This window comes from Paraburkholderia unamae, assembly GCF_003268775.1.
GTDB lineage: Bacteria > Pseudomonadota > Gammaproteobacteria > Burkholderiales > Burkholderiaceae > Paraburkholderia > Paraburkholderia unamae.
In genome coordinates, this window is record NZ_QLSU01000010.1 from 1 (window position 1) to 56477 (window position 56477).

53 protein-coding genes and 2 pseudogenes are annotated in these 56477 nt (G+C 66.0%); 18 read left to right on the top strand and 37 right to left on the bottom strand.

Annotated features, from left to right (window positions below):
• The 4 genes from C7401_RS17545 to C7401_RS17560 all read left to right on the top strand — a co-directional run.
• Positions 1–684: electron transfer flavoprotein-ubiquinone oxidoreductase (locus C7401_RS17545; protein ID WP_181565600.1), on the top strand; the 684-nt coding region annotated here is incomplete at its 5' end.
• A gap of 130 nt (positions 685–814) precedes the next feature.
• A complete protein-coding gene (locus C7401_RS17550; protein WP_112172683.1) occupies positions 815–1969 on the top strand; it encodes a CaiB/BaiF CoA transferase family protein in 1155 nt (384 codons plus the stop codon).
• A gap of 63 nt (positions 1970–2032) precedes the next feature.
• On the top strand, positions 2033–2782 hold the full coding sequence (locus C7401_RS17555; RefSeq protein ID WP_112172921.1) for an electron transfer flavoprotein subunit beta/FixA family protein: 750 nt from the start codon (positions 2033–2035) through the stop codon (positions 2780–2782).
• Between the two features lie 10 nt (positions 2783–2792).
• The gene (locus C7401_RS17560) at positions 2793–3755 is read left to right on the top strand and encodes an electron transfer flavoprotein subunit alpha/FixB family protein (RefSeq protein WP_112172922.1); all 963 of its coding nucleotides are present in this window, start codon (positions 2793–2795) and stop codon (positions 3753–3755) included.
• A 103-nt stretch (positions 3756–3858) separates the two neighbouring features.
• Here the strand turns inward: C7401_RS17560 and C7401_RS17565 are convergent, their stop codons facing one another.
• Positions 3859–4938, bottom strand: a complete 1080-nt coding sequence (locus tag C7401_RS17565) for an MBL fold metallo-hydrolase (RefSeq protein WP_112172684.1) — start codon at positions 4936–4938, stop codon at positions 3859–3861.
• 216 nt (positions 4939–5154) lie between these two features.
• The gene (locus tag C7401_RS17570) at positions 5155–5691 is read right to left on the bottom strand and encodes a hypothetical protein (protein WP_112172923.1); all 537 of its coding nucleotides are present in this window, start codon (positions 5689–5691) and stop codon (positions 5155–5157) included.
• Between the two features lie 250 nt (positions 5692–5941).
• On the opposite strand from C7401_RS17570, the gene C7401_RS17575 reads away from it, so the two are divergent.
• A complete protein-coding gene (locus C7401_RS17575; protein WP_112172685.1) occupies positions 5942–6166 on the top strand; it encodes a hypothetical protein in 225 nt (74 codons plus the stop codon).
• A gap of 37 nt (positions 6167–6203) precedes the next feature.
• Here C7401_RS17575 and C7401_RS17580 read toward each other — a convergent pair whose 3' ends face one another.
• Positions 6204–6824, bottom strand: a complete 621-nt coding sequence (locus C7401_RS17580; RefSeq protein WP_112172686.1) for a class I SAM-dependent methyltransferase — start codon at positions 6822–6824, stop codon at positions 6204–6206.
• 822 nt (positions 6825–7646) lie between these two features.
• Between C7401_RS17580 and C7401_RS17590 the strand changes: the two genes are divergently transcribed.
• A complete protein-coding gene (locus tag C7401_RS17590) occupies positions 7647–8192 on the top strand; it encodes a hypothetical protein (RefSeq protein WP_112172687.1) in 546 nt (181 codons plus the stop codon).
• Between the two features lie 75 nt (positions 8193–8267).
• Positions 8268–9392: a porin gene (locus tag C7401_RS17595; RefSeq protein ID WP_112172688.1), complete on the top strand. Its 1125-nt coding sequence runs from the start codon at positions 8268–8270 to the stop codon at positions 9390–9392.
• 6 nt (positions 9393–9398) lie between these two features.
• On the opposite strand, the pseudogene C7401_RS17600 reads toward C7401_RS17595, so the two are convergent.
• Positions 9399–10098: pseudogene (locus C7401_RS17600) on the bottom strand (AraC family transcriptional regulator).
• Here C7401_RS17600 and C7401_RS46100 point away from each other — a divergent pair.
• Together C7401_RS46100 and C7401_RS17610 are read left to right on the top strand one after the other, a co-directional pair.
• Positions 10095–10296 (top strand): annotated as a pseudogene (locus C7401_RS46100) (SDR family oxidoreductase); the annotation flags it as partial. The pseudogenes C7401_RS17600 and C7401_RS46100 sit on opposite strands and share 4 nt — an antisense overlap.
• Positions 10297–10507: 211 nt before the next feature.
• A complete protein-coding gene (locus C7401_RS17610; RefSeq protein WP_112172689.1) occupies positions 10508–11545 on the top strand; it encodes a zinc-dependent alcohol dehydrogenase family protein in 1038 nt (345 codons plus the stop codon).
• A 156-nt stretch (positions 11546–11701) separates the two neighbouring features.
• On the opposite strand, the gene C7401_RS46105 is transcribed toward C7401_RS17610, so the two are convergent.
• On the bottom strand, positions 11702–12184 hold the full coding sequence (locus C7401_RS46105; RefSeq protein ID WP_373864444.1) for a DUF6515 family protein: 483 nt from the start codon (positions 12182–12184) through the stop codon (positions 11702–11704).
• Between C7401_RS46105 and C7401_RS45330 the strand changes: the two genes are divergently transcribed.
• On the top strand, positions 12113–12301 hold the full coding sequence (locus C7401_RS45330) for a hypothetical protein (RefSeq protein ID WP_146757941.1): 189 nt from the start codon (positions 12113–12115) through the stop codon (positions 12299–12301). The two genes, C7401_RS46105 and C7401_RS45330, sit on opposite strands and share 72 nt — an antisense overlap.
• Here C7401_RS45330 and C7401_RS17625 read toward each other — a convergent pair.
• Positions 12295–13170, bottom strand: coding sequence for a DUF2092 domain-containing protein (locus C7401_RS17625; RefSeq protein WP_181565601.1), 876 nt, complete (start codon positions 13168–13170; stop codon positions 12295–12297). The genes C7401_RS45330 and C7401_RS17625 overlap by 7 nt on opposite strands.
• 224 nt (positions 13171–13394) lie before the next feature.
• Between C7401_RS17625 and C7401_RS17630 the strand changes: the two genes are divergently transcribed.
• The 3 genes from C7401_RS17630 to C7401_RS17640 are packed head-to-tail and all read left to right on the top strand — an operon-like array spanning position 13395 to position 16914.
• Positions 13395–14834 (top strand): MFS transporter, encoded by a 1440-nt coding sequence (locus C7401_RS17630; RefSeq protein WP_112172692.1) that lies wholly within the window; start codon positions 13395–13397, stop codon positions 14832–14834.
• Positions 14835–14858: 24 nt separating this feature from the next.
• Positions 14859–16055, top strand: coding sequence for a CaiB/BaiF CoA transferase family protein (locus C7401_RS17635; protein ID WP_112172693.1), 1197 nt, complete (start codon positions 14859–14861; stop codon positions 16053–16055).
• Between the two features lies 1 nt (position 16056).
• A complete protein-coding gene (locus C7401_RS17640) occupies positions 16057–16914 on the top strand; it encodes a citryl-CoA lyase (RefSeq protein ID WP_112172694.1) in 858 nt (285 codons plus the stop codon).
• 62 nt (positions 16915–16976) lie between these two features.
• Here the strand turns inward: C7401_RS17640 and C7401_RS17645 are convergent, their stop codons facing one another.
• The 21 genes from C7401_RS17645 to C7401_RS17745 all read right to left on the bottom strand — a co-directional run bounded on the left by C7401_RS17645 (position 16977) and on the right by C7401_RS17745 (position 43692).
• Positions 16977–17747, bottom strand: coding sequence for an IclR family transcriptional regulator (locus C7401_RS17645; RefSeq protein WP_208948943.1), 771 nt, complete (start codon positions 17745–17747; stop codon positions 16977–16979).
• Between the two features lie 88 nt (positions 17748–17835).
• On the bottom strand, positions 17836–18843 hold the full coding sequence (locus tag C7401_RS17650; protein ID WP_181565602.1) for a substrate-binding domain-containing protein: 1008 nt from the start codon (positions 18841–18843) through the stop codon (positions 17836–17838).
• 32 nt (positions 18844–18875) lie between these two features.
• Entirely contained in the window at positions 18876–19973 is a 1098-nt protein-coding gene (locus C7401_RS17655; RefSeq protein WP_112172697.1) for an ABC transporter ATP-binding protein, read from the bottom strand.
• Between the two features lie 10 nt (positions 19974–19983).
• Positions 19984–20913, bottom strand: a complete 930-nt coding sequence (locus C7401_RS17660) for a carbohydrate ABC transporter permease (RefSeq protein ID WP_112172698.1) — start codon at positions 20911–20913, stop codon at positions 19984–19986.
• Positions 20910–21854 carry a carbohydrate ABC transporter permease gene (locus C7401_RS17665; RefSeq protein WP_112172699.1) on the bottom strand — a complete coding sequence of 315 codons (945 nt, stop codon included), beginning with the start codon at positions 21852–21854 and terminating at the stop codon, positions 20910–20912. Before C7401_RS17665 ends, C7401_RS17660 begins: the two co-directional genes overlap by 4 nt.
• An 8-nt stretch (positions 21855–21862) precedes the next feature.
• Positions 21863–23101 carry an ABC transporter substrate-binding protein gene (locus C7401_RS17670; protein ID WP_112172700.1) on the bottom strand — a complete coding sequence of 413 codons (1239 nt, stop codon included), beginning with the start codon at positions 23099–23101 and terminating at the stop codon, positions 21863–21865.
• A gap of 150 nt (positions 23102–23251) precedes the next feature.
• Positions 23252–24661 (bottom strand): GH1 family beta-glucosidase, encoded by a 1410-nt coding sequence (locus C7401_RS17675; protein WP_112172701.1) that lies wholly within the window; start codon positions 24659–24661, stop codon positions 23252–23254.
• Between the two features lie 227 nt (positions 24662–24888).
• Entirely contained in the window at positions 24889–26565 is a 1677-nt protein-coding gene (locus C7401_RS17680) for a SulP family inorganic anion transporter (protein ID WP_112172702.1), read from the bottom strand.
• Between the two features lie 194 nt (positions 26566–26759).
• Positions 26760–28484, bottom strand: coding sequence for a SpoVR family protein (locus C7401_RS17685; RefSeq protein WP_112172703.1), 1725 nt, complete (start codon positions 28482–28484; stop codon positions 26760–26762).
• A complete protein-coding gene (locus C7401_RS17690) occupies positions 28481–29749 on the bottom strand; it encodes a YeaH/YhbH family protein (RefSeq protein ID WP_112172704.1) in 1269 nt (422 codons plus the stop codon). Before C7401_RS17690 ends, C7401_RS17685 begins: the two co-directional genes overlap by 4 nt.
• A gap of 185 nt (positions 29750–29934) precedes the next feature.
• Positions 29935–31857 (bottom strand): PrkA family serine protein kinase, encoded by a 1923-nt coding sequence (locus tag C7401_RS17695; RefSeq protein WP_112172705.1) that lies wholly within the window; start codon positions 31855–31857, stop codon positions 29935–29937.
• 45 nt (positions 31858–31902) lie between these two features.
• The gene (locus tag C7401_RS44995) at positions 31903–32571 is read right to left on the bottom strand and encodes a hypothetical protein (RefSeq protein ID WP_165841900.1); all 669 of its coding nucleotides are present in this window, start codon (positions 32569–32571) and stop codon (positions 31903–31905) included.
• Positions 32572–32630: 59 nt separating this feature from the next.
• Positions 32631–33392 carry a 2-keto-4-pentenoate hydratase gene (locus tag C7401_RS17705; RefSeq protein WP_112172707.1) on the bottom strand — a complete coding sequence of 254 codons (762 nt, stop codon included), beginning with the start codon at positions 33390–33392 and terminating at the stop codon, positions 32631–32633.
• 379 nt (positions 33393–33771) lie between these two features.
• Positions 33772–35502 (bottom strand): methyl-accepting chemotaxis protein, encoded by a 1731-nt coding sequence (locus tag C7401_RS17710; RefSeq protein ID WP_112172708.1) that lies wholly within the window; start codon positions 35500–35502, stop codon positions 33772–33774.
• 204 nt (positions 35503–35706) lie between these two features.
• The gene (gene rbsK, locus C7401_RS17715) at positions 35707–36648 is read right to left on the bottom strand and encodes a ribokinase (RefSeq protein WP_258397130.1); all 942 of its coding nucleotides are present in this window, start codon (positions 36646–36648) and stop codon (positions 35707–35709) included.
• Between the two features lie 53 nt (positions 36649–36701).
• Positions 36702–37739: a LacI family DNA-binding transcriptional regulator gene (locus tag C7401_RS17720; RefSeq protein ID WP_112172710.1), complete on the bottom strand. Its 1038-nt coding sequence runs from the start codon at positions 37737–37739 to the stop codon at positions 36702–36704.
• Positions 37740–37878: 139 nt separating this feature from the next.
• Entirely contained in the window at positions 37879–38940 is a 1062-nt protein-coding gene (locus tag C7401_RS17725; RefSeq protein ID WP_112172711.1) for an ABC transporter permease, read from the bottom strand.
• On the bottom strand, positions 38937–40676 hold the full coding sequence (locus C7401_RS17730; protein WP_112172712.1) for a sugar ABC transporter ATP-binding protein: 1740 nt from the start codon (positions 40674–40676) through the stop codon (positions 38937–38939). The genes C7401_RS17725 and C7401_RS17730 overlap by 4 nt, the downstream gene beginning before the upstream one ends.
• A gap of 285 nt (positions 40677–40961) precedes the next feature.
• Positions 40962–41924: a sugar ABC transporter substrate-binding protein gene (locus tag C7401_RS17735; protein WP_112172713.1), complete on the bottom strand. Its 963-nt coding sequence runs from the start codon at positions 41922–41924 to the stop codon at positions 40962–40964.
• Positions 41925–42075: 151 nt separating this feature from the next.
• Complete coding sequence (gene corA, locus C7401_RS17740; RefSeq protein WP_112172714.1) at positions 42076–43053, bottom strand: magnesium/cobalt transporter CorA; 978 nt, start codon at positions 43051–43053, stop codon at positions 42076–42078.
• A gap of 192 nt (positions 43054–43245) precedes the next feature.
• Positions 43246–43692: a hypothetical protein gene (locus C7401_RS17745; protein WP_112172715.1), complete on the bottom strand. Its 447-nt coding sequence runs from the start codon at positions 43690–43692 to the stop codon at positions 43246–43248.
• Positions 43693–43878: 186 nt separating this feature from the next.
• Here C7401_RS17745 and cydX point away from each other — a divergent pair, with 186 nt between their 5' ends.
• Together cydX and C7401_RS17755 are read left to right on the top strand one after the other, a co-directional pair.
• Positions 43879–44034, top strand: a complete 156-nt coding sequence (cydX, locus tag C7401_RS45600) for a cytochrome bd-I oxidase subunit CydX (protein ID WP_224041966.1) — start codon at positions 43879–43881, stop codon at positions 44032–44034.
• Positions 44031–44633, top strand: a complete 603-nt coding sequence (locus C7401_RS17755; protein ID WP_112172716.1) for a P-loop nucleotide/nucleoside kinase family protein — start codon at positions 44031–44033, stop codon at positions 44631–44633. Before cydX ends, C7401_RS17755 begins: the two co-directional genes overlap by 4 nt.
• Positions 44634–44637: 4 nt before the next feature.
• Here C7401_RS17755 and C7401_RS17760 read toward each other — a convergent pair whose 3' ends face one another.
• Both C7401_RS17760 and C7401_RS17765 read right to left on the bottom strand, forming a co-directional pair.
• Positions 44638–45741, bottom strand: coding sequence for a saccharopine dehydrogenase family protein (locus C7401_RS17760; protein WP_112172717.1), 1104 nt, complete (start codon positions 45739–45741; stop codon positions 44638–44640).
• A 205-nt stretch (positions 45742–45946) separates the two neighbouring features.
• Positions 45947–46411, bottom strand: coding sequence for an Lrp/AsnC family transcriptional regulator (locus C7401_RS17765; RefSeq protein ID WP_112172718.1), 465 nt, complete (start codon positions 46409–46411; stop codon positions 45947–45949).
• A 251-nt stretch (positions 46412–46662) separates the two neighbouring features.
• Between C7401_RS17765 and C7401_RS17770 the strand changes: the two genes are divergently transcribed.
• The gene (locus C7401_RS17770) at positions 46663–47217 is read left to right on the top strand and encodes a Spy/CpxP family protein refolding chaperone (RefSeq protein ID WP_112172719.1); all 555 of its coding nucleotides are present in this window, start codon (positions 46663–46665) and stop codon (positions 47215–47217) included.
• Positions 47218–47385: 168 nt separating this feature from the next.
• Entirely contained in the window at positions 47386–47820 is a 435-nt protein-coding gene (locus tag C7401_RS17775) for a PGDYG domain-containing protein (RefSeq protein WP_112172720.1), read from the top strand.
• 59 nt (positions 47821–47879) lie between these two features.
• Here the strand turns inward: C7401_RS17775 and C7401_RS17780 are convergent, their stop codons facing one another.
• Positions 47880–48245 (bottom strand): DUF3022 domain-containing protein, encoded by a 366-nt coding sequence (locus C7401_RS17780; protein WP_112172721.1) that lies wholly within the window; start codon positions 48243–48245, stop codon positions 47880–47882.
• A gap of 39 nt (positions 48246–48284) precedes the next feature.
• The gene (locus C7401_RS17785) at positions 48285–49094 is read right to left on the bottom strand and encodes a YhfC family intramembrane metalloprotease (protein ID WP_112172722.1); all 810 of its coding nucleotides are present in this window, start codon (positions 49092–49094) and stop codon (positions 48285–48287) included.
• Between the two features lie 215 nt (positions 49095–49309).
• Between C7401_RS17785 and C7401_RS17790 the strand changes: the two genes are divergently transcribed.
• Positions 49310–50062 carry a Fic family protein gene (locus C7401_RS17790; protein WP_112172723.1) on the top strand — a complete coding sequence of 251 codons (753 nt, stop codon included), beginning with the start codon at positions 49310–49312 and terminating at the stop codon, positions 50060–50062.
• A 16-nt stretch (positions 50063–50078) separates the two neighbouring features.
• On the opposite strand, the gene C7401_RS17795 is transcribed toward C7401_RS17790, so the two are convergent.
• The 6 genes from C7401_RS17795 to C7401_RS17820 all read right to left on the bottom strand — a co-directional run bounded on the left by C7401_RS17795 (position 50079) and on the right by C7401_RS17820 (position 56459).
• Positions 50079–51155 (bottom strand): LacI family DNA-binding transcriptional regulator, encoded by a 1077-nt coding sequence (locus C7401_RS17795; protein WP_112172724.1) that lies wholly within the window; start codon positions 51153–51155, stop codon positions 50079–50081.
• Positions 51152–52117, bottom strand: coding sequence for a 2-hydroxyacid dehydrogenase (locus tag C7401_RS17800; RefSeq protein ID WP_112172725.1), 966 nt, complete (start codon positions 52115–52117; stop codon positions 51152–51154). Before C7401_RS17800 ends, C7401_RS17795 begins: the two co-directional genes overlap by 4 nt.
• 22 nt (positions 52118–52139) lie before the next feature.
• Positions 52140–53423 (bottom strand): MFS transporter, encoded by a 1284-nt coding sequence (locus tag C7401_RS17805; RefSeq protein WP_112172726.1) that lies wholly within the window; start codon positions 53421–53423, stop codon positions 52140–52142.
• A 127-nt stretch (positions 53424–53550) separates the two neighbouring features.
• Positions 53551–54519 carry a sugar kinase gene (locus C7401_RS17810; RefSeq protein WP_112172727.1) on the bottom strand — a complete coding sequence of 323 codons (969 nt, stop codon included), beginning with the start codon at positions 54517–54519 and terminating at the stop codon, positions 53551–53553.
• 53 nt (positions 54520–54572) lie between these two features.
• Positions 54573–55361: a TIM barrel protein gene (locus tag C7401_RS17815; protein ID WP_112172728.1), complete on the bottom strand. Its 789-nt coding sequence runs from the start codon at positions 55359–55361 to the stop codon at positions 54573–54575.
• Between the two features lie 174 nt (positions 55362–55535).
• Positions 55536–56459, bottom strand: a complete 924-nt coding sequence (locus C7401_RS17820; protein WP_112172729.1) for a LysR family transcriptional regulator — start codon at positions 56457–56459, stop codon at positions 55536–55538.
• Positions 56460–56477: the final 18 nt, after the last annotated feature.

The window sequence follows — 56477 nt, forward strand, 5'->3', positions numbered from 1 at the left end:
GCGCTCGTGGGCGACGATGCGGGCTTCCTGAACGCCTCGCGCATCAAGGGCAGCCACGCGGCGATCAAGACCGGCATGCTGGCCGCCGACGCCGCGTTCGAAGCCGTGCAGGCGGGCCGCCAGAGCGACGAACTCACGCAGTACCCCGAAGGTTTCAAGCAGTCGTGGCTCTACACGGAGCTGTACAAGGCGCGTAACTTCAAGCAGTGGATGAGCAAGGGCTTGTATCTCGGCACGTTCATGGTCGGCATCGAGCAGAAGCTGCTGGGCGGCACCGTGCCGTGGACGCTGCATCACCAGCATCGCGATCACGAGATGCTCAAGCCCGCTGCGCAGTGCAAGCCGATCGAGTATCCGAAACCTGACGGCAAGCTCACGTTCGACCGGCTTTCCTCCGTGTTCATCTCCAACACGAACCACGAGGAAAACCAGCCCGCGCACCTGACGCTCAAGGACATGACGGTGCCGGTCGGCATCAACCTCGCGACCTACGCGGGCCCCGAGGCGCGCTTCTGTCCTGCGGGCGTCTACGAGTTCGTGAAGGACGAACAGGACGATCACCGCCTCCAGATCAACGCGCAGAACTGCGTGCACTGCAAGACCTGCGACATCAAGGACCCGACGCAGAACATCGTGTGGGTCACGCCGGAGGGCGGCGGCGGCCCGAACTATCCGAACATGTAAGTCGCGCCCCCTCCGAACCGCCCACCCACCGCTTCCGGGTGGTTGCAGCCGGCTCGTTCTGCCTTAAGTTCGTGGTTATGGCCAGTGAACACAACGTCGGCTGGCAGGCACAACGAATCGGAGACAGGGCATGGGTGTATTGAGCGGTTTTCGCGTACTGGAGTTCGAGGCAATCGGCCCGGCTCCCTTTGGCACGATGCTGTTGGCGGACATGGGGGCGGACATTATCCGCATCAACCGGCCCGTCGCCCCCGAGGATCTCGGGCCAAAGCGCGAAGGCGCGCATGTGGACGTGACGGGGCGCGGCCGCCGCTCGATCACGCTCGACCTCAAGCGCCCCGAAGCGGCACAGGTCGCGCTCGACCTGATCGCCGAGGCCGACGTGCTGATCGAGGGCTTTCGTCCCGGCGCGATGGAGCGTCTTGGCCTCGGGCCCGAAGCGGCGCTCGCGCGTAATCCGAAGCTCGTCTACGGCCGCATGACGGGCTGGGGCCAATCCGGGCCGCTCGCGCAGCGCGCCGGGCACGATCTCAACTACATCGCGTTGTCGGGCGTGCTGTCCGGCATCGGCCGCGCGGGCGAGGCGCCGGTGCCGCCGCTGAACCTCGTAGGCGACTATGGCGGCGGCGGCATGCTGCTCGCGCTCGGTGTGGTGGCCGCGTTGTGCAACGTGCAGCGCGGCGGCGGCGGACAGGTGGTGGACGCGGCAATGGTCGAGGGCGCGGCCCAGCTCGGCTCGATCGTCTGGGGCTTGATTGCTTCGGGCAACTGGCGCGAAACGCGCGAAAGCAATCTGCTCGACGGCGGCACGCCCTGGTACGACAGCTATCTCACGAAAGACGGCCATTACATGGCGGTCGGTGCGGTGGAAGCGCGCTTCTACGCGCAGTTGCTCGACAAGCTCGGGCTCGCCAACGCCGACCTGCCGAAGCAGCACGACCGCAAGGGCTGGCCCGTGTTGCGACAGCATTTCGAGGTGGCGTTCCGCTCGCGTACGCGCGACGAATGGTGCGCCGCGTTCGAAGGCAGCGACGCGTGTGTCGCGCCGGTGCTGGGTTTTTCCGAAGCGCCCGCGCACCCGCACAACGTCGCGCGCGGCAGTTTCGTCGAGGCGCATGGCGTCGTGCAGCCGGCGCCCGCGCCCCGTTTTTCGGCCACGCCCTCGGCCATCGGCCACAAGGCGCCCGCGCGCGGCGAGCATGGCCTCGCCGCGTTGCTCGACTGGGGGTTCGACGAAGCCAGCGTCGCGCGCATGTGCGAGCGCGGGCTGGGTTACCAGGTGTAAATGCCGCCGCGCGTTGCGGGCGGCGGCAGCGAATGCAGCGAATGCAGCAATAGGGAGGAAGACATGAAGGTGTTGGTAGCAGTCAAGCGTGTGGTGGACGCCAACGTGAAAGTGCGCGTCAAGGCCGACGGCTCGGGCGTCGATCTCGCGAACGTCAAGATGAGCATCAATCCGTTCGACGAGATTGCCGTGGAAGAGGCCGTGCGCCTGAAAGAGCAGGGCGTGGCAAGCGAGGTGGTGGTGGTCTCGTGCGGCCCCGCGGCCTGCCAGGAGACGCTGCGCACGGCCATGGCGATCGGCGCGGATCGTGGCGTGCTGGTGGAGACCGACGCCGCGCTCGAGCCGCTCGCGGTGGCGAAGCTGCTCAAGGCGCTGATCGACAAGGAAGCGCCGCAGCTCGTCATTCTCGGCAAGCAGGCCATCGACGACGACTGCAACCAGACGGGCCAGATGCTGGCCGCGCTCGCCGCGCGTCCGCAGGCGACGTTCGCGAGCCAGGTGGAGATCGTTGACGGCAAGGCGCGCGTCACGCGCGAGATCGACGGCGGCCTCGAGACCGTGCAGCTCGCGCTGCCGGCCATCGTCACGACCGACCTGCGCCTGAACGAGCCGCGCTACGCCACGCTGCCCAACATCATGAAGGCGAAAAAGAAGCCGCTCGATACGACCACGCCCGCGCAACTGGGCGTCGACGTCACGCCGCGCCTCGCCACGTTGCGCACCGTGGAGCCCGCGGGTCGTGCCGCCGGCGTGAAGGTGCCCGACGTCGCCACGCTGGTCGCGAAGCTGAAGAACGAAGCGAAAGTTATCTGAGGGGATGCAAATGACTGCTGGTAATCCTGGCAATGCCGCTAAAGCGGTGCTGGTCGTGGCCGAGCACGATCATGTTTCGATCAAGTCGGCCACGCTCAACACCGTGACGGCCGCGCTCCAGTGCGGCGATCAGGTGCACGTGCTGGTGGCGGGCCACAACGCGGCGGGCGCGGCGCAGGCGGCGGCCCGCATCGCCGGCGTCGCGAAGGTGCTGCACGCCGACGGCCCGGCCCTGGCCGATGCGCTGGCCGAAAATCTCGCGGCCCAGGTGCTGACCGTTGCGTCGAGCTACGGACACATCCTCTTCGCGGCCACGAGCGTGGGCAAGAACGTCGCGCCTCGGGTGGCGGCGCTGCTCGACGTGGCGCAGATCTCGGAGATCACGCGCGTGGTGAGCGCCGACACGTTCGAGCGCCCGATCTACGCGGGCAACGCCATTCAAACCGTGCAGAGCGCCGAAGCGGTGAAGGTGCTCACGGTGCGCATGACCGGCTTCGACGCCGCTGCGGCGCAAGACGGCGCGGCGCAGGTGGAGAGCGTTGGCGCGGTGGCGGACAGCGGCCTGAGCGCGTTCGTCGAACGTGTCGTGACGAAGAACGAGCGGCCCGAGCTTGCGGACGCGCGCATCGTCGTGAGCGGCGGCCGTGCGCTCGGCAGCAGCGACAAGTTCAATGCCGTGCTCACGCCGCTCGCCGACAAGCTTGGCGCCGCGCTCGGCGCAAGCCGCGCGGCGGTGGATGCGGGCTTCGCGCCGAACGACTGGCAAGTGGGTCAAACGGGCAAGATCGTCGCGCCCCAGGTGTATTTCGCGTGCGGCATTTCGGGCGCGATCCAGCACCTCGCGGGCATGAAGGACTCGAAGGTCATCGTGGCCATCAATAAGGATGCCGAAGCGCCCATTTTCAGCGTGGCCGATTTCGGACTCGAAGCGGATCTGTTCGAAGCGGTGCCGGCGCTCGTCGCGGAGCTTTGAACGTTCGCGCCGCGCTGGCGTTGATTTCCGGTGCGTGCCGTCGATGCGGCTTGTGGCAGGGAAGGCGTATTTCGCCTTCCCTGTTTTTTTACCGCCGCGCGGGTCAAGCCAGCGAGTACCAGAACACGTCGTCCTCGCGCAGTTCACGTCGAACCTCGCCGCGATCGATGAGGTAATTCAGGCATGCCAGGCTCTCGCCGGTGGCGAGGCTCATCTGCCCGAGGTCGTCCTCGCCGATGCGCCGCGCGAACAGCGCGCCGAACACGTCCACGGCCCGGCGCGGTTGCGCAAGCGTCGCGCGCAGGCGATCGAAGCTCTTGTCCTGACCCCGGCGCAGCCGTTCGATGCGCGCGTGCAAACCGTAGAAGCAATCGTTGTGCGCGGGGAGCACGAGCACGTCGTCGGGCACTTCGTTTTGCAATTTATCGAGCGATGCGTACCACTGCGCCATCGGATTGGCGTCGGGTTCGATCGGATAGACCGAAACGTTCGACGAGATGCGGGGCAGCACCTGGTCGCCGGAAATGAATAGCTTCAGCGCCGGGCAGTAGAGGCAGGCATGCTCCGGCGAATGCCCCATGCCGACGATCACGCGCCAGTCATGCGCGCCGATGCGCACGACGTCGCCGTCCTGCATGCGCCGGAAGCTGTCGGGCAACGGGTGGATATGCTGACCGAAGCGGCCGAAGCGCGCGCGATACACATCGATGGCCGATTCGCTCCAGCCTGCGCGGCGATAGAAGTCGAGCGCGTCGGCGGGGGCTTCGCGCCCTGTGTCCGAAGCGGCCACGCGGCAGTTGAAGTACTCCGTGCGTGTCATCCAGAGGCGGCAGCCGAATGCGCGCGTGAGCCAACCGGCCATGCCCACGTGGTCCGGATGCATGTGCGTGACGAACACACGCGTCACGCGCGGCACCGCTCTGGCTTCGCCTGTTTGCGCGCACAGCGCGCGCCACACGGCCGTGGCCGCATCCGTGCGCGTACCCGTGTCGATGACGGCGCAACCATCGGCTTCGTCGATCAGCCACACGTTGATGTGATCGAGCTCATAGGGCAGCGGCATGCGCAGCCAGCGCACGCCCGGCGCGACTTCGAGAGTGGCGCCGGGGGCGGGCGGTTCGGCAAAGGGGTAGCGCAGCGCCACGCGCGCGCTGTTTTCGGTGTCGTCGGTGCGTTCGGTCATGCCTCGGGATCCGTCATGAAATCGTGGGCGCAGAGCGTCGCGCGTCCGATGCAGCATAGCGCGAATACAGGGTGCCCCGCGACGTTCGTTAGGAGGAGATCGGCGCGCGACGAGCCAAACAAAAAACCCCACGCTTGCGATCAAGCGTGGGGTTTCGCGTAGCCCCTTCTTGCAGCATGCCGGTGCGCACGCTATGGCACGGCATCTGGCAAGGGATTATTCGTCCTTGGCCGGGCGTCCCGTCTTGACGGTTTCGAGCGCCGCGATGGCCGCGACCAGACGCTTTTCCGACGAGGCTTCGAGCAATTGCAGACCCGCGCGCAAAAGCTCGCTCTTCTTCACCGAGACACCGGCTTCAAGGCACTTTTGCTTGAGGCTGGCGATACGGTCGTAGTCGGCCTTGGGCATTGTGAAGCTGTCGCGCACGACCTTGTCCTTCTTGGCGCGCTTGTCCTTGCCCTTCACAGCGGCTTCGCGCGCGGGCTTCTTTGCGGCTTCCTCAGCGGGCGCGGCGACGCTCGCTTTCGTGTCTGCCTTCGTATCTGCCTTTGCGTTTGTCTTCGCGTTCGTCTTTGCGCCGGTTTTCGATTTTGCGCGGCTCGATTTGCCGACGGTGGCAGCCTTGGCGGCCTTCACCGGCTTCTCCGATCCGGCCGACTTGGCCGGACGCTTGTTTGCGGGCTTCGCTTCATCAGGCGATGTCGGAAAGTAAAACGCTTTGCTGGTCGGCTTGCGCGCCGTGACTTCGCTCATGATCATCTCGTGAAATTAAAACGGTATAAATAGTATATACGGTTTATGTGAGGGCCCGGCTTCCATCCTGAATATGTTTGCTTACGTTTTTTGCCGCTTGTTGCGACCTGTTGCCCTTTGTTGCCGGATCGCGACGCCCAATGGCGTAGCATCGGCGCTCAATGTCGATATTTATTGCACCGCAACAAAATGATGCCTACACTGAAGAGGTCTGCCGGGTGCCTCGAAGCTTGGAAAAGGAGGGCGTGACATGACGAATCGATCTCCCGCACTGCAAGCAGTTCTGAAGCTACACGTCTTTGAACAGGAAGGGGGCTGGCACTGGGGCATCACGATCCCCAGGTCGGCCGGCAGTGGCTTCAAGGTCATCGCCTACAGCGAAACGACATTCGACGGCGAACACGCGGCGCGCAGCGACGGCAGCCGCGTGCTCGAAAGCCTGCCCGACGATGCGGCGCTCGCCTTCGCGCCCTGAAAATGACGGTGCGGCGTGCGTGCAACGCACGCGCCGCTCAGGAGGCCGTCTTGCGGCACATGCAATAGATGAACTTCTGCGTGGCGCCGGCCGGCGTGTGATGTTCTTCGCGTTCCTGTTTCAGCAGCGTAAATGGCGCGCCGAATTCGGCATGCAGCGCGTCGGCGTTGTAGCGCATCACGGGCAGCCCGCTGCAATGGTCGGGGCCGTCTTCGGCGAAGGTCGCCACGATCACGATGCCGCCGGGCTTGACCGCCCGCAGTACCGCTCTCACATACGCTTCGCGGTCTTCCTGGCTCGTCAGGAAGTGAAACACGGCGCGGTCGTGCCAGACATCGTAGGCGTGCACGGGTAGCTCGACTTGCGTGATGTCACCCGCGATCCACGAAACACGGCTTGCGCTTTCGCCCAGCCGGGCCTTCGCCGCCGCCAGTGCGGCATCCGAAAGATCCAGCACCGTGATGTCGCGGTAGCACTGCGCAACGAGATCGTCAACGAGCGTGGACGCGCCGCCGCCAACATCGATGATCCCCGCCTCCTTCGGCATGCCCGACTCCTGGATGAGCGCCACGGACTGCCGTGCGTGCTCCTGAAACCAGCTTACGCTGGCAGGCGTCTTCGTCGTGTAGACGCGATTCCAGTGATCGCGGGATTGCATAAGGCCTCCTGCCTCTGACTCGGTGACCGGCTCGCCCGCTCACTCGCAAAGCTCGATATCCGGCAGCGTCTGCGAACTCGTCTCCTTGATGAGCGAGAGGAATTCGACGACATAAGGAGCGGTGCTGCGCGCGGGCAACGTCGCAGAGGCCGGTGGGCGTAATCGGCCGGCCCGTCACGTATTGTCGCTGAAGATAGGTGTGAACGGCCCAGCGCGGCAGGACCGCAATCCCGCGGCACGGCGCGGCGGGCTGGCCGTGTCGCGAATGTTGCGGAAAAGCCGTACTCCTGAACCTTCGTCTCACGCGTTTTGCAGACCTCATGTTTCAATGTTAAATCACTATATTATGATAATAAGAGTTATCTAAACTATGTGATGGAAGGTCGCGTTTTCGCTGTCACTCGATCCCACGACAATCGAGAGCCACAAAGAAGCAAGAAGGGCGGCATACCCGTGCGGACCGAGAGAAAACCCTGGATTACACAAGGGCTGAAGGCCGCCCGAACCTACACGCATAGGCCCTTTCACCACGGCTGCGCGGGTCCAGGCGTTGCGAAGTCGTTTCCGCCGTATCGATTTCTCTTATCGGCGGCGAGCAGAGCAGTTGAGCGAGCGCGCCCTCGCCGTTGTCCGGTTGCGGGCCGCCGAGCCTTGCCCAGCATGATGCTGCGCTGCAAATTGCGGGCATTGCAGGCGGCTTGCGCGCGCTTTCTGCCGGACTGCTCGCCACCCGCCTGACGTTAACCCGATGTGGTTTTCGCATTCCCGCCTTTCTATCGTCACGACAATTCTGCTTGTGCAGCGATAACAGGGGAGGCGACTATGGACGGCAACGCAAGCGTACGCAACAGCGGGTACGGTCAAGATGCAGGCACGCAAGCCGGCGGTAAGCCAGGCTTGCACGCAATCCTGCGTGCCGGCATTGCGGGCGGACTAACGGGCGCGGTGATCATCTGGATCTACGAGGCGCTCATCTGGGTCGGCGCGCAGCACTTGATGCCGCTTGCGGGCATCCCGCGCAACGCGACCGGGCTCGTGTTCGGCAAGGCCGTGCAAGACGGGCTCGGCATCTGGGCGTACTTTCTCGGCACCGCCATCCATTTCGTGTTCGCCATCGCGTGGGGCGTGCTGTTCGCCGCGATCTGGCCGTATTTCCGCCGACGCGGTTACGAGGCCACGTTCATTGCGCTGTTCTACGCGATCCTCGCGTGGATCGTCATGCACGTGGCGATCATGATCGCCTCCACTAACCATCCGAACTACTACGACCCGGTCGTCATCATTGGCGGCTTCATGTCGCACTTCTGTTTCACCGTGCCGCTCGCGCTCGTCGTCAAGCGCCTGCTGGCGACCGACCGCGCACGCTGACACCAGGCCCGCGCCGATTTACCGGCAAACCAGGCAGTCAAGAAATCCAGAGATCAATACCAGGGGAACATCGCGATGGCAATAAATAAAGGATTCCTTAGATTATCGGCAATCTGCGCCGCCACGCTCGTCAGTGCGCCGGCCATGGCGCAGTCGTCGGTGACGCTCTACGGCGTGCTGGACGTGTTCGCCGGCTACCAGAACACGAAAATCGACGGCAAGACCACTTCACTCGCCGTGCTCGGCAACAACGGCGAAATGACGAGCCGCTGGGGCTTGCGCGGCACGGAAGATATTGGCGGCGGATACCGCGTGAACTTCGCGCTGGAGAACGGTTTCGACCCTGGCACGGGCAAGGTGCAGAACAGCTATCGCTTCTTCGACCGCCAGGCGTGGGTGGGCGTGAGCGGCGGGTTTGGCGAGGTGCGCTTCGGACGCCAGAACACACCGATGTTCGCCTGGAGCGGCAATATGGACGCGTTCAGCGCCGCAACCTACGCCTCGGGCTACAACAATTTCGCGAACTGGCTCGCGCGTGTCGATAACGACATTGCGTGGCTCTCGCCCAAGTTCTATGGAACGCAGGTCGAGTTGCATTACTCGGTGGGTGGGCAGCCCGGCACGCTCGCGGGCAATGCCGTCTATCAGGCAGGCGTGCAGACGACCCAGGGGCCGGTATATCTCGCATTCGCGTATCTGAACGCGGCGAACGCGACCGCTTCGAACCGCGTGCAGGAATTCATGGCGGGCGGCAATCTCGACTACGGCTGGGGCCGCATTTACATCGGCTATTTCCGCGCCAACGAGGTCATTTCAGCGTCGACGGGCAACGCGCTCAGCAACCCCGCGGGCAAATACGACCCGGCGGTGGGGCCGGTGGGCAATGTCGCGGGAGACTGGCATAGCACCTATTCGTTCTCGGCCGATTACCGCTTCACCCCGTTTTTCAGCGTGGGCGCCGGTGCCGCCTATATCAAGGACAGTTCGTCGCTCGGCAACGACGCCCTGCAATACGGGGCGATCGTGAACTACGACCTCTCGAAAGGCACACGCCTTTACGGCACGATTTCGGAGTTGAAGAACTATGGCACCGCGCAGTTCAAGATGGCGGGCGCGAGCATTACGACGGGTTCGTTCCTGACACCCGGACCCGGCCAAAGCCAGTTCGGCGTGCAGGTCGGCATCCGGCATCTGTTCTGATCGCGGCTACCCACGCGGCGCATCGAGCATCTGCCGGTGCGCCGACTCGCGGAATTCGCCCGGCGTGCAGCCCGTTTGCTTGCGGAAATAGCGGCTGAAACCCATCTGATGGGCGATCTGCTTCGCGCTGAGCGGCGAATAGACGAGGTCGCGCTGCGCCTCGCGAATTAGATGCTCGTTGACGACCGCCGTGGGCGAATAACCGAGCGCCTCGCGGCAGGTGCGCGCGAGTTGCGCCGATGTCACCCCCAGCCGTCCGGCATAGAATTCGACCGGCTGGCGCTCGCGATAGTGCGCCGCAACGCGTTCACGAAAGCGACTCAGCAGGGCGTCGCGACGGCTGCCGCTCGCGGACGCGGGCGCTGCCGCGAAATTCCTGTTCGAGCAACGCGAAGATCGGCATCAGCATGCTCACGCTCGCGATCAGGCCGCGCACGGGAATGACGGTGGCCCGCTGCACGACGGTAATCACGAGGGCGTCCGCATCCGATGTGAATTCGAACGCATGCACCGTTTGCGCCGGCAATAGTACGAGGCAGGGCGGGGCGAACGCGTGCGGCTCGCTCTCGATCACCACATGACCGCCGCCCCCTCGGATGTGCAAAATCTGCAATAGCGTGCCGTTCCGGTGTGCGGCGATGCGCCAGTCGTTCGGGCGGCTGCACTCGGGGATCCACTCGAAATTGAATGCGTCCAGCCCGGGCAGTCGCGCCGGGTTACGTGAACACCGAACTGGTCAAGCGGCTAGCCAGCAACGGGCAGATGAACCGCGCCGCTCGGCAGGTTCGCGGCCCCCGAAGAGATTGCGCAAGGCATCGCGTTTCTGGCCTCGGATGCGGCGAGCTACATCACGGGCACGGTGCTCGACGTCGATGGTGGATGGAGCGCGTACGGCAGCGTCTAGCCTTTGAAGGGGCACGCGACATAGGCGCGCAGCGCAGCGCGATCGACGGGGCATACGTACTACGATGATCAAGGCGAGGGCGATGACGTCACTCCGATCAAGGGGCGGAACGCGCGCAATCTCTCGCCGCCACACCCCTTATCCGCGCGCCGGATCATTTCCGGCCTTTTCGCATGATTTCCGCATCTTTCCGCTCAATGCTGGAGGGAACATGAAAGCACTGGTCTACAACGGTCCGGGCAAATTCGCGCTCGAAACACGGCCGATACCCGAACTGCAAGGTCCCGGCGACGCCATCGTCAAGATGACGAAGACGACGATCTGCGGAACCGATCTGCATATCCTCAAGGGCGACGTGCCGACCTGCGAGCCGGGCCGCATTCTCGGCCACGAAGGCGTGGGCGTCGTGCACGAAACCGGCACCGGCGTGACCGATCTGAAAGTGGGCGATCATGTGCTCGTGTCGTGCATTTCGAGCTGCGGACAATGCGAATATTGCCGCCGCGCCATGTACTCGCACTGCAAGACCGGCGGCTGGATTCTCGGCAACCGCATCGACGGCACCCAGGCCGAATATGTGCGCATTCCCCATGCGCAAACGAGCCTGTACCGCATTCCCGACGGCCTCGACGAAGCGGCGCTCGTGATGCTTTCGGACATTCTGCCCACGGGCTTCGAATGTGGCGTGCTCAACGGGAAAGTCGAGCCCGGCAGCACGGTGGCCATTGTGGGCTCGGGACCGATCGGGCTGGCCGCGCTGCTTACGGCGCAGTTTTATTCGCCCGCGCAGATCATCATGATCGACATGGATGCCAACCGCCTGGAATGCGCGAAGCGCTTCGGCGCCACGGCGTGCGTCGATCCGCGCGCGGGTGACGCCGTCGAGGCGGTCATGAAGCTCACGGACGGCGTGGGCGTGGATTGCGCCATGGAGGCCGTCGGCGTGCCGGCGACGTTCGAACTGTGCCAGCAGATCGTGGCACCGGGCGGCGTGATTGCAAACATCGGCGTGCATGGCGTGCCAGCGTCGATCTTTCTCGACAAGCTGTGGGACCGCAACGTGTCGATCACGACGCGGCTCGTCGATACGGTCAGCACGCCCATGTTGCTCAAAACGGTGCGCGCCGGACGCATCGATCCGAACCGGCTGATCACGCACCGGTTCGCATTCGATGAGATGGACAAGGCGTATGAGACGTTTTCGCACGCGGCCAGCACGCAGGCGCTCAAGGTCATTGTGGAGATGTGAGGCGGGGTTTGATCGATGTTTAAAAACGTCTCAAAAAAGTTCGCTAATTTGTCTTATGTTAAATACGAAAAATAGACATCGATAACCCGCCAAACCGGCCCGCGCCCCAACCAGCCGGCCTCGACCCGATTGTCGAGACCGGCTGTGCGCGCCACATTACCGCGGCGCCGTCACCACGACGTACTGAACCTCCGTGCCGACATACGTCGGCTGATACCACGTCGATCCACACTGCTCATACGCCACGCCGTCGATCACGACCGTCGCGCACGACGGCGGCAACGTCGCGACCATGGAACCGACCACGGCAGCCGTCACGCCCACGGTCACGGCGGCTGCCACCGGGTCGACATACCAACCTCCGCCCCAATAGCCTGGAGGCGGCGGAGGCGGCCCGGGTGGATGAGGACCGGGCGCGGGCGGCGGCCCTGGAGGCGGCCCGGGCGGATGCGGTCCAGGACCGGGGCCTGGCCCAGGTCCCGGCGGCGGCCCCGGTGGATGCGGTCCTGGCGCCGGCCCAGGGCCCGGCGGACGCGGACCGGGCGTCGGCCCCGGTGGCGGCCCGCCATGAAACTGCTCGCCGCCGCCGTTGAATCCGGGGCGTCCGTGAAACCCTCCGCCGCCAAAACCTCCCCCCATCGGATGAATGCTCGTGCGCGCCATGCCGCGAAACGCGAGCGCCTCGGGCGCTGCCGCGGCCAACGCCACGACGATGCCGGCCGCAATGACTTGCTGCGTGCGCTTGATCGTCATTGAGCCTCCTCGAACGAAGGCCGTGCGGCCGCCGGCTTGAGCTCGATCTGCTTCGCGCCGGCTTGCGGATGAAACACGAACGTCGACGCCACGAAGGCCGGAGCCAGATTCCAGTGGTAGGTCACCTCATGACGGGGCCGCGTAGGCTGGGTCGTATCGGTGATCACCATGTGGCACGGCAGCGGGCGCTTGCCCTGCTCGATCCACAGTTCCCAGTCGGCGCCCGGCTGCTGATACGCGTAATGCGTGCACCAGCGCGTATCGACCTTCTCCACGCCGAGCACCTGCGCCGAGGTAATCGCCGCGTTGTCGTCCTTGCCGTTGCCCCAATAGAACAGATCCGCGAGCGGTGCTTCGATGTGCCAGGTATTCGCGAGTTCGCGCACGAGGCCATCGAGCGTTGGCGGCGCGTCGTTGCGTGTGTAGTAGCCCTTCTTCTGGTTGAAGATCGTGAAATGACGCCCGTCGTAGACGAGGCCGCGCACATTGCCGTTGCCGGTCACCTCGGCGCGCATGCGGTCGGGCCGCTTGACCTTGAGCATCGTGTGGCGCAGCAGCGCGGCATTCTGGCCGTTGTCGAGCACGACGTCGGTCGAGGTGTCCGCGCTGACCTCGAATTGATGCAGCGTGCGCAGATAAGCACCCATGGCGTCGAGCGCGTCGGTGGCCTGTGCGTCGACGGCCGGTGGCGCACTCGCGGCCGCCGCCCCGCTCGCCCCACTGTCGAGATCGGCGAGCGGCGACGGGACGTTCGATTGCACGGGCGCATGCCCGGCATTTTGCGGATGCGCGCAGCCGGCGAGCACGGCAGCTGCGCAGAGCGACACGGCGAGCGTGGCGGGAATGACTCCAGGAAAGACTCTTTTCTTCACGGCGTCTCCTTGGCGAACACGGACGACTCGATCGAGCTTACCAGCGATGCGGCCCCGCATGCCGCGAACCCGCCCTTCCTCGCTGCGCGGGCTCAGTAAAAGCCCTGGTCGGTTCGCGCATCGCCACACAGTATCATCGAGCCATTATTTTAGAACGACGTTCTGTTAGATAGAACGTCGGAGAACAACAAATCTCAGCCAAACAGAGAGTCCAGGAGAGTCCGATGTCCAGCCTGCCAGTCGAAGCGACAAGCGAGTCGCTCCGGGGTTATGCCGCCGCCAACGCCAGCGCGGCTGAGATCAACGCGCGCATCGACCGCCTGCCGGCCACGCGCACCATCTGGACGCTCGTGCTCCTGCTCGCCATGGGCGGCTGGTTCGAGTTCTACGATCTGTTCTTCACGGCTTATGTGGGGCCGGGTCTCGTCAAAAGCGGTCTCTACTCGACCACCACGGCCTCGTTCTTCGGTTTTTCCGGGCTGGGCGCTTTCGTGGCGGCCTCGTTTGCGGGGCTTTTCATCGGCACGTTCTGCCTGACCGGACTTGCCGACCGCTACGGCCGACGCACGATGTTTACGGCCTCGCTGCTCTGGTATTCGGTCGCCACCTGCATCATGGCCTTGCAGACGAGCGCGCCCTCCATCAACCTGTGGCGGCTCATCGCGGGCATTGGCGTGGGGGTCGAACTCGTCACCATCGATACCTACGTGAGCGAGCTCGTGCCCAAGCACATGCGCGGGCGCGCATTCGCGTTCGTGCATCTCGTGCAATACACGGCCGTGCCCGCTGTCGCGCTGCTCGCCTGGTGGTTCGTGCCGCGCGCGCCGCTCGGCTTCGACGGCTGGCGCTGGGTCGTGATGTTCGGCGCGTTGGGCGCGCTCATCGCGTGGGCCATTCGCCGCCGCGTGCCCGAAAGCGCACGCTGGCTTGCCCAGCGCGGGCGTACCGAAGAAGCCGCGGGCGTGCTCGCGAAACTCGAAGCGAAGATCGAGGCGCAGTACGGCCGCCCTCTGCCCGCGCCCGCCGTGGAGCCCGCCGCGCCGCAAGCCACGACCAAGGCGCGTTTCGCCGAAATCTGGCAGCCGCCTTACCGCCGCCGCACGATCACGCTGCTCGTGTTCAACCTCTTTCAGGCCATCGGCTTCTATGGCTTCGCCTCGTGGGTGCCGACCCTGCTCGTTTCGAAGGGCGTCACGGTCACGCACAGCCTGCTCTACTCGTTCGTGATCGCCGCGTCCAATCCGTTCGGCCCGCTCCTCGGCATGGTCATTGCCGATCGCATCGAACGCAAGACGCTCGTCGTGCTCTCCGCGCTCGCCATCGCCGTGTGCGGCACGCTGTTCGCCATGCAGACCACGGCCGCCATGCTCATGTTCCTCGGCGTGCTCATCACGCTTGGCGGCACGCTGCTTTCGGTCGGCTATCACGCGTATCAGGTCGAGCTTTTCCCCACGCGCATGCGCGCCACGGCCGTGGGCTTCGTCTACTCGATGTCGCGCCTCTCCGCCATGTTCTCGGGCTTCATGATTGCGTTCGCCCTGCGTCACTTCGGTGTGCCAGGCGTCTTCGCACTCATCACCGGCGCAATGATCGTGGTGATGGCGGCCATCGGCATCTTCGGGCCGCGCACGAAAAATCGCGCGCTCGACGATATCTCCCGTTAATCCTTTATTTTCGAGGCTGCAAACATGCTCCCGTTAGCCGGCGTGCGCGTCCTGGATCTGTCGAATGTGCTCGCGGGTCCGTTCTGCGCCTATCAACTTGCGCTCTTCGGCGCCGAAGTCACCAAGGTCGAGCATCCTGAAGGCGGCGATCTCGCGCGGCGTCTCGGCGCAGACAAGGACGCCGCCGCGCGCAACATGGGCGCATCGTTCGTGGCCGTGAACGCGGGCAAGCGCTCGGTCACGCTGAACCTGAAAGAACCGCGCGGCAAAGCCATTCTGCTCGATCTCGTTCGCGACGCCGACGTACTCGTCGAGAACTTCCGGCCCGGCGTGATGGATCGCCTCGGCCTTGGCTACGATCAGCTATCCGAAGTGAATCCGGCGCTCGTCTACTGCGCGATTTCCGGCTTCGGCGACGAAGGCGAGCTTTCGAGCCGTCCCGCCTATGACCAGATCATCCAGGGCATGTCGGGCGTGATGAGCGTGACGGGCGACGCGCTGAGCGCGCCGCTGCGCGTGGGCTATCCCGTCTCCGATACAGTGGGCGGCCTCACCGCCGCGTTCGGCATTTGCGCGGCGCTCGTCGATGCGCGCACGAGCGGGCGCGGCCGGCGGCTCGACGTGTCGATGCTCGAAGCCACGCTCGCGACCATGGGCTGGGTCGTGTCGAATTACCTGAACGCGGGTGTCGAGCCCGCGCCGATGGGCAACGAAAACTTCACGGCCGCGCCCTCCGGCACCTTCCGCACCGGCTCGGGCCTGCTCAACATCGCCGCGAACGAAACGCGCCAGTTCGACAGTCTGTGCGACGTGATCGGCCGCCCCGACCTGCCCCGCGACGAACGCTTCGCCGCGCGCCATACGCGCAAGCAGTATCGCGCCGAACTCAAGGCCGAGATCGAGACCGCGCTCGCACAAGACAGCGCGGCGAACTGGGAAACGCGCCTGCTCGCGCGCGGCGTGCCCGTTGGCCGCGTGCTCTCGGTGCCGGAAATTCTCGCGCACCCGCATCTCGCCGAACGGCGTTTCGTGCGCGAGTTCGACGCCGCGCACGGCGAAGCGGCCCAGCGCGTGACACGCGCGGGACTGCGTCTGGCCGACGCCGACGCGGCCCCCGCCACGCCCGCGCCCACGCTCGGTGCCCACACGCGCGAAACGCTCGCCCAACTCGGCTTCGACGCCGCCCAAATCGACACGCTGCACCACGACGGAGTGATCTGACATGCCGACGACGAACCCCGCCACCGCCGCTCCCGCAACTCCCGATCTGGCCGCCCTGTGCGCGGACTACTGGAGCACCTCGATCATCGACATCCATCCGGGCTCCATCAAGGTGCGCGGCTATCCGATCCAGGAGCTGATCGGCAATGTGAGCTTCCCGCAGATGATCTGGCTGATGCTGCGCGGCGAGCTACCCGGCGACGACGAGGCCACGCTGCTCGAAGCGGCGCTCGTGGCCTCGGTGGACCACGGCCCGCACGCGCCTTCGATTGCGATTTCGCGCATGGCCACGAGTTGCGGACTGCCGATCAATGGCGCGATGGCCTCGGCGCTCAACGCGCTCGACGACGTGCACGGCGGCGCGGGCCAGCAGGCGGTCGAGCTTTACGCCGACATCGCGGCGCGCATCGTGGCGGGCAGCACGCTCGAGGCCGCCGTGGAAGCCGGCGTTGATGAGTTCATCGCCGTGCACGGCAAGTATCTGCCCGGCTTCGGTCATCGCTTTCATCCCGTCGATCCGCGCGCCGGGCGGCTGCTCGCGCTCGTCGACGCACGCGTGGCGTCCGGCACGATCAAGGGCCGCTACGCGGCGATCGCGCGCGGTATCGAAGCGCTGCTGAAAAAACGCAAAGACCGGCCTGTGCCGATGAACATCGACGGCGTGACGGCTGTTATTTACGCGGAACTGGGCTTCGCGCCGGAACTGGCGCGCGGCGTGTTCTGCCTCGCTCGCGCCGTGGGCATACTCGCGCATGCGTGGGAGCAGCGCGGGCGCGGCGAGCGCAACAAAGGGCCCATGCCGCGGCAGATTCCCTACGCCTATACCGGTGCGCCGGAGCGCCATCTCGACAAGTCTTGAGCGCCGCGCCGTGAAGGAGCCCGCGTGCAAGCGCCGCCCGGCCCTCCCCGCCGCGCGCGGCCTCAGGCGTCTTGCCGGGCGCGCGCAGCGTGGGCGCGTTGAGCGGCGCGCAATGCGCGCGAGTCGCCGCCGAGCGCGTCCGTAGCGCGCACCGCGCAGTCGAACAACGCGTCGAGGTGGCGCTCGACGAAGGCGCCGTCGATACGCGAACTCGGCCCCGCGAGCGTGAACACGCCGCGTAGCGTCTCGTGCACGCCGAACACGGGCATGGAAACGCCGGCGGTCTCGCGATCGCGCTCGCCGATGGAGATGCAGTAGAAGTCGCGCCGGATGCCCTCGAAGGGCTCGCCCGGCGCGCCGCCGAATGCCAGCAACGCGCGCCCGCCCGAGCCGCTTTCGAGCGGCAACACATCGCCTTCGCGCACGTGGTGGCGCACCACGTGCAGCGAATCGACGCGATGCAGGCATACTCGCACGGCGTTGTCGCGCACGTAGAACGACACGCTCTCCCCGCTCGTCGCGGCCAGTTCGCGCATGAGCGGCAACAGGATGTCGCCCAGATTCAGGCTGCGCTGATAGAGCGCGCCCAGCGCGAAGGTGGCGGGGCCGAGCTGATAGCGACCGTCGTCGAGGCGCAGCAGCAGGCGATGCTGGATCAACGCGCCGGCGAGGCGCAGCAAGGTGCTCTTGTAGAGCCCGGTGCGCGCCGCAAGCTCCGCGAGCGTGAGCGCGTTGTCGTCCGGGCGGAACGCAAACAGGATCGCACACGCACGGTCGATGACAGCGACGCCCTCTTCTTTCTTGACCGGAGTGAGCGGATCTTGCGCGGGCATGGGCATGAATGGCGGGGTTGGGAACGACTCAGATTTTACGCGATCTCGCCGGGCTGCCGCGCGCCGTTCGCAGCCCTCGCACGCCGCCTCACTTTGCCTGCACCACCGACGCGCGCATCGTCACGGTCACGGGAAAGCTGCGCTCGATCGGCCATTGCGTGCCATAGCATTGATTGGTCAGCCAGCGCACCGCATTGCGCGTGAGTTCCGCCGTGGGAATATGCACCGAGGTGAGCGCGGGGGCCATATAGGCGGCCGAATAGTCGTCGTCGTAGCCGATCACCGAAACGTCGTGCGGCACGCGCAAGCCCGCTTGCTGGAGTCGCGCGAGCGCGCTCATGGCCATCGTGTCGTTCGCGCAGAAGAGGCCAGTGAAACGTCGCCCTTGCTCGACGAGCGCGCCGGCCGCCGCATAGCCGCCTTCGGGCGAAAAGTCCGAGACGATATGCGGCACCGACTTGCGGTCGATGCCGTGGCGCCCCAGTTCCGCGAAGAAGCCGTGCAGACGCGCCGCATTGTCCGACGACGTGGACGGCCCGCCGATCACCGCAAGTTCGCGATGACCGTGCTCGATGAGCGTGCGCGCGGCGAGCTCGCCGCCGTGAAAGTGGTCGGCGCAGAACGATGCTTCGGGTAACTGATCGAATGCGCGGTTCAGGAACGCCATGCGCGGGTGCATGGCGTGCAGCATTTGCAGGTCGTCGTCGTAGAGATCGTGGCTGATGACCACCACGCCATCGCAATCGCGGCCGATCAGAAAGCGCACCGCCTCGATGGCCTGCTCGCGCGGCGAAGCCTCGCCGCAGCCGGTCGCCACCACCACATGACGGCGCACGGCGCGCAATTGCGTATCGGTTTCCTTGAGGATGGTGCCGTAGTACGAGCCGAAAAAAGTCGGCACGAAGATGCCGATGATGCCGAGCGACTTGGTGGCCATCGCGCGGCCGATCGACGAAGGCCGGAAGTTCAGTTGCTCGATGGCGGCCTGTACGCGCGCGGCCGCCTCCGCCGACACCGGTCCGTTGCCCGAGATCGCGCGCGAAGCCGTCGAGAGGCCCACGCCGGCCAGCGCCGCCACATCTTTCAGGGTCGCCACGATTCGTTCCTTGTTGTCGATGGGGGGTGTCATCAAAGTCTGTCGCCCGTCGCTTCGTCGAAGAGGGAAATATGCGCGCCGTCGATCGCGAACGGCACCGTCGCGTCCGTGGCGAGCGGCGTCTTGTCCTGATCGATCGAGGCGATCTGCACGCCCGCGTGATCGATCCACAGCACGCGGTGATTGCCCATGGGTTCCACGAGCGTCACGCGCCCCTGCCATACCGTTTCGTGCGTGCGCGCCGTGCCGCCCGCGTGCACGTCCTCCGGGCGCACGCCGAGCACGCAGGCGCGCGTCGGGTCGGGCGCGGCCTTGAACGGGTAGCCCGAGACATCGACGTCGAGACCCGGCCCGCGAAAGCGCAGGCGGCCTTCGTCGGCTTCGAGCCTGCCGTGCAGCAGGTTCATGGGCGGCGCGCCGAGGAAGGTCGCGACGAACAGGTTCTCGGGGCGTGCGTAGACTTCGGCGGGCGTGCCGAACTGCTGGATCGCCCCGCCCTTCATCACCGCCATGCGGGTAGCGAGCGTCATGGCTTCGACCTGATCGTGCGTCACGTAAATCATCGTCGCGCCCAGTTGCTGGTGCAACTGCTTGAGCTCGCGGCGCAGTTCCGTGCGCAGTTTGGCGTCGAGGTTCGAGAGCGGCTCGTCGAACAGGAACACGTCGGCCTCGCGCACGATCGCGCGCCCGATCGCCACGCGCTGGCGCTGGCCGCCCGAGAGCTGCGCGGGCTTTCGCGAGAGCAGCGGCCCGAGTTGCAGCATGTCGGCGGCGCGCTTCACGCGGCGCTCGATTTCCGGCTTCGGCGTGCCGTTGATGCGCAGTGCGAACGAAAGATTGCGCTCCACGTTCATGGTCGGATAGAGCGCATACGACTGGAACACGAGCGCCACGCCCCGGTCCTTCGGATCGGCCCAGGTCATGTCCTCGCCGCCGATCTCGATGCTGCCGTCGGTCACATCCACGAGGCCCGCGATGCTGTGCAGCAAGGTCGACTTGCCGCAGCCCGAAGGCCCGAGCAGCACCACGAACTCGCCCGCGCGCACGTCGAGGTCGAGCTCGTCGATGATCGTGTTGGCGCCGAGATCGATGCGAAGGTTGCGCACCGCAACGTTGGTCAGATTGCCCATGCCATGGCTCCTAGCCTTTCACCGCGCCCGAGGCGATGCCGCGCACGAACCAGCGCCCCGAGACGAAATAGATCGCGAGCGGCACGAGAGAGGTGAGGATCGTGGCCGCCATGTTGACGTTGTAGAGCCGCTCGCCCGTGGTCGTGTTGATGATGTTGTTGAGCTGCACCGTCATCGGCAGGTTTTTGGTGCCCGCGAACACGAGGCCGAGAATGTAGTCGTTCCAGATGCCCGTGACCTGCATGATGATGGCCACGACGATGATGGGCACCGACATGGGCAGCATGAGCTGCGTAAAGATGCGCCAGAAGCCGCCGCCGTCGATGCGCGCCGCCTTGAACAACTCCTGCGGCAGAGATGCATAGTAGTTGCGGAACAGCAGCGTCATGACCGGCATGCCGAAGATCGTGTGGATCACGACGATGCCCGCCAACGAACTGAAAAGATGCACGAAGGCCAGCACGCGCACGAGCGGATACACCATCACCTGCACGGGAATGAACGCGCCCGCGAGCAGGATACCGAACAGCACGCCCGCGCCGCGAGGCCGCCAGAACGAGAGCGCATAGCCGTTCACGGCGCCCACCGCGATCGAGAAGAGCGTGCTGGGCACGACGATGCGCACCGAGTTCCAGAAGCCCACGCGGATGCCCGCGCAATCGAGGCCCGTGCACGCCGAAGCCCACGCGTCGCGCCACGGTGCGAGCGTGAAATGCACGGGCAGCGCGAGCAGATGGCCGAGGCGGATCTCCTCCATCGGCTTGACCGAGGTCACGAGCATCACATAGAGCGGCAGCAGGAAGAACAGCGCAGCGGTGAAGAGAAACGCATACACGCCAAGGCGTGCGGGCGTGAAAAGGCGGCGCGGCTTGCGCCCTCTTCGCGCGGGACGCGCGCGTTCGGGCGCGCGGTGCAGCGAATCGGCCAGTGGCGTGCTCATGCCCGGTCTCCCTTGAGCGCCGCGCGGCTGCGCGCATAAAAGAACGGCACGAGGATCGCGAGCACGGTGGCGAGCAGCACGATCGACGCCGCCGACGCCAGCCCGATATTCGCGCGGTTGAACAGATAGTCCATGATGAATTTCGCGGGCACCTCGCTCGCGGTGCCGGGGCCGCCCTGGGTCATGGCGACGACGGCGTCGTAGAGCTTCACGACCATCACGAAGAGCAGCACGAACGCCGTGGAAAGCGACGTCTTGAGCATCGGCACGACGATGCTCGCATACACGCGCCAGCGCGGAATGCCGTCGAGACGCGCGGCTTTCCAGATCTCGTCGTCCACGCCGCGCAGGCCCGCGAGCATCAGCGCCATCACGAGGCCCGAGGCCTGCCACACCGTCGCGATCACGAGCGTATAGATCGCGAAGCGCTGCGTGACGATCCAGTCGAAGCGCGCATGCGTGAAGCCCATGTGCCGCAGCACCGCTTGCACGCCGAGCTCGGGGTTGAGGATCCACTGCCACACGAGCCCGGTCGCGACGAACGACATCGCATAAGGATAGAGGAACACCGTGCGCAGCGCGCCCTCGGCCGCAACGCGCTGGTCGATGAAGATCGCGAGCAAAAGCCCGATCGCGAGGCACGCGAGAATGAAACAGGCCCCGTAGATCACGAGATTTTGCAGCGAAAGGATCCAGCGGTCGTTCTGGAACAGCCGCACGTACTGCGTCGCGCCCGCGAAGGTGTTCGTGGGCAGCGAGCGCGAGTAGCTCAGCGAGACGCGCGCTGTCCACAGCATCGTGCCCAGGTACGCGAACACGACCGTGGCCGCCATGGGCGCGAGCGCGATCCATGCCGCGAGCGAGAGCCGCTTGCGCATGGGGCGCGCGCTGCGCGCTTGCGCCGCCTGACGTTTGACCGGATGCAGCTTGAGGGCGTACATGGCGCGGCTCAGCTCTTGATGGCCGTGGCGAAGGCTTTCTGGGCTTCCTCGACCGGCTGGTTCTTGTTCCAGAAGTTCGTGATGACGTCCTGGAGCGCGCCCTGCACGTCGGGCGGAATCAGCATTTCGGGGTTCGGCAGTTGCCGCGACTTGTCCTTCATGATCGCCATGCCCTCCTTCGCGCAAATGTCGAAGCTCGAGGTGTCCACGTCCGGGCGGATCGGGATCGAGCCCTTGCGCAGGTTGAACGCGACCTGCGCGGACGGCGACGTCATCACCGTGGCGAGCAGTTGCTGTGCCTTGACCTGCTGCGCGTTGTCGGTCTTCGGAAACACGAACACGTCACCCGCGATCATGTACGGCGACTTGGGGAAGCCGGGGAAGCATCCGAAGTCCTTGCCCGCGACCTGGTGGGCGGCCGAGAACTCGCCCTTGGCCCAGTCGCCCATGATCTGCATGCCCGCCTTGCCGGAAATCACGAGCGCCGTGGCGTCGTTCCAGTTGCGCCCCGGCGAGCCCGGATCGACATAATTATGCAACCGCTTGAAGGTCGTGAGCACGTTGCGAAACGCCGGCGAATTCACGGCGTTCGCGTCGCGGTCGCGGTAGACCTTCATGTAGAGATCGCGGTCCATGTCGGCGAAAATCGCGTCGAAGGTGATCTTCTCCTGCCACGCCTGGCCGCCCAGCGCGAGCGGAATCAGGCCCGCGGCCTTGAGCTTGTCGAGATCGGCGAAGAGTTCGTCGAAATTCTGCGGTTCTGCCTTGATGCCCGCCTTCGCGAAAGCGGGCTTCGAATAGAAGAACCAGTCCTGCATGTGAATGTTCACGGGCGCCGCGTAGTAGTGCCCGTTGACCTTGATGGCGGTGAGAATCGACTCGGGGAAGATGGCGCTCCAGTTCTCCTTGTTTGCAACCGAATCGACGTTATTCAGGAGTCCCTGGTCGATCAGATCGTGAAACTGTTTGGACGTATTGAACTGGGCGGCCGTGGGCGGATCGCCGCCCACGATGCGGTTGATTGCCGTGGCGCGCGCCTGGTCCGCACCCGCGATCGCGTTGTCGACCCACTGGCCACCCGCCTGATCGTAGGCCTGCGCGAATTGCTTGATCGCGGCCGACTCGCCGCCGGAGGTCCACCAGTGAATCACGTTGGCCTTGAGCGGTTCGGCGGCGTGGGCGGCCAATGCGCCGGCCAGCGCTAGCGCGGCCGCGATGCCGCGCAGAACGGGTGTGTTGTGCTTCATTGCGTCTCCTGTCGATCTGAAGTCGGCGCTTCAGTTGTCGGCCGGTGTCAGGCGCTCAGGCACTGACTCCGGCCCATGCGGAGCGTTGGCGGCCCCGGGTTGATTTGCACATGCGCTGCAAAAGCACTGCAAAAGCATCAGCGGCTTGCGTCAGGCACCGTCGAGCGCGCGCCGCCGCGCGAGGAAGCGCGCAATGAGTTCCGCGCTGCGCTTGGGCGTGCGCACCTGGGTGTCGTAATCGACGTGCACGACGCCAAAGCGCCGCTCATAGCCAAAGGCCCACTCGAAGTTGTCGAGCAGCGACCACACGAAATAGCCGCGCACATCCACGCCCGCCGCGATCGCCGCATCGACCGCCGCGAGATGGCGCTTGAGGAAGGCAATGCGTTGCGCGTCGTCCACCTGGCCGTCGCGCACGCGGTCGTCCGAGGCCATGCCGTTTTCCGTGATGTAGACCGGCGGCAGGTTTTCATACGTGCGTGAAAAGCCGATCAGCAGATCGCGCAGGCCGTCGGGGTGAACCTCCCAGCCCATCTGCGTGCGCTCGACGCCTTCGAGCGGCACCTCGATGAAACCATTCGCGCCGTCGCTCTTCACGTTGGTGCGGAAATAGTAGTTGATGCCGAGAAAGTCGAGCGGCGCGGCAATCGTCTGCATGTCGCCCTCCAGCACCAACGGCTCGGCGCCGGGCCAAAGCGCGAACAGTTCCTCGGGGTACTCGCCCTTGAGGAGCGGGTCGAGAATCCACGCGTTGTGCTGCACCTCGAAGCGGCGCGCGGCTCGCACGTCGGCTTCGGAAGGCGAATCGGGCGTGCCGCGCCCCACGTTCGCGACGATGCCCTTGGCAGAAGCCGGATCGTTCGCGCGCAGCGCCGAGGTCGCGAGGCCGTGACCGAGCAGCAGATGATGCATGGCTTGCGTGGCGTAGCGGCCATTGGCGAGGCCCGGCGCATGGTGGCCGTTGCCGTAGCCGAGATACGCTGAGCACCACGGCTCGTTGAGCGTCATCCATGCGTCGACGAGGCCCGACAGCTCGCGGCTCATCAGGTCCGCGTAGTCGGCGAAGCGGAAAGCGGTGTCGCGGTTGAGCCAGCCGCCACGGTCCTCCAGATGCTGCGGCAGGTCCCAGTGGTAGAGCGTCGCGAAGGTGCGGATGCCCTTCTCCTTCAGGCGCTCCAGCAAGCGCTTGTAGAACGCAATGCCTTTTGCGTTGGGCCGCCCCGCCTCGTCCATCACGCGCGGCCACGCGATCGAAAAGCGGTACGCCTCGAAGTTCAGGCGCGTGAGCAGGTCGAGGTCGGCTTCCCAGCGGTGATAGTGGTCGCAGGCCACGGCGCCCGTGTCGCCCGCGAGCACCTTGCCAGGCGTTGCGCTGAAGGTGTCCCAGATCGACGGCAGCCGGCCGTCTTCGTTGACCGCACCCTCGATCTGATACGAGGCCGTGGCCGCGCCGAGCAGGAAATCCCGTCGCCAGAGTGCGGAGCCGGCGGGTGGCGTGAAGGGGTCGTCGGCTATGGCTGCGAATTCGGCAACCTCGGCATCTGCGGTGGCGTGCGGCAAAGTAACGGTGTCCTGAGTCACGAAACCTCCTGCGCGGGAACGCCGGCGCGCGTCCTGCGCGCAGCCGGTTCCGGGTGAAGTGGAAGCGCTTCCACAGCGCTCCAGCGCACGATATCAGCGGCTAATTCGACCGGGCAATCGGGGTTTTTCTGGACATTATTATGTAGTCGCTACACATGCCACAGACCGCTCAAAACGACTACATTTGTATTATTGCTACACGCGCATCAATCTTCCGTGCGCGTGCCCAGTTCGGGCCGCACCGCTGCGAGCGCCTCATGTAACGTAGGATAGATGTTCGCCACGCCGATCACGGGCGTGATGCCATGCCGGTCCATGTCCGCATGCAAATAGCGGTTCACGCGCCCGAAAATCACCTTGACGCCGCGCTCGGCGAGCGCCGAGCAGAGGTCGATCACCGCCCGCCCCGCCGAATAATCGAGGTCGGTGATCGCCGCCGCGTCGACGACGACGCAACGCACCGGCGACGGCGCCCTGTCGATCAGCAACCGCAGTTCGTCCACGAACAGATGGTCGTTTGCATAGAACAGGTCCGCGCCGAAGCGATAAACGATCAATCCGGGCGCGGTGATCTGGCCGGCCTGCGCGGGTTCGGGCAGCCAGTGGCCCTCCTCGTTCGGCACGAGCACCATGGTGTGCGGGCGATAGCTGTGGCGCACATGGCGCAGCAGCGACAGGCCGATTGCGATGAGGATGCCGTTCTCCACGCCGATCACGACCACGGCGAGCGCCGTCGTCACCGCGAGCCGGAATTCGCCGGGACTCTCGCGGCGGATGTCGATCAACTGGCGAATGTTCACGAGCCCCACGGCGATCGTAAACACGATCGCGGCCAGCACGCAGTGCGGCAGGTATTGCAGCAGACGGCTGAAAAACAGCAACACCACGAGCACCACGCCCGCGAACACGAGTTGCGCGAACTGGCTGCGCGCGCCGGCCTGGTCGGCCATGGCGGTTTGCGTGAGGCTGCCGTTCACGACAAAGGCGCCGCTCATCGAGGCCGCCACGTTCGCGGCAGCGAGGCCGAGGATGTTCGCGTCCTCGTCGGTGCGCTCGCCGTAGCGCTCGGCAAACGCGCGGCTCGTGGCGGCGCTCTGCGCGACGATGATGACGAAGCAGGAGGCCGCCACCTGCAACAGGTCGATCATCTGGAACCAGCCCACGGCGGGAAAGCTCAGTCGCGGCATGCCGCCCTGTACCGGGCCGATCACCGAGATGCCGTGGCCCGCGAAGTTCATCGCGGCGCTCAAGGCAATGCTGCCCGCCACGGCGACGAGCGGCACCGGCCAGCGCGGCCGGTAGCGCTTGAAGATCAGAATGGCGGCGACGACGGCCACGGCGATGCCGAGCGTGGGCCAATGGATGTCGGACAACTGCGTGACGATCTGCTTGACCTGAAGCACCGTGCGCCGCGAATTGACGGTAAGGCCGAGCATGTCGCCGAGCATTGCCACGCCCACCTGCACGCCTACGCCCGTGAGAAAACCCGCAAGCACGGTGCGCGAGAGAAAGTCGGCGAGAAAGCCCAGCCGGAACACGCGAGCGATCAGCAGCATGATCGCGGTGAGCAAGGCGGTCATGCCCGCGAGCGCGACATATTCCGCGCTCGACGGCGTGGCCATGGTGGTCAGGCGGCTCGCGAAAATGGTGGCCGTGGCCGAATCGGCGGCCACCACGAGATGCCGAGATGCGCCGAAGAGTGCGAACGCAACGAGTGGCAAAAAGCCGGTATAGAGGCCGGTGACGGCAGGCATGCCCGCGATGCGCGCATAGCCGAGCAGTTGCGGCACGTTCATCGAGGCGAGTTGCACGCCGGCCAGCGCGTCGCGTATTGCCGAGGCGCGCGAAAGCGGCCGTACACCACGAAACAGTTCAAACGCCATTACGCCATCCTTTCGAATTCCACATCTGCGTGCGGTCCTCTTTCTGCGGGTTCAGTGGCGCAGTATGTTAGCGCGGTGTGGCGTTGCGGCGCCTGTTCGATTGCAGCGCCGTTGCGCGCGCATCAATGAAAAGAGGCCAGCCCGCAGGCTGGCCTCGTGACTTACACGCTCAATCCGGCGACGGAGGCAGGCGGCTATACCCGCACCGGCGGCGGCATGTAACGGCATTCATAGCGCTTTCTCACCGTGCCGTTCTCGTCCACGCTTTCGAGGAATACGTCGAACTGCCACAGGCGCGCCATGTGGCGCAGCACTTCGTCGGAGTCGCTCGACAGGTGGCGATTGTCGCTCATGAAGTGACGCAGCGTGAGGCTGCGATCGCCGCGCGTGTTCACCGACCACACCTGGATGTTCGGCTCGCGGTGATGCATGTCGTACTGCCGCGAGAGCGCCTGGCGCACGTACTGGTAGCCGCTTTCGTCGTGAATGGCCGAGACTTCGAGCGCGTCGCGCATGTCGTCGTCGAGCACCGAGAAGAGGCGCATTTCGCGGATCAGATGCGGCGACAGATACTGCGCAATGAAGCTCTCGTCCTTGAAGTTGCGCATGGCATAGTGCATCGCCTTGAGCCACGGGCTGCCCGCCAGTTCGGGGAACCACTTGCGGTCCTCCTCCGTGGGGTTTTCGCAGATGCGGCGAATGTCGCTCATCATCGAAAACCCGAGCGCATACGGATTGATGCCGCTGTAATACGGCTTCGTCACCGGCGGCTGATAGATCACGTTGCTGTGCGAATGCAGGAACTCCATCATGAAGCCGTCTTCGAGCTTACCCTGTGCATAGAGCGTATTGAGCAGCGTGTAATGCCAGAACGTGGCCCAGCCTTCGTTCATGACCTGGGTCTGCCGCTGCGGATAGAAGTACTGACCGATCTTGCGCACGATGCGAATGACCTCGCGCTCCCAAGGTTCGAGCAGCGGCGAGTTCTTCTCTGCGAAGTACAGCAGGTTCTCCTGCGGCTCGGGCGGAAAGCGCTCGTCGATTTCCTCGGCAATCGGCATTTGCTGCTTGGGCAGCGTGCGCCACAGTTCGTTGACCTGCGACTGAAGGTAAGCCTCGCGTTCGCGCCGCATGGCGGCTTCGCGTTCCAGCGAAAGCTTTTGCGGACGTTTGTAGCGGTCCACGCCATAGTTCATGAGCGCATGGCACGAGTCGAGCAACTCCTCCACGCGGTCCAGACCAAAACGCTCCTCGCATTCGGCGATGTAGTTCTTCGCGTAGACGAGGTAATCGATGATGGCGTGCGCGTCCGTCCACAAGCGGAACAGGTAGTTGCCCTTGAAGAACGAGTTGTGCCCGTACGCGGCGTGCGCGATCACGAGCGCCTGCATCGTCATGGTGTTCTCTTCCATGAGGTACGCGATGCAGGGATTGGAGTTGATGACGATCTCGTAGGCGAGACCCATCTGGCCGCGGCGGTAGCTTTTCTCGGTCGAGAGAAAATGCTTGCCGAACGACCAGTGGCGATAGTTCACCGGCATGCCGACGGACGCATACGCGTCCATCATCTGCTCGGCGCTGATCAATTCGAGCTGAATGGGGTAGACATCCAGTTCATATTGCTCTGCAACATGCGAGATATGTGTGTCGTACTCCTCGATGAGTTCGAAGGTCCAGTCAGATGGGCACGGCAACGGCCGTCGGTCGGCTACGTTCATTTGCACTTCCCTTTGCTGGGCGAGCCCATGCTCCTTGTGGCGAGCAGCCCCGGCGGCATGTCCGGGCGCTTCGGCGTCTTCGCGATGGCCGGGCGTGTGCCCGGCATCGTGATCGCCATGATGCCCTTTTTCGTGGCCGCTCGTTTTGCGGCGCTCCGGCTCGTAGCCGCGCGCCTCGTTGTGCAGGTGGCGTGTCGTCATGAGTGCTCCACCTGTTTTTCAAACAGCTCCCGGAACACCGGGTAGATGTCCGCCGCGGTGTCGACCTTCTTCATCGCCAGATGCGGTTCGGTGAGGGCCAGTTGAGCATATTCGAGCCAGAGGTTCTGCTCTTCCGGCGTAACCTGAATATACGCAAAATAGCGCACCTGAGGCAGGATGTCATCCGCAAGGATCTTCCGGCACTTGGGCGAATCGTCTGTCCAATTGTCGCCGTCCGAGGCCTGCGCGCCGTAGATGTTCCAGTCGCTCGGCGAATAACGCTCCTCGATCACTTTTTTCATCAGCTCCAGCGCGCTCGACACGACCGTGCCGCCGCTTTCGGTGGAATGGAAAAACGTATCCTCGTCCACTTCCTCGGCGCGCGTATGGTGGCGAATGAAGACCACCTCGATCTTCTCGTAGTTGCGCTTGAGAAACAGATACAGAAGGATGAAGAAGCGTTTGGAAAGGTCCTTGCGCTGCTCGTCCATCGAGCCCGAGACATCCATCAGACAGAACATCACGGCCTGGCTCGACGGCTGCGGCTGCTTCACGCGGTTCACGTAACGCAGGTCGAACGGATCGATAAACGGAATGCGCCAGATGCGCCCGCGCAGATGGTGGATCTGCTCCTCGAGCAGCGCGATCTCTTCGCGCCGGTCGGCCGGATCGGCCTTGAGCACTTCGAGCTGCTCTTCGAGCACATGCAGCTCGTTGACGAGCGGCGCGCCCAGTGCGATACGCCGCCCGAGCGCGCTGCGCAGCGAACGTACGACGTCGATGTTGTTGGGCGTGCCTTCGGCGGCCCAGCCCGCGCGGATGCTCTTCCACGTGGGCACGGCCATGAGATGCGTCTTGACGAGACGCGGCAGTTCGAGGTCGTCGAAGAAGTACTGCATGAACTCTTCGCGCGAGAGTTCGAACACGAAGTCGTCCTGACCTTCGCCTTCGTTGCTCGCCTGGCTGCCGCCACCACCCCCGCCGCCTTGCGGCCGCGGAATGCGGTCGCCGCGCACGTAGTCCTCGTTGCCGGGATGAACCATTTCGCGCTTGCCGCCGGGGCCGTGACGGAACGACGGCTCGGCAATGTCCTTGCGCGGAATGGTGATGCTCTGGTTACTCTGTATGTCCTTGATGCTGCGGTCACGCACCGCTTCCGAGACGGCGTGACGAATATAGTTCTTCACGCGGCGCAAAAAGCGCTCGCGGTTAGCAATGCTCTTGTTCTTGCCGGCTAGCCTGCGGTCGATGATTTGATGAAGCACATCCAGTCTCCCGCTCCAGTTTCGAATGGGCGAGGTGCGCAGTGTTTGCTTGCCGCGTATGCCATCGTGCGTGCCGCGTTCACCCGCTCACGGCCACGCGGCCTGCGCCCCGCCGGATGTCCTGGCGCGCCGCCGCGTTCGCCTATGCGGCGCGGCGGCGCACCTGGACGGTAAAGCCTCTTCGTTCACGACGACTTGCGCACGCGCAGATACCAGTCGCAGAGCAACCGGACCTGCTTCGGCGTGTAGCCCTTCGCCACCATGCGATTGACGAAGTCTTCGTGCTTGCGCTGCTCTTCCGCCGATCCTTTCGCATTGAACGAGATGACCGGCAAAAGTTCTTCCGTATTCGAGAACATTTTCTTCTCGATCACCACGCGCAGTTTCTCGTAGCTGATCCAGGCCGGGTTCTTGCCGGCGTTGGCCGCTCGCGCGCGCAGCACGAAGTTCACGATCTCGTTGCGGAAGTCCTTCGGATTACTGATGCCCGCGGGCTTCTCGATCTTCTCCAGCTCCGCATTCAACGCGGCGCGATCGAAGCTTTCGCCGGTGTCATGGTCGCGGAACTCCTGGTCCTGAATCCAGAAGTCGGCGTACGTGACATAGCGGTCGAAAATGTTCTGCCCGTATTCGGAATACGATTCGAGGTAAGCGGTCTGAATCTCCTTGCCGATGAACTCGGCGTAACGCGACGCCAGCACGTCCTTCACGAACGAGAGATACTTCTGCTCGGTTTCCGGCGGGAACTGCTCGCGCTCGATCTGCTGTTCGAGCACGTACATGAGGTGCACCGGATTCGCGGCGACTTCGGTCGAATCGAAGTTGAACACGCGCGAGAGGATCTTGAACGCGAAACGCGTGGAGACCCCGTTCATACCTTCGTCCACGCCGGCGAAGTCGCGATACTCCTGGTATGACTTCGCTTTTGGATCGGTGTCCTTGAGGTTCTCGCCGTCGTACACCTGCATCTTCGAGAACAGACTCGAATTCTCGGGTTCCGCGAGGCGCGTGAGCACCGAGAACTGCGACATCATCTTGAGCGTGCCCGGCGCGCATACGGCCTCGGCCAGCGACGAATTGCGCAGCAGCTTCTCGTAGATCTTCATCTCTTCCGAGTAGCGCAGGCAGTACGGCACCTTCACCACGAAGATACGATCGAGCAGTGCCTCGTTGTTGCGGTTGTTGCGGAACGCCTTCCACTCCGACTCGTTCGAGTGCGCGAGGATGATGCCGTTGAACGGGATCGCGCCGAATCCTTCGGTGCCCTTGAAGTTGCCTTCCTGGGTGGCGGTGAGCAGCGGGTGCAACACCTTGATCGGCGCCTTGAACATTTCCACGAATTCGAGCAAGCCCTGATTCGCGAGACACAGGCCGCCGGAGTAGCTATACGCGTCCGCGTCGTCCTGGGCGTATTGCTCGAGCTTGCGGATGTCGACCTTGCCGACGAGCGAGGAGATGTCCTGATTGTTCTCGTCGCCAGGCTCGGTCTTCGCGATGCCGATCTGGCGCAGGATGGAAGGATAGCGGCGCACCACGCGGAACTTGCGGATGTCGCCGTTGTACTCGTGCAGACGCTTGACCGCCCACGGGCTCAGGATGCTCTTCAGGTAACGGCGCGGAATGCCGTACTGCTCTTCGAGTATGGGACCGTCCTCGTCGTAATCGAAGAGACCGAGCGGCGACTCGTTCACGGGCGAGCCCTTGATCGAGTAGAACGGCACGCGCTCCATGAGCTGCTTCAGACGCTCGGCAATGGAGGACTTGCCGCCGCCCACCGGACCAAGCAAATAGAGAATCTGCTTCTTTTCTTCGAGTCCTTGCGCCGCATGGCGGAAGTACGCGACGACCTGCTCGATCACGTCTTCCATGCCATAGAACTCGCGGAATGCGGGATACACCTTGATGACCTTGTTCGCAAAAATACGCGACAGGCGCGGATCGTTACGAGTGTCGATCTGTTCGGGTTCGCCGATTGCCGTCAGCATGCGTTCGCCAGCCGTGGCGTACGCATTGGGATCTTCCTTGCAGAGCGCGAGATACTCCTCGAGCGAGAACTCCTCCTCTCGCGTTTTTTCGAAGCGGGTCGCGAAGCTGCTGTAGATATCCATGCTACCTCCTCGCCGAGATCTGCGACCGATGTCGTGCGCGGCGCGCTATTCGGAAACGACATCGCTCAAATTCATCCTAAACCCTTTTGAAATTTTTCGCACCGTAAAATCGCGCCGGATGTGCCCTTCAAAGCTAAGCATTTTTGAGCGCTTGGAGGTCGTCATAGTACGCCTTACAATGATCTTCCCCACTGGTGCAAATTTCAGACCGGGCTCGCTTTCCCTCACTCCCGCCGCGACAAAACGGCTTGCCTGGCCTCTTCGCCGCAACACACCATTTCGCCTTGCTCCGCACACCTTTCGGCGCGACGGCATACGCAGCGCTTCTTCCTCAAACGCATCAGCACAGCGTCGGTGCACAACGACCCGTAACGTTTTGTTCGTTACCTCGCGCAGCGCGCGGCGGCATGGCTGTTGTGAGTACGCGTCAATGCGATTTTTTTCCCTTTTTACGCGTCGATTTCGCCAGGGTCGGTGAGTTGGCGCGCATTGCGCGTCGTGTTCCGATAAGCGCGAACGGGACGTCATGACTTCGGCAAACAATCCCTTTCGGCCGTAGTGGTTTTCCCGCTGCCATGAGTTTGCTGTGATAGCAGCCAAAGACAAATGCGCCGTCAAAATGACGCGCGTGACAGATTGCGCAAGCGCCCGTTCGCGAGGCGTGTAACACGCAGAAAAAAAGGCCGCCACGCAGTGCGCATGGCGGCCTTTCATTACAGCGATTGTGACAGGCGCGACGCGTATCTGTTACACACCGCGCACCCGCTTATCAGCTAGATAAATTCGATTTCGACTTCCCCGAGCCCGTCGATATGGCCGTGCAGGAGGCCCGGCTTGTCGATGCGATGCGCACCGACATAGGTGCCCGTCGTAACGGTCCATTCGGGCTCGATCGTGATGCCCATCGCCGCGCAGTGATTGACGAACCAGACGAGCAACTCGCGCGGGTCGCCCGCCGGGTTGCCCGGCGCCTCGGGCACGAGCGAGGCGCCGTCGAACGTCAGTTCGAGTTCGGGCGCGACGAAGTCGAGCGAGCGCGCCAGCGCCGGATACGGCAGCGCATGGCCCGTGATCAGCGCGCCATTGTTCTGCGCGTCGGCGAGCTGCGCGAGCGGCGCGACGTTGGGCCACTGGGCGAAACGGCTGTCAACGACCTCGATGGCCGGCAGGATCTGGCCCACGCGCGCGAGCACCTCGTCGCGCACGTAAGCTTCGGCGCGCGGCGCGATCGGTTCCGAAAAGCGAAAGGCGATCTCCAGCTCCACCAGCACGCGGAAGAACGAATGGCGCTCGAGGCGCGCGGGCGAGGCATGCACGAGCGGCGCCGGGATCGGCGCGCCGGAGGCGGGGCCGCCCGGCGCGCGTGCGCCGATTTTCCATCCGCCCGTAGTGGTGTCGAGCCCGGCGATCACCGCCTGCTGGATCGCATAAGCCGTTGCCGCGTCCGGCGGCACCCGCTCGGGCTCCAGGGTCTCGATCAGATGATGATGCCGGCGCGCTTGCACGAGGCGTTGCGCGAGATCGTCGTGCGTCATGTCTGGTTCCTTGTTTGTGCTGTCATGCGACGCCGGCGCTCGAAGCCGGCGCAATCCATCCTGCCTGGCGCGGTGCGCCCTCCCATGCCCGGCGGCCCGGACCGTCGTCCGCCCCGCGCCGCCTGCCCCGTACGGCCCGCACTCGTCCCTGCGCGGGACAACTCCCGCCCTGGGCCCGCGCGAGCGCCGCAGTGTAGCGCGTTCACCCGGCCACGCGAATGACACGGCTGACAATGTACCGTAACCGCGCGCGCGTGGCGCATCGCGGGGCCGCTTGCCAGGGTCAAAGTCTCAAAGAAAAAACCGCTGCATTGCAGCGGCCGGAGGTTGTGTCGCGCGTGGCGGCGCATGACTGTCATGCCCGCGCCGTGGGTCAAGCTCAGAACGTCTCCCAGTCGCCGTTCGATCCGGCAGCGGCCGGCGCCGCACTCACGCCCGCCGCTGCCGTCGCGGCGGCCGGGCGAGCGGTCGGGGCAGCGGCGCGCGCCGGCCGCGCCTTCGCAGGAGCGCTGGCCGCAACGGGCCGCGCCGCAGCCCGCGCCGGCGGCTTGGGCGCCGCCGCACCTGCCCCCTCGTCGAGGCTGAACACCGCCACGGCTTCGCGCAGCCGCCCCGCCTGGTCTTCGAGCGACTGCGCCGCGGCGGCCGCCTGTTCGACGAGCGCCGCGTTCTGCTGGGTCACCTCGTCCATCTGCGTGACGGCGCGCGCGACCTGCTCGATACCGCCCGACTGCTCCTGCGACGCCGCCGCGATCTCGCCCATGATGTCGGTCACGCGCCGCACCGCGCCGATGATCTCGGTCATCGTGCGGCCCGCCTCGTCGACGAGCGCCGAGCCCGCCTGCACCCGCTCGACCGAGGTGTCGATGAGCCCCTTGATTTCCTTGGCCGCCGCCGACGAGCGCTGCGCGAGGCTGCGCACCTCGCCCGCCACCACGGCGAAACCGCGCCCTTCCTCGCCCGCGCGCGCCGCCTCGACGGCCGCGTTCAGGGCCAGGATATTGGTCTGGAACGCGATGCCTTCGATGATGCTGATGATCTCCGCGATCTTCGCCGAGCTTTCGTTGATGTCGCCCATCGTGCCGACCACCTGGTTGACGACGGCGTTGCCCTTGTTGGCGATTTCCGAGGCGTTGGCGGCAAGCGCGCTCGCCTGGCGCGCGTTGTCGGCGTTCTGCTTCACGGTGCCCGTGAGCTGCTCCATGCTGGAGGCGGTCTGCTGGAGCGCCGTGGCCTGCTCCTCGGTGCGCGACGACAGGTCGATATTGCCCGCCGCGATCTCGCGCGTGGCTGTCGCGATCGAGTCCGTGCCCGTGCGCACCGAGCGCACGGTTTCGGTCAGGCTGCGCTGCATCTGCGCGACGCCGCCGAGCAGTTCGCCCATCTCGTCGTTGCGACGCACGACCACGGGCCGGCGCAGGTCGCCCGCGGCGATGGCCTGGAAGGCGCCGAGCGCTTCGCCAAGCGGCTGGGCGATGGCGCGGCGCAGCGAGAAGAACAAATAGGCGGCCGCGCCGATGCCCACCAGCAGTGCGGCGATGCACACCATGCGCAGTTCCGAGAAAGCAGCCTGGGCGTTGTCGAAGCCTTGTTGCGCCTGCGTCATCTGGTACTTGTCGAGCACGGCGTCAGCCTTGGAGAGCCCGTCGTAGGCTTCCTTGAGCGCCTTGGCGCCCGCCACGACCTTGACCTGGTCGCCCGACTGGACGGTGCTCACGAACTGGTCTGCGATCTGGTGCAGGGCGTCGCGCCGGGCCGCCACGTCCTGGGCGAGGCGGGCTTCGTCCTCATCGCGCGGCAGCGCCATGTACTTCTTCCAGAAGTCGTCCGACACGCCACGCAGCATGCGCGCGCGTTCGATCGTCGCAGCGGCGTCCGGCGTGCCGAGCTCGAATGCGGCGCGGTCGAGCGCGAGACGCTCGCGTGCGGCATAGATTTCGGCGAGATTCACCGCGTGCGAACTCGGCATCTGGTCCGTGAACGTCTCGCGGTACGCGTCGTTCGAGCGCGTGAGGCCGAGCAGCCCCACCGCGCTGATGGCGACGATCAACGCCGCCAGAAAGCCCATCGTGATGCCGATGCGCGCCTTGATGCTGATGCCCTTGCCCATGACTCCCCCAATAGATTTGTCGTGTGCTCGGGCGCTGGCGCCCGAAGGTGAGACGTCTCCTCAAGGCAAGTTAACGGCAGGGGCTTTCGTGGTCTTGAAATATGTATATGGTATGAAGGATGGACGGCTTGCGCGCGGTCAATATTGCAAATGGCCGACAGCGAGGTGGGCCATTGCTGCGGCTTTCGCGGTAACTTTTGCCGCTCAGCGGGGCACTTCGGCGAGCGTCGGAATCGACGGCTGGGCACCCGCGCGCGTGACGGAGATCGACGCCGCGCGCAGCGCGAAAGCGATTGCCTCCAGCGCGGGTTCGCCGGCGGCCAGCCGCGCCGCCAGGCCACCGATGAACGTATCGCCGGCCGCCGTGGTGTCCACGGCGCTCACGCGCGGCGCGGGCAAATGCGCGGGCGCGTCGCCGTCGAGCAGCGCGCACACCCCCTGCGCCCCGAGCGTCACCAGCACGTTGCGCGCCCCCGCCTCGCGCAAAGCCAGCGCGGCGCGCGCCGCGTCTTGCGGTGTGCTCGCGGGCAGCCCGGTGAGCGCCGCCGCCTCCAGTTCGTTCGGCACGAGATAGTCGACGAGCGCCAGCCACTGGGCGGGCAACGGCCCGGTGGCCGGCGCCGGATTGAGGATGGTGATCTTGCCCAGGCGCCGCGCGGCGGCGAGCGCGGCCGCCACGGCGTCGGTGGGCGTTTCTAGCTGGCAAACCACGACATCGGCTTGTGCGAGCACCGCCTCATGGCGCGCGAGCGTGTCGGGCGTGACCTCGCCGTTGCTGCCCGCCACGATGACGATGGCGTTCTGGCTCGCGTCATCCACCACGATGAGCGCCACGCCCGTTGGCGCGTGCGGCGCCGTTTCCAGCGCGCCGCAATCGATGCCCTCGGCCAAAAGCCCCGCGCGCAGGATTTCGCCGTTCGCGTCGGCGCCCACGCAGCCGATCATCGCCACCTGCGCGCCCAGACGTGCCGCCGCCACCGCCTGGTTGCCGCCCTTGCCGCCCGCCACCTGGGCGAACGCGCTGCCCGCGAGCGTCTCGCCGGGGTTCGGCAAACGCGGCGCGCGCGCGACGAGATCCATGTTCAGGCTGCCGACCACAGCGACCCTGGCGTGGGCGCCGGCCGGCTTTGCTGCATCAGTCGTCACAATGGCTCCTTGAGATCCTCGACACCCTTGCGGTAGCCCGGCCCGCTCCCGGCTCAGGCCGCGAGCGGCGCGAAATCTTCCGAGCCCACCCACGGTCCCGTCGATTCGCGCGCGAACAGCGTGGGCGGCATCACCCGGCGGCGCACGGTGACCCCTCCGGCGCGCGCGTTCGCAATGCGCTCGATCAGCGTGAGTGCGGCCATTTCGCCGAGCGCACGCGCGGGCTGGCCGACCGTCGAAAGCGCGGGCCAGGTGAAGTTGCCAAGCTCGATATCGTCGAAGCCGATAATCGAGCAGTCGCCCGGCACGCGCAAGCCGCGCTCGGCCGCCGCGCGCAACGCACCGATGCCCATCATGTCGTTGCCCGCGAAGATCGCGGTGGGCCGCACGGTGTCGAACAACTGCGCCGCCGCCCGGTACCCGCCCGACCCCGAAAAATCGCTTTCGACGATCGCACCCGGCGCGATCTCGACGCCGCGCTCGGACATGGCGCGCAGGAAGCCGTGCATGCGCATCGCGCTCACTGCGGTTGCGACCGGCCCCGTGATGCAGCCAATGCGCGAGTGCCCCAGTTCCAGCAAATGACGCGTGGCAAGCCAGGCGCCGCGCTCGTGGTCGATCTGCACGAGATCGGCGTCGAGCCCCTCGATGTTGCGGTCGATCACGACGAGCGGCTCGCGCGCGTCGGCGAGCGTCGCGGCCAGCACGGCGTCGTCGCCGGCCGAGGCCACGATCAGCCCGTCGATGCGTTTTTCCTGCAAGACGCGCAGGTAGTTTCGCTGCTTGACCGGGTCGTCGTCGGAGTTGCAGAAGAACACGCAGTAGCCCTTGCGCGCGCACGCGTCCTCGACGCCGCGCGCGAGCTCGGCGAAGTACGGGTTGGTGCCGTTCGGCACCAGCAGCCCCACGGTCGCCGTGGCGCGCGCCTTGAGCGAGCGCGCCACCGCCGACGGCACGTAGTTCAGGTCGCGGATCGCGCGTTCGACCTTGGCCCGCACGTCCGCCGACACCGGACGCGAGTTGTTCACCACATGCGACACCGTCGTGAAAGACACCCCCGCCACGGCGGCCACATCCTTGATCGTCGCCATATTTATGTTGCTCCTGCCTTTTTTCCTGCCTGTTGCTGCCGGCTCTCAGTGCGCCCGTTGTTGGAATAGTCAGGCGCCGCATTCCCGGTCATTTCCTGCGGCCCGCGTTGCACTGCGGACCGCGCCCTCGTCAAAATTGTTATGCGCTGCTACGTCTGCTGCTTCGCCGGCTGCGGTACGTGTCGAGCACGACCGCAACCACGATCACCGAACCGGTGATGATGCGTTTGGTGGGCTCGTTCGCGCCGATCTGCGCGAGTCCGGCGGCCAGCACCGAGATGATCAACACGCCGAAGAACGTGCTGATCACCGAACCGCGCCCGCCCATCAGGCTCGTGCCGCCGATCACCACGGCCGCGATCACCTGGAGTTCGAGGCCCACGCCTGCGTTCGGATCGGCGGCTTCGAGGCGCGATATCTGAAAGAGCGCCGCGAGCCCCGAAAGCGCGCCCATCAGCGCGAACACGATCACCTTGTAAGGCCGCGGATCGACGCCCGCGAGGCGCACCGCCTCCTCGTTGGTACCGATACCAACCAGGTAGCGGCCGAATACCGTGCGCGTGAGCGTGAGCTGCGCGATCACCATCACCGCCACCGCGATCAGGAAGGCCGGCGAAATGCCGAACGCGATCGGGTTGGAGAGGAAATCGAACGCGTCGCCGATATACGCGGTGCGCGAATTCGTCATCTGGTACGCCAACCCCCGCGCCGCTTCGAGCACGCCGAGCGAGACGATGAACGAAGGGATGCGCCAGCCCACCGTCACCGCGCCGGTGAGCGTGCCCGTGGCCGCCGCGGCCACGAGGCCGAGCAGCGCGGCCGGCAACGCGCCCCAGCCCCACTTGAGCGACGCCACGCTCACCACCGAAGCGCCGAGCGCGAGCACCGAGCCCACCGAAAGATCGATGCCCGCGATGATGAGCACGAATGTCATGCCCACGGCCATCACCACGAGATCGGGTATCTGGTTCGCAATCGTACTGAACGTATCGTAAGTGAGAAAGTGCGAACTGAGCAGCGAGAACAGCACGATCATCGCCACGAGCGCGAGCGCGAGGCCCAGATAGTTCGAGAAGCCGAAGCGCGTGCCCACGGGCTTCGCGCTTGCGGGCGACACGGGCGCATGGGTGGGCGAACCGGTTCGTCCACCGCTGTCATCGCCTTGGGCCACCGGTTGCCCGCGCAACGGGTCGTTCGTCATGAAGCGCTCCCTCGTGGGTCGTCGTTTGCTTGCTGCTTCGCTCGCGCTGCCGCGCCTGGCGGGACACCGGCGGGGACGCCTGCCGCGTCGGGCAGATCGGCCGCGTCGCAGACGAGCGCGTCCTCGGCGCGCAGGCCCGCGAACGCGGCGGCGAGCAGCTTGTCCTGGCTCCACTCGTCACGCGCGTACACCGCCGTCATCTTCCCGGCCGACATCACGCCGATGCGGTCGCAAATCAGCATCAGCTCGCGCAGGTCGCTCGACACCACCACGAGCGCACGGCCTTCGCGCGCGAGCGCGCCCATCAGCGCGTAGATGTCGAACTTCGCCCCGACGTCGATGCCGCGCGTCGGCTCGTCGAACAGCACCACGCGCAACGGCTGCGTGAGGTCGCGCGCGAGCCAGCGGCCAATCACGACCTTTTGCTGGTTGCCGCCCGAAAGCTCGCCCACCGGCTGGGCGGGCCCGGCCGTGCGGATACGCAGCGCGTCGATCTGCGTACGCGCCAGCGTGTTCTCGCGCGCCGCGTCGACCACGCCGTAACGCGACACCGCGCCCACGTTGCCGAGCGTCACGTTCGCGGCAAGCGGTTGCGGCAGCAACAGCCCCTCGCCCTTGCGATCCTCGGTGATGAGCGCAATGCCGAGGCGCACCGCGTCGGCGGGCGAGCCGATCTGCACCGGCTCGGGCGCCGCGCCCGGCGTGCTCGCCAGCGCCACGACGCCGCGCTCCATGCGGTCCGCGCCGTAGATGAGCCGCATCAGCTCGGTTCTGCCCGCGCCGATCAGCCCGGAGATGCCGAAAATCTCGCCCGCGCGCACGTCGAACGACACGTCGCGCACGGCCTTCGCGCGCGTGAGCCCCTCGACCCTCAGGAGCGGCGCGCCGATGCGCCGCTGACCCAGGTCGATGCGCTCGCCAAGCTCGCGCCCGACCATCAGCGCGACGATGCGCTCGGGCGTGAGGTTGGCCATGTCGTCCACGCGCACGAGCTTGCCGTCGCGCAGCACCGCGACGCGCTGCGCGATGCGCTCGAGCTCCTCGAGCCGGTGCGAGATGTAGACGAGCGCGACGCCCCGCGCCTTGAGCCGCGCGATCTGCTCGAACAGCAGCTCGACCTCGCGGCCCGTGAGCATGGCCGTGGGCTCGTCGAGGATCAGCACGCGCATGTCGCCCGGACCGTCGCCGCCATCGCTGGCATTGTCACCATCGCCACCACCGCCGATCAGGTTGCGCGCGATCTCCACGAGCTGCTGATGGCCGATGCCCAGCTCGCCCACCGGCGTGTCCGGATCGATTGCCTCCAGGCCGACCTGCGCCATCGCCGCGCGTGCGTTGGCGCGCAGCCGCTTGCGATCGATCCAGCCGAAGCGCAGCGGCCCCGACTGCGGCAGCCGGTCCAGAAAAAGATTCTCGGCGACGGTGAGCGTGGGCAGCAGGTTCAGCTCCTGCATGACCATGCGCACGCCGAGCGCCTCGGCCTCGCGGCGGCTCGCCGGCGCGTAGGGCCGCCCCATCAGTTGCATGCTGCCCGCGCTCGGCGCGGTGAGGCCGCTCACGATCTTCGAGAGCGTGCTCTTGCCCGCGCCGTTTTCTCCCGTGAGCGCAAGCACTTCGCCGGCGTGCAGCGCTAGGCTGACGTCGGCGAGCACCGGCTGCTCGTAGGTCTTGCCCACGCCCGAGACCGCAAGCACGGCAGGCGCAGTTGACGCTACGTCGGGAGCAATTGCATCCATCACGATCCTGTAGTCGCGAGCCGCGCCGCCGGGGATGAACCGGTCCACGCGCCGCCCGGATACCGCGGGTCCGCGCCGCCGCCGCACGCTCCGGTAGAGCGGCGGCGAACGGCGCACCGCGCAGCGTTTTGCCGCGCAGCGCGGACGGCCACCCATGCGGCCATCCCGGTACAAATAACGGCTGCGCGGTGGGATTCTTGAGCGTTTATTGATTTGCGCGCACAAATACCGCCGCGGCGCGCGCGTCTCGCCAACCGTGGCTCAGGCGCCCCGCGCGCGCCGTACTCACTTCGTGACGAGCACCACCGGCGTTTCGACGATGCCCGACAGCTCCGACTGTTTCTTGTGCTCCTTGAGCGCCTTCAAGGCCGTGTCGATGCCGAACACGGCCTGCTTGGCCGCGAACTGGTCGGCGGTCGCGAGCACGCGGCCGTCCTTGAGCATCGGCTTGATGGCGTCGATGTTGTCGTAGCCGACCACGTACACCTTGCCCTGCTTGCCCGCCGCGCGCACGGCCGACACGGCGCCGATCGCCATGTTGTCGTTGCCGCACAGGAGCGCCTTGAGGTCCGGATATTCGTTGAGCATGGCCGACGCCACGGCGTTGCCCTTGTCGATCTCCCACTCGCCCGACTGCGTCGAGACGATCTTCGCGCCCACGGCCTGCATCGCGTCCTTGAAGCCCGCAGTGCGCTGCTGCGCGTTGGTCGTGGTGGAGACGCCCTCGACAATGCCCACCTGGTCGCCCGACTTCAGCCGCTTGGCGAGGTAGTCGCCCACGAGCCGCGCGCCCTTGCGGTTGTCCGGGCCGACGAACGGCACGTTCAGGTCCTTGGACTTGAGCACGTCGGCATCGAGCTTGTTGTCGATGTTCACGACGATGATGCCCGCGTCCACGGCTTTCTTTACCACGGGCACGAGCGCCTTCGAGTCGGCGGGCGCGAGCACGATGGCGTCGACCTTCGAGACGATCATCTGCTCGACGATCTGGATCTGCGCGGCGGTGTCGGTCTCGTTCTTGATGCCGTTGGTGATGAGATCGAACTGGGAGGCGTTGTGCTTCTGGTAGTCCTTCGCGCCGGTCTCCATGGTGAGGAAGAACTCGTTGGCGAGCGACTTCATGACGAGCGCGACTTTCGGCTTGCCGCCCGTCTGGGCACGGGCGGCAAGCGGCAAGGCGCCGGTCACGGCGGTCGTGGCGAGCGCGCTGGCGGCAAGGACGATGCGGCGGCGAATGCGGGAGTTCATCTTCGGTGTCTCCGGTTTGTCGGGCCCGGCCGGGCCACACTTTCTGGTTATGCGCAAACGTTTGCTGGCGGCCCATTCTCGGCGCTGGCGCTTCGCGGTGTCAATGCCGGCCATGCGGCATTGCAACAACGCGAACGGCGCCAGCTTCCGTTCAGAGCCAGTTGATACGGCGAAACAGGAAAAACAGGAAAAGGTCGAGCACGAGCATGGCGCCCAGACAGACCTGGTAGCCATACCTGAAATGTAGCTCGGGTATGTGCTCGAAGTTCATACCGTAGATACCCGCAATCATCGTCGGCACGGCGAACAGCGCCGCGAACGAGCCGAGCCGCTTGGTCACCTCGTTCTCGGCGAGCGAGATCATGCCGAGGTTGACCTGGATGGCCGTGACGATCATTTCGCGGCGTGCGTCGATCATGTTGGACACGCGGATCAAGTGATCGTACACGTCGCGGTAATAAGCCTGCATGCCGGTGCAGATCTGCGGGATGCGCCCGCCCACGAGCTTGCCGACGGCGTCCACGAGCGGCGTGACGTGGTGAGCGAGGATCACGAGGCGGCGCTTGAGCGAATAGAGATCCTCGATGATCGCGCGCGAGCCCGCCAGGTCGTGTTTCTCGAAGATCCGGTCCTCCAGCTCCTCGATCTCGCCCGACAGCGTTTCGAGCACCGGCGCGTAGCGATCGACCACGCTGTCCATGAGCGCGTAGAGCACGAAACCGGAGCCTTCGCGCAGCAGGTCGGGCTCGCGCTCGCAGCGCGCGCGCACGTCGCTGAAACCCTGCTGGGCGCGGTGGCGCACCGAGAGCACGAAATTGGGGCCGGCGAACACGTTCACCTGGCCCGTGATGATTTCGCCGTCGTCGTCGAGTTCGAGCGTGTGGAGCACACAAAAGAGCGTCTCGCCGTATTCCTCGATCTTCGGCCGCTGGTTGCCGTTCATGACGTCTTCGATCGCGAGCGCGTGCAGGCCGAACTCTTCTTTCATCGCCGCCATTTCGCCGGCGTCGGGGTCCTTGAGGGCGACCCACACGAAGCACTCGGGCCTCGCCAGATAGTCGCTGATGGCCTCGACGGTAATGTCGGCCAGTTTCTTGCCGCTTTGATACGCGACGCAATTGATGAGCATGTTCCTTTTCTTCCCGGCGGCGGGTCGCGCCCGCGCCGCTTCGAGTTGCACCGGTTGCCAAGTGTACGGGGTTCCACGCACCGGCGTCGCGCCGGCCGGGCTCCCGCGCCGCTGGCAGGCGCACGGGCCATGCCCCTTCCGCCCCTTTTGCCCCTGCCGCGCCCCGCGCCCTCGGTGCACGCAAGGAGTGCGCTACTGCGCGACGCGCCGGATGCCGATGCGATGATCCTTGTCGAATGTGACGCTCGCGCGGTTCGTATAGCGCGGGTCCACGACGAAGCGCAGCTCCACCACGGGATCGAACTGCGTGGTCACACCGATGCGGTGCACGCCCGGCTTGAGGTAGAACGTGACGTGCTCGCCGTCCATGAGGTCGGTCACGGGCTCGCCGTCGATGTAGACCGGCGCGTCGCGCAGTTTCACGATGACGTTGCGGGTGCGCTCGCGGCGCACGTCCACGGCGACGAGGCCTTCGCCCGGCTGGGTGTAGCCCGGCTTGAGAATGCGTTCGGCCGGCACCGGCTTGAACGGGAGCGGCTGCGCCGGCTCCTCGGCGCAGCCGCCAAGGGCGAGCGCCGTGACCGCGGCCGCGATGCACGCGGCGAACACACTGGATACGCTGGACACGCGCGATGCCATGGGCGCTTTTCCTGTTCGAGTTGGCCTGGGCCGGGTGGCGTTTGGGTGAGTTTCGCGCTCGCGGCCATGCGGCCGTGATCGCCAGGAGCGCCACGGGCGGGCGAGCACCATGCCCATCATCGATGTTATATGCTTCGGGGAATGCGCGGCAGCGCGCGCAACCCGCACGCGAAGGGAGCAAAGACGATGTGGTACTTCTCGTGGATCCTCGGCATTGGCGTGGCGCTCGGCTTCGGCATCATCAACGTGATGTGGCTCGACGCCAACGGCAAGTTCCTGAATGGCCACGGCAGCGGCCCGAGCGCGCCCGAGGCGCAGCCTGGGGAGGCGCGCCGTCCGTGACAAGGCTGGTGTTTTTCTGCGGCCACGCCGGAACCGGCAAGACTTCGCTCGCGAAGCGCCTGTTCGCCCCGCTCGTGCGCACAAGCGGCGAGCCGTTCTGCCTGCTGGACAAGGACACGCTCTACGGGAGCTACAGCTCGGCCGCGATGGGCGCGCTCGCGCACGACCCGTACGACCGCGACAGCCCCCTCTTCCTGCAACATCTGCGCGACCCCGAGTACCGGGGGTTGATCGACACCGCCCGCGAAAACCTCGAACTGGGCGTGAGCGCGCTCGTGGTCGGCCCGCTGTCGCGCGAGGTGCGCGATCGCAAGCTGTTCGATCGCGAATGGCTTGGCGTCGGGCCGCAGGTCGCGCTCACCGTGGTCTGGGTGCATACCAGCGAGGAAACGGCGCACGCGCGCATTGTCGCGCGCGCCCATCCCATCGACGCCTACAAGCTCGCCCACTGGGACGAATACCGGCAGCGCCGTTTCATGCCGTCGGGCCCGCAACTCGACGGTCTCCTCCTGTTCGACAACACCGCGCCCGCCGAGGCCGATTACGACGCGCTCTTGCAGCGCGTCCTCGCAGGCGGCTCGGTGCAGGCTCCCGCCTGAGCGCTCAGGCCGGCACCTTTGCGCGCGTGTCGAGCGTCGCGCCTTCGTACACCTGACCGAAGCGGTTGCCGAGGAACTGTTGCAGTTGCACCTGTTCCTGGCGCACGAAACCCGCTTGCGGCAGACGCTTTTCGCGGAACAGGTCGAGCACCGCGCACATCGCGCCGGCCGTGGTGATCTGGATCGCGCTCATGGGCACGCCGCACACCGTCTTCGCGAAGATCTTGCGCGTGAACACTTCCTGCACGAGCTTGCCGTCACGCATGCCGGTGACCGTCATGAAAATGAGCACGACGTCCTGCTCCGTGGCGGGCACCGAGCGGCGCATGATGGACTTGAGCGTGTCGCGGTCGCTCGAAAGGCGCAGGTCTTCGAGCAGGAACTGCATGAGCGCGCGGTGGCCCGGATAGCGCACCGACTTGTAATCGAGCGACTCCACCTTGCCCGAGAGCGTCTCGCAAAGCGTGCCCAAACCACCCGACGTATTGAACGCCTCGTACTCCACGCCGTCGAGCGAAAAATGCTCAAGGCCTTCGAGCGGCTGCACCCACTGCGTGCGGCCTTCGCGAATGGCTTCGCACGGCTGGCAATACTCGTTGATGAGCCCGTCCACGCTCCAGGTGAGGTTGTACTTGAGCGCGTTGGTGGGGAACTGCGGCAGCGCGCCCACGCGCATCTTGACGTCGCGGATCTCGGTGAAGCGGCTTGCGAGCGCATGCGCGGCAATGCCGATGAAACCGGGTGCGAGACCGCATTGCGGCATGAACACGTGATCGGCGCCGTCGGCGAGCGCGCGGATCGCATGGGTCGCGCGCACGTCTTCGGTCAGGTCGAAGTAATGCACGCCCGCCCCCTTCGCCGCCGAAGCGACGTTCACCGCGAGGTAATACGGCAGCGCATTGATGAGGACGTCATAGCCTTCGAGCGCACCGCGCAGCGCGGCGGCGTCACCGGAGTCGACGCGTGCGGTGGGGATGCCTTGCGCGGCGAGCGGCTCGAGCGCCTTCGCATCGCGGTCGAAGGCCGCCACTTCATAGTCGCCGCTTTCGCGCAGCATGTGGGCAATGGTGTGGCCGATCAGACCGGCGCCTGCAATCGCGACTTTCATTTGTCATCTCCTTTGGTTTTCTATGCTTGGGGATGGGCAACGCCCGCTCAAGCACAGTCTAGGGAGAGGCAAATACGGATCATAGACGCAAAACGATGCGCTTCGACCGGGGTTTTCGTCATTCTGACGAAGCTTTTCGTCGAATCGTCGAAAAGCGTTCATGCGGGGGCCGCGAGACCGGGCGCTGAGCCAGGTTCAGGCGCGCTCAGCCCGTCACCGAACCGCGATCGACCTTGCGGGCGAGCACGATCGACGTGGTCGTGCGCTCCACACCCGGTATGCCGCCGATCTGGTCGAGCAGGTCATTGAGGCGGTCCGGCGAATCGGCGCGCAGCCACGCGACATAGTCGTACTCGCCGCTCACCGCGCACAGCAACTGCACCTCCGGCATCTTGCCGAGGCGCTTCTGCACATCGGGCCCGTGGCGCGGCGCGATGATGAGTCCGACCCACGCCTGGAGGCTCGCATCGAGCACGTCCTGGCCCAGACGCACGCCGTAGCCCGCGATTACCTGCGTGCGCTCGAGCCGCTCGATGCGCGCAAGCACGGTGGTGCGCGCGACGCCCAGGCGCCGCGCCAGGTTCGCCACGCTCTCGCGGGCGTTTTCCTGAAGCAGCGCAACGAGGTTGCGGTCGAGGTCGTCGAGTTGATCGAGGCGCGGAGGTCTCATCGGTGGTGGTCGAGATGGAGGGTCGTAATGGCGCCATTATCGCGCGCGGCGGGACTCGGCAGAAACGTGGCAGAAGCATGGCGGAAACACCGCCACGTGCGCGCGCAAGCCATGCGCGACGGGTATTTCCACGCGTTTCGTTTGTAAGCAAGTGTCGCAGCCGGGCCGTCTCGCGACGATAACGTGGTACTAATAACGGAAGCCGCCGTTATGGCCGTGCTACCCGCTACGAAACGATTCGAGGACTCACAATGAAGAAAGCCTTCGTCATCCTTGCCGCCACGCTCTCGATGAGCGGCGCGTTCGCGCAAAGCGCCGCGCCCGCCGCGTCGGCGCCGGCCGCCGTCGCCGCATCGAGCGCCGATGTGCGCGCCGCGCAGCATCAGCAGCGCGTCGAGGAGCGCATCACGTGGCTGCATACGCAGCTCAAGATTACGCCCGAGCAAGAGCCCCAATGGAAAGCGTTCGCCGACGTCATGCGCAGCAACGGCCAGACCATGGGCGACCTCTACAAGCAACGCATGGAAGGCGAGAACACGCGTAACGCGCTCGACGACATGAAGCAGTACGCGCAGATCTCGCAGGCGCACGCCGAAGACATGCAAAAGCTCGTCACGGCGTTCGAGCCGCTCTATACCAGCCTCTCGCCGGAGCAAAAGAAGCTTGCCGACCAGACCTTCCGTCACGGCCATGAGCACGGCCCGTCGGGCAAGCCGGTGAAGCCGAAGCACAAGGGCAAGGCCAAGCCGTCCGCAGGCGCCGCAGCAAGCGAAGCCGAGCCGGCCAGCACGCCGGCCGCGCAGTAAGGCGCCGCCCCTGCATCGAGCCGCGCACGGGCATGACACGCGTGCGCGGCGGCCCGATTCAGGGTAACCTTGCGGACCGCGCGACGGCCGGGCATTGCGCCCGGCCGTCGTTTCATTTGCCACACCGTGCAACACGATTTTTTGCGAGGCAGGTCCGCTGCTGCAACCATGATTGAACTGACCGAACTCGACTTGCGCGGCGACGCCGCGGCCCAACGCGTCGTCAAGGACGAAACCGTGAGCGTCGAATTCGCGGCGCAACCCGGCGAGCTGATGAGCCTCGAAGGCCCGAACCGCTACGCGCCGGGCGACGCCATCATCACCGGCTCGACGGGCGAGCGCTGGGTCGTCTCACGCGAGCGCTTCGACGCGAAGTATCTGCCGGCCAGCGACGCCCTCGCCCACGGCCAGTCCGGCGCCTATCGCAACCGCCAGGTCGTGGTGCTCGCCAAACGCATGGACGCGGCGTTCACGCTGCAACGCTCGGCCGGCGGCGACCGCCTGAGCGGCGTGGCCGGTGACTGGGTCATGCAATACGCGCCCGGCGACTATGGCGTCGTGCAAGCCGCGCGATTCGCCAAGGTCTATCGCCCCGTAGACTGATCCTGCTCGCGGGCGGCCCGGCGGCCGCCCATCAGCGTCTCAGCTCACTTCTACCCGCTTCAGGCAAATTCCTCGTCTAGCGCGATCGTCACGTCGTGCGGCACGTCTTCGCCCTTCGCGTGCTGTTCCTCCAGCGACTCGATCGTCGCCTCCACGTACGCGCGCAACACCGCGAAGCTGCGGCCGCGCAGTCTTGCCGGCAACGCGCGATAGCGCGCTAGCGCCGCGGGCGCGATTGCGACCGTCAGCGCCATGCGGCGCGCCTTCGAGCCGAAGCGCATCGCCACCCAGTGCACGACCAGTTGCGGCACGCCGTTTTCGTCGCGTTCTTCGGCAAAGCGCGTCTGCTCGGGGAACAGATCGGCGACAACGCGGGCGAGCTCGTCGAAATCGGGGCTCGCGCATTCAAACAGATAGGCTTCCATTGACGCCAGAAAAGAGAGTGAGACTGCAAACGCGCGCGCTTACGCGGCGCGCGCGACGCGCCGCTCGTTGCGGCACGTTCTGTAGAGCACGACAGCGACCACGACGGCCGCCACCACATAGAAACCATCGACGGCGGCAAGCGGCGCGAGACGCGCCTGATACACCGCGGCGGGCACGTCGATCAGCGCATGCACCACGATCGCGAGCGGAAGGATACCCTTCCAGCCCGCGCGCACGCCACGCCACATCAGCACCGAAAGCGCGATCTGGAATACGAACGCAGCCGTGCGCTCGAGCGCGAACACGCCCGCGAAAAACGGCGAAAGGCTCGCGAGAATCAGATGCACGCGCAACACGGAGTCGAGCGTGAGATTGCTCAGGTGCGCCTCGAGATCGCCGCGATTCGCGAGGACCGCGAACACGATCCACTGAAGTTGCACGAGCACGCCGACGAACCACGCCTCCGCCCCGCCATGCCCGATGCCGTAGCCGAGCGCCGGGCCGTCCGCGAGCGCGCCGGACTTTTGCGCCACGCGGCGCGCGATGATGCGCATGGCGATGTAGCGCCCGATCTCCTCGCATAGGCCCGCGGCGAGCGCGCCATACAGAACGAAAAACGCCGGATTCGCGAGAACCTGCGCGAACGCGGCGTTTTGATGCAGAACGTAGTCGTTGAGCGCGCGCTCGATCACGGTCGCGAAGAATGCGAAAACGGCGACGCCCGCGATGGTATCGCGCCAGTCGAGCGCATACGGCGCGCGCAAGCGGCGATAGAGCCAAACGGGCAAGGCGGCGACGAACAGCGTCGCGAGCGAGAGGCAGACGAGCGTGATCGGGGCTACGGACATGGGCTTCCTTGTGACGGTCGGCGCGCGTGGGCGCGCGCCGCAGCCCGAATGATCGCAGATATCGGGCGTGGCGCGCAGCCCCGGCGGGCAAACTCGCGCCTGGGCCGTCTTTCGCGCACCGCTCGCGCCCATTCTTGGTGTGCTTTCGACGGGGTGCTACGATTGAGCGCAATACCGATTCGTGATTCGATGGACAGTTTTACTCCGAGGCCGTAATGACGCTCGAACCCGCCCTGCTTCAAACGCTCGATGCCAAAAAGGCGAGGCTGGACGCCCTGCGCCCGCTGCCGCAGCATACGCTGTCGTCCCTGCGTGAAAAGCTGACGCTCGAATGGACGTATCACTCGAACGCCATCGAGGGCAATACGCTGACGCTGCGCGAAACCAAGGTCGTGCTCGAGGGGATTACGGTTGGCGGCAAGACCCTGCGCGAGCACTTCGAAGCAACCAACCACCGCGACGCCATTCACTATGTCGAAGCGGTCGTCGCGAAGAACGAACCGCTTACCGAATGGCTGATCCGCAATATCCACAGCCTCGTGCTCAAAGGCATCGATGACAACGAGGCTGGGCGTTACCGGCAGGAGAACGTCGTGATCGCGGGCGCGAGCACGACGCCGCCCGACTTTCTGCATCTGCCCGCGGAGATGGACACGCTAATCCGCTGGCACGAGGAAGCCGCTGGCATGCATCCGGTTGAACGCGCCGCCGAGCTGCATACCCGCTTTGTCAAGATTCATCCTTTTGTGGACGGAAACGGGCGCACAGGGCGGCTGCTACTGAATCTCGAGCTAATGAAAGCCGGCTTTCCACCAGCGATCATCCGCAAGGAAGATCGCCTGAGCTACTACGATGCCCTGGACGACGCATGCGCCAACGGGGACTATCGAGCGATCACACGCCTCGTGGGGGAAGCCGTCGAGCGCTCGCTCACCACCTATCTCGACGTGCTTGCGCCGCGCGCCTAGAACCTCGAAGCGACGTTCACCCCAGCGTCGAAGCCCGCACCACCAGTTCACCCTCGAACGCCGCCGCGCGCGCGGCGGGCGCCGCGCCTTCGATGCGCTCGTGCAGGAACTCCACCGCGCGATAACCGATCGCGCGCGTGGGCTGCCGGATCGTCGTGATGCCGGCGAGTTCGGCCCACTCGGGATCGTCGATAGCGATCAGCGCCACGCGCTGCTGCCACTGCGCCCCCAGCGCCGCCTTCAGATGCAGCGCGAGCCGCAGCGCAACCGGCGCATTCGCCGCGAACAGCGCGCAGCGCGCCCCGCGCGCGGTGGCGCTGGCCACATGCGCGTCGAGCGCCGCGAGCGCGCTCTGTACGCCCGCCTCGTCATGGAGATCGAGCACGTGCGTCAAGCCGCGCGCCGCGCCCTTCGTCGCCTGCATCGAGGCGCGAAACGCCGCTTCGCGTTCGCGGCGCGAACTCACATGCTCGAACGGCTGCACGACGAACACGATGTCGTCATAGCCGCGCGCGAGCAGGTGCTCCGCGCCCAGACGCACGGCCGCCGCGTTGTCAAGGCCGACCACGTCGGCGTCCAGGCCGTCGACGGTGCGGTCGACCAGCACGGCCGGAATGCCGCCGCTGCCCACGGGCTTGAGCATCGACTCGCGCACGCCGAGCGCGTTGACGATCACGCCTTCCACGCGATAGGTCGTGAGCAGTTGCAGATAGCGGCGCTCCATGTCGACTTCATTGGCGGCATGGCAGATGAGCGGCATGTAGCCCAAAGCGTGGCACGCGGCCTCCACCCCTTGCAGCACTTCCACCGAATACGGGTTGGCCAGGTCCGCGAGCAACAGGCCGAGCAGACGGTTACGCCCGCGCTTGAGCCCGCGCGCCATCTGGTTGGGGCGGTAGTCGAGCCGCTCGATCGCCGCCTCGATGCGCGCGCGCAGGTCGGGCGAAAGGACGCCCAGCTCGCCGTTCAGATAGCGTGAGATGCTGGTCTTGCCGGTGCCCGCTTCGCGCGCCACGTCGCTGATCGTGGCGCGGCGCGGCGGCGTGGCTGCGCTCGCGCCGGCGCTGTCCGTGCCGCCCGCAGCCGCGCTCATCGCGCGAGCACCTCGCGGTTGACGATGTTCACGTCGAGCGTGCCCGCGAGCGCCGCGACGATGTTCTCCGCCGCGCAGCGCGCCATGGCGTGGCGCGTCTCGTGCGTGGCCGAGCCGATGTGCGGCAGCGCCACCACGTTCGGCATGCGCAGCAGCGGCGAGGCGGGATCGATCGGCTCGCGCTCGAACACGTCGAGGCCCGCGCCGTGAATCGTGCCCGCTTCGAGCGCCGCGATCAGCGCCTGTTCGTCGACGGTCGCACCGCGCGAGGCATTGATGAGGATCGCGCTTTTCTTCATCTTCTTGAACTGCTCAGCGCCGATCATGTGGCGCGTGGCGTCGGTGAGGGGCACTTGCAGGCACACGAAGTCCGCTGTCGTGAGCAGTTCGTCGAGCTCCACGCGGCGCGCGCCGTAGTCGCGCTCGGCCGTCTCGTTCGGACTGCGGTTCGTGTAGAGCACCTTCATGTTGAAGCCGAGCGCCGCACGCCGCGCGACCGCGCCGCCGATGCGCCCGAGCCCCACGATGCCGAGCGTTTTGCCCTGCACGTCCACGCCGAATTGTGCCGGACCGATGCTGGCCTTCCAGTGGCCCGCCCTCACCCAGTCGGCCAGCTCGACCACGCGGCGCGCGCTCGCGAGAATCAGCGAGAACACGGTGTCGGCCGTCGATTCGGTCAGCACGTCGGGCGTGTGCGCGAGCACGATGCCGCGCTTCGTGAGATCGGGCACGTCGAACTGGTCGTAGCCCACCGAGATCGTGGAGAGCGCCTTCACACGCGAGCCGTCCAGCATCTCGGGCGTGATCTTCACGCTCGCACCGATCGCGCCGTCTGCGTTCTTGAGCGCGGCGGCCAGCTCGCCCGGCTTGTCCGCATCGGCGAATACGACTTCGGCATGCTCGCGCAGATAGTCGGTGACATCGGCGGGCAGGGTCTTGTAGGCAACGATTGTGTGCTTCATGAGTTCGCTTCTCGAGTGTGCGTTATTTTCCGTGAACCGGCGCGGCGTAGCCATGAGCGGTTTCGCGCTGCGGCTTCACGGCGAGCGTGAGGCCCACCGCGGCGACCAGCGCCGCGCTCATGAACGCATAGGATGCCGCAGGCGAGCCGGTTGCGCCATTCAGATAGCCGACCACGTAGGAGCCGACGAACGAGCCGAGCGCGCCCATGCTGTTGATGAGCGCCATTGCGCCGCCCGCGACGTTTTTCGGCAGCAGCTCGGGCACGATCGCGAAGAACGGGCCATACGGCGCGTACATCGCGGCGCCGGCCACCACCAGCAGCGCATACGACATCCAGAAGTGCGTCGAGCCGAGCGCATACGAACCCGCGAAGGCCAGTGCGCCGACCAGCAGGAACGGCCACACGAAGGCGCGGCGGTTGTCGAGCTTGTCCGAGGCCCAGGAGGCCGCGAGCATCGCGATCGTCGCGGCGAGATACGGCAGCGCGGAGAGCCAGCCCGTCTCGACCATGCCGAGCGCCGATCCGTTCTTCACGATCGAAGGCAGCCACAGCACGAAGCCGTACACGCCGATGCTCCAGCAGAAGTACTGCGCCGAAAGCAGCATCACGGCAGGCGTGCGGAACGCTTCAGCGTAGTTGCGCACGGGCTTGATGGCGGCCTGCTCGGCGCGCATCGAAGCGTCGAGCGCGCGCTTTTCCTCGTCGGAGAGCCAGTTCACCTGCGCGGGCTTGTCGCGCACGAGGAACCACCAGCACACGGCCCACAAGACGGCCGGCGCGCCTTCCGCGATGAACATGTGACGCCAGCCGAACGCGTGCACGAGATAGCCCGAGACGACCGACATCCACAGCACCGTGACCGGATTGCCGAGGATCAGGAAGGTGTTGGCGCGCGAGCGCTCGCTCTTCGTGAACCAGTTGCTGATGAAGATGAGCATGGCGGGCATCACGGCCGCCTCGACCACGCCGAGCACGAAGCGGATCGCCATGAGCGAAGGAATGTTCGTGACGACGCCCGTGAGCGCCGCGCAACCGCCCCAGAGCACGAGGCTCACGAATACGAGCGTACGCACGCTGCGGCGCTCGGCATAAACGGCGCCCGGCAACTGGAAGAAAAAGTAGCCGAGGAAAAACAGCGCGCCGATCAGCGAGGAAAGCCCCGGGCTGATGCCGAGATCGCGGTTGATGCCCGCCGCCGAGGCGAAGCCGTAGTTGGCGCGATCGAGGTAGGCCAGGCTGTACGTGATGAACACGATCGGCATGATTGCCCACCAGCGGCGCGGTGCGAGCGAGGTTGAGGTCATCTGTGTCTCCAGTTGAACAGCGGCTTCGTCGTGCCGCCCTCTGGTCTCATGTCATTCGGCGCGCCGCGTGCGAATTCACGCGTTGCGCCGCCTGTTTCTGCTTGTTGCGGTTTGTCTTGCTATGCGGTTATGCGGCCGTGCGCGCTTGCGCGCCTTCGAGCGCGTCGAGCTGCGCGCGCGTCGGCAAGCCTTCCGAATCGCCGATCACTTGCACGGCCAGCGCGCCGATACGATTGCCCCGCGCGACCGCCTCGGGCAGTGCGCGCCCTTCGAGCAGCGCGCTCACCACGCCCACGGCGAAACCGTCGCCGGCGCCCACGGTATCGACCACGCGCTCCACGCGCTGCGCCGCGACGCGGCCGCGCTCGCCGGCGGCGGTGGCGTACCAGGCGCCCTCCGCGCCCAGCTTGACGACCACACCGCGCGCGCCCCGCGCGAGGTAAAAGTTCGCGATGACTTCCGGGTCGTCCGAGCCGGCCAGCACGCGGCCCTCGCCCACGCCGGGCAGCACCCAGTCGGCGAAGCTCGCGAGTTCGTTGAGTGTCGCGACCATCTCGGCTTCGGAGCCCCAGAGCGTCGGGCGCAGGTTCGGGTCGAACGAGATCGTGCGGCCCGCGTCGCGCATCGCTTGCGCGAGCTTGAACGCGAGTTCGCGCGACGACGGCGAAATCGCCGGCGCGACGCCGCTCAGGTGCAGATGGCGCGCGCCGAGCACGTAGCCGGCCTGATAGTCGTCGGTCGAGAGCTTGCTCGCCGCCGAGCCGCGGCGGAAATATTCGACGGCGGGGTCGCTGCCGTCATCGTTCTTCGACTTGAGCTGGAAGCCGGTCGGGTAGCGTGCATCGGTGCTCACGCAACGCGCGTCGATGCCTTCCTGCGCGAGCACGTCGCGCAGGAACTGGCCGAACGAATCGGCGCCCACGCGGCTCATCCAGCCCACCTTGAAACCCAGGCGGGCGAGGCCGGTCGCGACGTTGAGCTCCGCGCCCGCCGCGCGCTTCGTGAAGTGCCCGACCTGAGCGAGCGGTCCCGGCTCGGTGGCGACGAACATCGCCATCGCTTCGCCGTAGGTGATGACATCGAGTGTGTCGGTCATGGGATGTGTTCCTGAATCGAATGGGGTGTCTGAGGCCGGGCTGCCGCTGCGCATCAGGCGGCGGCGAGCCACTCGACGTAATGAGCGGCTTCTGCCGCGACGCAGGCCGGATCGAAGGGAAACTCGATGCCGCGCGGCACGTGCGTGGGCAGGAGCGCAAGCGCGGCGCGGCACATCGTGTCGTCGTCGCCAGGCGCAGCCGCGAAACGGCGCGCACCCTCACCCGCCACGGCCTTGCAGTGGATGTACTCGACGTGCGGCGCGAGCGCGGCGGCCGCGAGCAGCGGCGGCTCGCCCGGCCACTGCCAGTTGCCGATGTCGAACGTCATGCCGATCACGCCCGCTGCGCCTGCCTCGCGCAACGCAGTGAAGAGGCCGACGAACTGGGCGAGCTTGCCGCCCTGCTCGAGTTGCCCGTTCTCGACCACGACGCGCGGGCCGTCACCCGCTTCGCCGGTGCGTGCGCCCAGTTCTTCGAGCAGGCTCGCGAGGCGCGCCGCGCAGGCTTCGCCCGTGAAGCCGCCCAATTGCAGTTTCACGAAGCGCGCGCCGAGCGCACGGCCCGCCGCGACGGCCGCGCACAGCGCCGCCTCGTCGAGCGCGCCGTCTTCCGTGTAGAGCGAGTCCGGCGTGGACCAGACGCGCCACAGACCCTCGCGCGCAAGCGCCGTTCCGAGCGCGTGCAGCGCCTCGGGCTGCGCGTCGGCGTCGTGCATCAGCTCGCGCCGGACCTCGAATGCCTGCGCGCCAGCGCGCCGCGCCGACACGCTCCATGCCGCATGTCCGTCACGCCAGATTGCCTGCGCACCAAACGCGCTCGCCACGATTGCTACTTCCGCCATTGCCTTGTTCCCTGTTGCTACCGGCGCACGCCTTGTGTTCCTCGAATCCGCTTCGATTTGCCCTTTTGGAACCGGTTCCAAATCCGGTTCGAAAAAAGGCGCCTGTGCGCGCCGGATGATTAGGGCGGATAGTGCGCGCTCGTCGCGCGGCACGCCATTCTGGTATGCCCTGGGTCATGCGCCGGGAACATCGGCGAGACACAGCTCCAGAAAACGCTGTGCCACGCGCGACGCGGCGCCCGCATGCGGGACGAGAATCGAGAAGCGGCGCGCAAGCGGCTCGGGCCCGAAGCGGATCTGCCGCAACGCGCCGTTCTCGTGCCGCATTGACATGGCGGAGACGAAACCGATACCCATGCCCGCGCGCACGGCCTCCTTCACGCCCTCCACGCCCGCGATCTCCAGCGCCACGCGCATGGGTACGCCCGCACGCGCGAATGCGCGCTCGACGACCTGGCGCACGCCCGAGCCGTCCTCGCGCAACACGAGCGGCCACTCGGCGAGCGCCTCGACCGTGATGGCCGGCTTCGGCTCCCCGGTCTCCCCGTGCGGCTCCGGCAATTGCGCGGCCAGCGCGTGGCCGCGCGGCACGATGGCGACGATTTCGTCCTCGTGCCACGGGTGCACGGCGGTATCGGGCGGCAACTGCTCGCCTACCGGCCCTTCGATCAGCGCGATATCGACCGCCCCGAGCATGCCGACGACGTCCGTCGTGTTGCCGCTCGACGTTTCGAGCTTGACCTGCGGATAGTGCCCGTGAAACTGCGCCACGAGATACGGCAGCCGGTAGCTCGCGGGCGTGGTCGTGGCGCCGATGCGCAGCGTGCCGCGCTCGAGGCCGCGCAGCGCGTCGCGGTAGGCGAGCGCGTCGCGCCAGGTGTCGCGCAGCCGCGCCGCGTAGCCCGCGAGCTGCTCGCCCGTGGGCGTGAGGCGCACGCCGCGGCCGTCACGCTGGTAGAGCGGCTCGCCGAATTCCTCCTGCAAGAGCCGCAACTGGCCCGATACGGCGGGCTGCGACAAATGCAGGGCGAGCGCCGCTCGACTGATGTTGAGATGCTCGGCGACGGCAGCGAAAGTTATCAGTTGTTCCGGGGTCATGGCGATGAACCATCGTGT

Excerpts from the sequence above, each read along its gene's own strand:
- C7401_RS17680 (WP_112172702.1), bottom strand. The coding sequence starts at position 26,565 with ATGGCGTTTGAACTGTTTCGTGGTGTACGGCCGCTTTCGCGCGCCTCG.
- C7401_RS17720 (WP_112172710.1), bottom strand. The coding sequence starts at position 37,739 with ATGGCGACGATCAAGGATGTGGCCGCCGTGGCGGGGGTGTCTTTCACG.
- C7401_RS17735 (WP_112172713.1), bottom strand. The coding sequence starts at position 41,924 with ATGAACTCCCGCATTCGCCGCCGCATCGTCCTTGCCGCCAGCGCGCTC.
- C7401_RS17550 (WP_112172683.1), top strand. The coding sequence starts at position 815 with ATGGGTGTATTGAGCGGTTTTCGCGTACTGGAGTTCGAGGCAATCGGC.
- C7401_RS45330 (WP_146757941.1), top strand. The coding sequence starts at position 12,113 with ATGAAACTGCTCGCCGCCGCCGTTGAATCCGGGGCGTCCGTGAAACCC.
- C7401_RS17785 (WP_112172722.1), bottom strand. The coding sequence starts at position 49,094 with ATGTCCGTAGCCCCGATCACGCTCGTCTGCCTCTCGCTCGCGACGCTG.
- C7401_RS17795 (WP_112172724.1), bottom strand. The coding sequence starts at position 51,155 with ATGAGCGCGGCTGCGGGCGGCACGGACAGCGCCGGCGCGAGCGCAGCC.
- C7401_RS17660 (WP_112172698.1), bottom strand. The coding sequence starts at position 20,913 with ATGAGCACGCCACTGGCCGATTCGCTGCACCGCGCGCCCGAACGCGCG.
- C7401_RS17770 (WP_112172719.1), top strand. The coding sequence starts at position 46,663 with ATGAAGAAAGCCTTCGTCATCCTTGCCGCCACGCTCTCGATGAGCGGC.
- C7401_RS17665 (WP_112172699.1), bottom strand. The coding sequence starts at position 21,854 with ATGTACGCCCTCAAGCTGCATCCGGTCAAACGTCAGGCGGCGCAAGCG.
- C7401_RS17670 (WP_112172700.1), bottom strand. The coding sequence starts at position 23,101 with ATGAAGCACAACACACCCGTTCTGCGCGGCATCGCGGCCGCGCTAGCG.
- C7401_RS17780 (WP_112172721.1), bottom strand. The coding sequence starts at position 48,245 with ATGGAAGCCTATCTGTTTGAATGCGCGAGCCCCGATTTCGACGAGCTC.
- C7401_RS17610 (WP_112172689.1), top strand. The coding sequence starts at position 10,508 with ATGAAAGCACTGGTCTACAACGGTCCGGGCAAATTCGCGCTCGAAACA.
- C7401_RS17820 (WP_112172729.1), bottom strand. The coding sequence starts at position 56,459 with ATGACCCCGGAACAACTGATAACTTTCGCTGCCGTCGCCGAGCATCTC.
- C7401_RS17570 (WP_112172923.1), bottom strand. The coding sequence starts at position 5,691 with ATGAGCGAAGTCACGGCGCGCAAGCCGACCAGCAAAGCGTTTTACTTT.
- C7401_RS17580 (WP_112172686.1), bottom strand. The coding sequence starts at position 6,824 with ATGCAATCCCGCGATCACTGGAATCGCGTCTACACGACGAAGACGCCT.
- C7401_RS44995 (WP_165841900.1), bottom strand. The coding sequence starts at position 32,571 with ATGAAAGGCCGCCATGCGCACTGCGTGGCGGCCTTTTTTTCTGCGTGT.
- C7401_RS17710 (WP_112172708.1), bottom strand. The coding sequence starts at position 35,502 with ATGGGCAAGGGCATCAGCATCAAGGCGCGCATCGGCATCACGATGGGC.
- C7401_RS17640 (WP_112172694.1), top strand. The coding sequence starts at position 16,057 with ATGCCGACGACGAACCCCGCCACCGCCGCTCCCGCAACTCCCGATCTG.
- C7401_RS17800 (WP_112172725.1), bottom strand. The coding sequence starts at position 52,117 with ATGAAGCACACAATCGTTGCCTACAAGACCCTGCCCGCCGATGTCACC.
- C7401_RS17655 (WP_112172697.1), bottom strand. The coding sequence starts at position 19,973 with ATGGGCAATCTGACCAACGTTGCGGTGCGCAACCTTCGCATCGATCTC.
- C7401_RS17685 (WP_112172703.1), bottom strand. The coding sequence starts at position 28,484 with ATGACGACACGCCACCTGCACAACGAGGCGCGCGGCTACGAGCCGGAG.
- C7401_RS17635 (WP_112172693.1), top strand. The coding sequence starts at position 14,859 with ATGCTCCCGTTAGCCGGCGTGCGCGTCCTGGATCTGTCGAATGTGCTC.
- C7401_RS17775 (WP_112172720.1), top strand. The coding sequence starts at position 47,386 with ATGATTGAACTGACCGAACTCGACTTGCGCGGCGACGCCGCGGCCCAA.
- C7401_RS17590 (WP_112172687.1), top strand. The coding sequence starts at position 7,647 with ATGGACGGCAACGCAAGCGTACGCAACAGCGGGTACGGTCAAGATGCA.
- C7401_RS17730 (WP_112172712.1), bottom strand. The coding sequence starts at position 40,676 with ATGGATGCAATTGCTCCCGACGTAGCGTCAACTGCGCCTGCCGTGCTT.
- cydX (WP_224041966.1), top strand. The coding sequence starts at position 43,879 with ATGTGGTACTTCTCGTGGATCCTCGGCATTGGCGTGGCGCTCGGCTTC.
- C7401_RS17815 (WP_112172728.1), bottom strand. The coding sequence starts at position 55,361 with ATGGCGGAAGTAGCAATCGTGGCGAGCGCGTTTGGTGCGCAGGCAATC.
- C7401_RS17565 (WP_112172684.1), bottom strand. The coding sequence starts at position 4,938 with ATGACCGAACGCACCGACGACACCGAAAACAGCGCGCGCGTGGCGCTG.
- C7401_RS17705 (WP_112172707.1), bottom strand. The coding sequence starts at position 33,392 with ATGACGCACGACGATCTCGCGCAACGCCTCGTGCAAGCGCGCCGGCAT.
- C7401_RS17560 (WP_112172922.1), top strand. The coding sequence starts at position 2,793 with ATGACTGCTGGTAATCCTGGCAATGCCGCTAAAGCGGTGCTGGTCGTG.
- C7401_RS46105 (WP_373864444.1), bottom strand. The coding sequence starts at position 12,184 with ATGGGGGGAGGTTTTGGCGGCGGAGGGTTTCACGGACGCCCCGGATTC.
- corA (WP_112172714.1), bottom strand. The coding sequence starts at position 43,053 with ATGCTCATCAATTGCGTCGCGTATCAAAGCGGCAAGAAACTGGCCGAC.
- C7401_RS17745 (WP_112172715.1), bottom strand. The coding sequence starts at position 43,692 with ATGGCATCGCGCGTGTCCAGCGTATCCAGTGTGTTCGCCGCGTGCATC.
- C7401_RS17645 (WP_208948943.1), bottom strand. The coding sequence starts at position 17,747 with ATGCCCGCGCAAGATCCGCTCACTCCGGTCAAGAAAGAAGAGGGCGTC.
- C7401_RS17595 (WP_112172688.1), top strand. The coding sequence starts at position 8,268 with ATGGCAATAAATAAAGGATTCCTTAGATTATCGGCAATCTGCGCCGCC.
- C7401_RS17555 (WP_112172921.1), top strand. The coding sequence starts at position 2,033 with ATGAAGGTGTTGGTAGCAGTCAAGCGTGTGGTGGACGCCAACGTGAAA.
- C7401_RS17575 (WP_112172685.1), top strand. The coding sequence starts at position 5,942 with ATGACGAATCGATCTCCCGCACTGCAAGCAGTTCTGAAGCTACACGTC.
- C7401_RS17725 (WP_112172711.1), bottom strand. The coding sequence starts at position 38,940 with ATGACGAACGACCCGTTGCGCGGGCAACCGGTGGCCCAAGGCGATGAC.
- C7401_RS17805 (WP_112172726.1), bottom strand. The coding sequence starts at position 53,423 with ATGACCTCAACCTCGCTCGCACCGCGCCGCTGGTGGGCAATCATGCCG.
- C7401_RS17765 (WP_112172718.1), bottom strand. The coding sequence starts at position 46,411 with ATGAGACCTCCGCGCCTCGATCAACTCGACGACCTCGACCGCAACCTC.
- C7401_RS17790 (WP_112172723.1), top strand. The coding sequence starts at position 49,310 with ATGACGCTCGAACCCGCCCTGCTTCAAACGCTCGATGCCAAAAAGGCG.
- C7401_RS17695 (WP_112172705.1), bottom strand. The coding sequence starts at position 31,857 with ATGGATATCTACAGCAGCTTCGCGACCCGCTTCGAAAAAACGCGAGAG.
- C7401_RS17630 (WP_112172692.1), top strand. The coding sequence starts at position 13,395 with ATGTCCAGCCTGCCAGTCGAAGCGACAAGCGAGTCGCTCCGGGGTTAT.
- C7401_RS17760 (WP_112172717.1), bottom strand. The coding sequence starts at position 45,741 with ATGAAAGTCGCGATTGCAGGCGCCGGTCTGATCGGCCACACCATTGCC.
- C7401_RS17810 (WP_112172727.1), bottom strand. The coding sequence starts at position 54,519 with ATGACCGACACACTCGATGTCATCACCTACGGCGAAGCGATGGCGATG.